Source organism: Arcicella sp. GW458-12-2-14-TSB2 (assembly GCF_059423785.1).
Genome location: NZ_JBWKYN010000025.1, coordinates 1 through 42,304, shown reverse-complemented (window position 1 = coordinate 42,304; position 42,304 = coordinate 1). Strand labels below are relative to the sequence as shown.

The following is a 42,304-nucleotide window of genomic DNA, read 5'->3' as shown; positions in this document are numbered from 1 at the left end:
GTTGAATAACTCCCTTAATCGAACTCTGAAAGTTTACTTCTGAAATTTTAAAATATTAACTTAATGGAAAACCTAAATTTTAATTTCAACTTTAGCTATCTTGATTTAGTAAAACTCTTTCATGAGGACAAGATAACCTCAGATGAAATCGTACATGTTTTCGATAAATCATTTAGGCTCTATGAAGAAGGTGGGCCAGAACTATCAAAGACTGTTTTTATTCAGATTGGTTATACTCCCAAACAAAGAATTATTCTTATTGCTTATACATTTGAAAATGAAACTATTGATTTTATCGGAGCAAAAATTGCCGATGAGAATGAAATAGACACATTTTATTGTGGTTACAAAAACCTAAAATAGGTATGTGTTTTGTATATTTGTTTGTTTATATAATTTAATGCATTCAAGTGGAATTGAAACAACTATGCAAACAAACATTCATAACAAAGTAAAGCATAATCCTTTCACTGAAGGGAAAGATGAAAAAAAGGTATGGGAAGAGCTTTTGAAAAATGCCAAACCATTAACGAAAGATATCTTTTTAAAAAAAGTAAATAAAAAGAAAAATGCTTAATGCATTTAACAATAGTCTTTATTTATCTCAAAACTGATAATTCCATTTATCCACCTGCCAATACTGGTAGCACGCAAAAAGTTATGCGTCATGAGATAAAAGCGATAGCAGTTCCTTTTATAAACTTAATTATATTGTATTCCCAATTTTTGGGAATCGTTGGTTGTATCAAGAAATCAAAGAACATTTAAAGTTTAACAAATTACTCACAAAACCCAAACCCAGTAGCTCCATACTTCCCCAGCCCGCCATAAAGACCTACTTTTATAATCTCTGGCGGAGCGGTTAGTTCAAAAGAAAAATTACGATAACCCTTTATTTCTGTAGCGGCTCCTCCTCCTTCTTTGATGGTTACTTTTCTGGATTTCATTTTTGATGTATCCAACAATCTGAATATAATGTCATGATTATTCAAGGTTGGGTCTATTGCTTCTCCTCTTTCTAGCTTCATACTGATGTATTTATCAATTAATCCATCAATCAAATATTTTCCAAATAGCTCATCTGTTGGTTCTAAGTATTGGTCTTTACCATTTACTTTATCGGCAACTACCATTGCAGACGATGCCCAAAGTTGGGTGGTACTGTTAATTGTTGGTTCAGGGAAGGTATCTACACGTTCTACCATAAACGTTGTGTCAAATTCTCGGTTAAAAAGATGAATTTCTTGGTTTTGGAAAAGTCCTATAATAAAATGTTCTGCTGTTTTGTCTATTAAGAACGACACCATCCATTGTACTTGGGGTGAAGCAATTTCAAAACCATTAGGTAACATCTTTCCCATTTTGAAGCGAAAGTCGGAGAAAGTAAAATGCTTAAAACATTTTCCGTTAGGAGCTACATAACCTTCTTGATGCAGAAAAGTTGCATACTCGGCATCGGCCTTGGCAATAACACCATAAAGCCACGATGCTAAAGCATAGTGATAATTCCACATCAACTTGGGATACTTCGTTTGGGGAGTAAGATGTAGGGTAAAACGCATGAATATATGTTAATTTTAAAACGATGATTAAACTTACATATTTTCTCAATATTGTTTCAAAAAATAATTTTATTTTTATTATACGGTAGTTTAGGAGGATTGTAAGACTTGAGGACTAAAGGACTAAAGGATTTTAAATCGCATCATACCTAAAGTCATCAACTCTTAAAGTCCTCCAGTCTTAAAGTCATCAAGTCATCAAGTCTTAAAATCCTAAAGTCATCAAGTCCTAAAGTCAAAAAAAAATCCCCACAGTGTTTAAAACACGATAGGGATTTTTTTTAAAAAACATTCTATAAGCCGGATTCTGTCGATTGAATTTTTCTTTGCAGAAATATCCAAAAGTCTTATCATTTATCTCGAATAGTAGTCGCCTACTACCTCTATCAACCTACCCACTGACACGAACGAGCCGTCCTTTACTTTGTTGTTACCAACGCCGCTTGCCAGCCTATTTGGTCTTTCAACTCATGAGGTTTACCGATGCCTCGTTTGTCACCAACCGAGCGGTAGTCTCTTACGCTACCTTTTCACCCTTACCCTTGCGGGCGGTTATTTTCTGTGGCACTTGCTGTTACGGTTTCGTCTCCAAAAACGTACCTTCCCGTTAGGAAGCATGATGCTCTGCGTTGTCCAGACTTTCCTCCCCTGCTTTCACAAAGGCGATAAGACGAATGCTTTCTGCTACAAAGTTAGCTGTTAGTTTTTACAAACCATCTACTTTTATATCTAACTTTCCACTGGCGTTTATTACAGCGATAATTGAATTAGGCGTTAGATATACTTTATCAGGCGTTAGTTCGCTAATGCTTCCATTCAAAGTAACTCCTTTTGCGACTTTATTATTGGTTAAGTTAGCTTGCATTTGCTTTTTCATTTCATCAATTTGCCCACCAATTTTAAAAGTTAAAGCATCTTTCATGTTTTTAGCAAACTTCCCTTGAAAAAACCAGTTTGCAGTACTAATCAACAAATTTTTGGTTTTTAAGTCGTAATCAAAGTTTTCTAAATAAACAGACTTGGTAGCTGGATTATACGCTGGCACACCTTTGTAATAAATGTTACCATTGATACTCCCTTTTAAGCCCGCTTTGATCACCATTTTTTCTTGGTCACCATAAATATCAACTTCAGTTACCCCTACATTATACTTTCCGTCTTTAAATGAAAAATTTTGCCCAATCAAAGTATCAGCTGTCAATTTAGCGGCTTCGCTCAATGGTATTTCAGCAATGATACCTACTTTAAAATTATCAGCAATATCATTAACCAGTTTCAAGTCAGGTACAGTATTGACAGGTTGAAAACTTGGTTTTGCCCCTGTAATAGTTTCTGTATAAGCCTGAATACCAATCATCGCTTTTACCTTGTTATTAACTGTCGTAAGCGGACTCATCTGTAACGCTATCGGCGTTACTTTTAACCATGTACGATATTTTTCAGAAAGCAAATATGGTTGCATAGCTGTATTCCAAGCCTGAACGATATATTTTTTAATATCCACATTTTTCTTTACAGCATCATCAACCGATTTCAACAAAGTAGCTTGTTGTGAATTCAACGCTCTTTCTACTAGCGATGTCACAGGGATTTCGTAGCCCCCTAAACGTAAAGTGGGTTTTTTAATCCATTCATAACCCAATGGGAAACTCTGTACAGAGGCCGTCCAGTTGGGAGCAATTGAAAACTTCGTGCCAAATTTCAGGTTAAAATCAAAGGATAATTCCTGTGGAGGAATCGAAATACCCATTACTTTATAACCAGCTTTTACCCAAACTTTCAGAGGAACACTAAACAAAAAGGCTTCGTCTTTGGTCGTTACGGTAATGTTGTCTCTTTTGTTAACTTTACACATGAAGTTATCAAAATTGTTGTCCTCCATGCTAGCATCTTCATAAATCAAGTCTTTGATATTAGCATTTATTTGTCTTTCAACATCCCCCATGGTAATTTCAAAAGGAATGCCAATCGTGGAAAGACTTTTCTCTACTTGTTTTCCATTATACATGTACGATTCTTTTGGAGCTTCTGGATTAGCAGTAGTATTAGTATTCTTTGAACTTGAACAGCCTTGAAATAAGCTTGCAGCTATTAAGGCAATAAGTATTTTTTTCATTTTTGGTTAAAACAATTGTTTAAATGATGACTTTTATAAGCGGTTTTTTATTAAAAAATAATTAGGTTAAACACTAAGAATATAATTCCCTCAATCTTTATCCCTAGCGAGGGACTTAAGTACCTCGCTAGGGATGTTGTAAGAATTTCGACTTACCTCCCACTCAAAGCTGATAGTCATAGCTGAAAGCCCACAGCTATTTAATCTTCACATTAGTCGCCCCGTAACCGAATTTCTCTTTCTGAGCATCTTCAAAGTATTTTACATTTTTATGGCCCGAAAGTTTTTTATGAATGGCATCTCTTAATACGCCATTGCCAACACCATGAATAAACGTAATTTCATCCATTCCATTGGCAATGGCCGCTTCAAACTGTTTGTCGAAAGTTGCTAATTGCAATGCCAGCATTTCTCGGTTTGACATCGCCCAAGCATCAGCAGATAACTTTTCGATATGTAAATCAACTTCAAGAGCTGGTTTGGAAGGCAAAACTACCACAGGTTCTGGTGCTTGCTTTTCAAACATTTGTTCAATCAATTTTTCTGTGTTGATTTTTGTAGGAACAGGATTCACAGAATCCTCAGCATCCAACTGAAACAAATGTGCATCCTGATTTAAAATTGGTGCTTTTTGCTTGCTTTTGAAAAAAGTATTTACCCTGAATTTTAGTCGTCTTATCAATGGTTCTGGCAATTTCATAAATGCCAAACGATAGAAAAAAGCTTGGAAAACAAAAGTTCCCCATTCTTCAAAATCTTTCACCAAAACATTTTGAACTTTGATAGATGATTTTGGTTTCAACGTTCCAGATGCCAAACCTTTATGGTGTGGGTCTGAACCAACCGAAAGCATAAATGGCAATTCCCAATCAGTATTGTTGATAAGGTGTTGCGAAAGTTCACGGTCATTCACAGGCACAAAGGCCATGTAAACACCTTTATTTGCCAAAATCTCAGGCGTTGTTGGTTGGCGACGCTCGATACTAGCCTGTGGTTCAAAAGAACGAGAAGGGGCTACAGGCTTAAATGTTTTTTGTTCTAATTCATCTATAATTACGGCATCCGAACGCTTTACGGGTATCGTAAAACCATCTTCAATTTCTATTTCAATAATATTATTCGACAATATCTTGGTAACGATTCCTTCTTCTTTTCCACGTAATAGTCTTACTCTATCTCCTATATTCATTTTCTTAATTGTTAATTTGTCTGCAATTTAGGACTTTGCAAGCGGTTATCGGTTATTTGTAATCTGTTATGTATAAAATTTAACCATAAAAAGCTCACAGTTCAAAGCTTACTGCTACTTAAACGCCACAACATTTTTTATATTTCTTTCCACTTCCACAAATACAAGGGTCATTTCTGTTAATTAGAACTTCTGAGGTAATATTTTTAGGATTGATAATTCCTTTTACATAAACCCATTTACCATTTTCTTTCACAAAAGTTGAATGCTCATGATGAATTGACGTTTGTCCATCAGCGTTTTTGAAATAGGCTTTAAAAGTCACTTCCCCATTTATATCATTTACTTGCCCGTTTTTAGTATGAAGTATTGTTAATTTTTGCCATTGATTTTCGCTTGCCCATGCCACCAAATCTTGCTTGGTAAACTTAGTACGTTCGGTAGAATGTGTACTGGCTAATAAATAATCAGGCGCAACTGAGGCATAAGCAGAATACCTTGAACGCATCAATGCCTCCGCCGTAGGTGCTTCTTTTTTTCCTAAAATAATTGGTTCACAACATTCACTAAACGCTAGGTTTGAACCACAATAACATTGAACAGACATCATAAAGTTTGAAATTGTGAATCACGAGTTAAGTAGTAATTAGTAAATAGTTGATAATTAGAACTATAAACTTCTAATTATCAACTATTTACTAAAAACCATCATTTTAATTATATTCATTACTTATTTATATGTTGGCACCACGCAAAATTTTCTCCATCTTTTTGCCTTTCGCCAACTCGTCTACTAGTTTGTCTAAATATCTCACTTCTTTAGTTAAAGTATTTTCTATTTCTTCTATCCGATAGCCACAAATTACTCCAGTTATGAGTGAAGCATTCGGATTTAGGGTAGCTCTCTGAAAAAAAGTTTCAAAAGTCACTTTCTCATCAATTAGTTGTTGTATTTTCTCATCATCAAAGCCAGTTAACCACGTTATTACTTGGTGTAATTCCGCTTTTGTCCTGCCTTTACTCTCAACTTTTGCAACATAATGTGGATATACTGATGCAAAAGTCAATTTTGCCATTCGCTCATTGTGTTCGGCCGTTATTTTCATAAGGTATGTTTTAATGGAAAGTCTGTTGCTAGTAAATAATTCAAAGCTATGTAAAAGAATTAAATCGACTTTATTTCATCCATCAAAAATAACTATTAAAACTTAGTGAGTTTGGTTTTAAGCTTGAAAAGGTAAATCTGTTAACTAATTAAATTTAAAATAAGCTTGTTATTAGGTATTAAGAATAAATCATTACTTTAGGTAAAAATCTGAACTTACAAAAAGTAGTACAGCACATATAACACTAAGACAACCTTCAACTTACCCCATGGAAGATGGTTATGAGCTTAATAATGACTTAAAAATGCAAATAGAACAGCTTTCAATAAACAACCTCAAACAACTAATAGAACTTGTTTTAGCACTTTGGGAAGATTGTGAATTTGAGGAAGAATTTGACAATTACAAAAATATCATAGGCTCAGAAAATGAAATTTGTTATCTATACAAGGAACAAGAAAATTATATTGCATTTATACATGTAAGCACTCGAAATGACTATGTAGAAGGAGCAGTAGATTTGCCAGTTGCTTATGTAGAGGGGATTTATGTAAAGCCAACTTATCAAAAACAAGGTGTTGCGAAAAAATTAATGAATGTTGCTGAGGGTTGGGCTAAGCAAAAAGGGTATAAACAACTTGCCTCTGATTCAGAGATTGCGAATACTGAAAGCATAGATTTTCATAAGAAGATGGGGTTTACCGAAGTTGAACGTATAGTTTGTTTGATTAAAGATTTATAAAAGAAAATACAGGAATGTTGACAAAGAAATTTTATGACATACTACTTGAAAACAAAAAAATAGGGACAACAGAGCTTGAAAATGCAGACGCATCAATGGGAGTTGTTTTTGGAAAGATATACTTTATCAATATTATTTCGGGATATGACTTCTTTAGAAATTATTGTTTAATCAACAACGTTGAATTAGTAGCTGACTATCCAGATGAAAAATTAATATCAACTCGAACCATAGAAAATTTGGTCGTTAGAAATCAAAATGGAATAGAAATTAAAGCATTAGGAAATCAAATAAGTGGTATGGATAGTGATGAATTTGAAATTAACTTGGAAGGTGTTCCTTATCCTTTATTTGAAAAAGAGTTTCCCCATCACTTAAACTTCACCCTCTAAATACAAAACTCACTAAAATGAATAAAATACTTTTGACCTTTTGTTTATGCATCACAATATTTACTTTTGGATATGGGCAGACAAAAAACTTTATCGACCAGCCTTATATTGAAGTTAGTGGTTACCAAGACACCTTAGTAACGCCTAATCTTATCTATCTTAAAATCATCATTACAGAAAAAGACAGTAGAGATAAAGTTTCTGTTGAAGAACAAGAAATGAAGATGATTACAGCATTTAAAGCAATGGGGATTAATACTGAAATAGACCTGACCAGTAGCGATATGGTGAGTAATTACAAGTCTTATTTCTTAAAGCAAAAAGACATCCTAAAGACCAAAGAGTATATTTTAAAAGTTACCAATGCCGAAACTGCAAGTAAAGTATTTATACAACTTGAAGACTTAGGCATATCAAATACTTCCATTCAAAAAGTTGACCATTCTGATATTGAAAATTTGAAAAATATTTGCCGAACCAGAGCAATTGAGAACGCACAAAAAAAAGCCATTCTACTGACAAAACCTATTGGACAAACCATTGGAAACGCAATTCATATCACAGACAATGAAACAAATTTTGATAATCTACTTCAAGGACGAGTTGCAGGTGTCCAAATTCGTGGATATAATACAGTTGACAAAGCAAAATATGAAGCTCCAAAAATAGAATTTGAAAAGATTAAAATAAGCGCAACAGTAAGCGTAAAATTTATACTCAAATAAAATTTCAACAAACCAATACACCAAAAGAATCACATGAAAGAGAATAAAAACCTCGCAGAATTAACATTAGAAGAACTACAGGCAAAACAAAAAAAGGCAAAAGGTGCTGTTATAGGACTCGGCATTGTAATGGCAATCGCTTTAATTACCCTTATTTATCTTGCTACAAAAAGTAAAAATTATGCATTACTTGCTGTTGCCGGTGGTAGTGCTCTCACCCTTTTACCAAGTATTATCGTCCTAAAGCAAATAGAAACTGAAATAAAATCACGAAAAGCTAATTAACCTGTATAAATCCAATCACAAACAGAAGTCTCTTTAACTAACCTTAGGCAATGTTAAATTCATTTTTACAGCTAACAGGCGGATTCCGAAGATGATAAGAATGGTTAATAAATCTACCAACTCATTTGGCAAAGCAAGTTGCTTCATTAAGAAATAACACAAGCCACCTATAATACAGGGTGTTGCATAAATAACTTCTTTCCTAAGAAGATACGGAATTTCGTTTAACAAAATATCACGAATTAGTCCTCCAAAACAAGCGGTGATTGTTCCTAAAATAACACAAGCCGAAATGTCTAAATTGATGGCTAATCCTTCTTGAATACCTCTTAGCGTAAAGAAACCCAAACCAAGCGAATCAAAAAAGTGAGTGTTTTATCTAGTTTGTCGATATGATTTTTTAAGAGGATTGTCAGGATAAAAGTACAGGTTATTAATAAAATCACGGAAGAATCTAAAAGCCATCTTACAGGCAAATGACCAATTAAAATATCACGAATAGTTCCTCCGCCAATGGATGTAACAAAAGCGATAACCAATAAACCAAAAATATCTAATTGTTTACGTATGCCTGCTAAAGTACCAGAAATGGCAAAAGCAATTGTTCCGCCAATATTAATAATCGTGAAAAACTCCATTTGAATAACTATTTGTAAAAATGACTTGATGATTACGTTTAACAATCATCAAGTCATTTTCAATATTTCCACAAAAATAATCTATTTTACTGGCACTTCATGCAATAACTCTAGACCTACCGAAGAACGTGGAGGAAAACCTGTCCAATTCTTTTCATTTGAATTAGGCTGAACAGAAAGGTATTTCCCAAAATCTTGATGCTTTAGTTGGATTCCTAAAAAGGCTGTCACAAAATGTTGATTGATATTATTAATATGTCGTTCGTTCCAAGCGGGTTCTGAATAATGCGCATAATCTCTGGCTCTTTCGGGTTTATAAGATTCGGCTGGTGGCGGATTAGGTGCTACGTTATGACGAGCATTCATATAAGTAAGCAAGTACCGTTCGCTATTAATTGTTCCTTTATAAATGGCTTTGATGCCGTCTTCATAACCTGATATATCATCCTGACTACCTGCTACAAAAAAAGTAGGCACTTTTAGTCCTTTTAATCCTTCGGCATCCCACACACCTCGTTGCATTCCCCAAGGTGCAAAAGCTACTACCGCTTTGATACGGCTATCTTGCGAAGCTATAAATTCAGCATTTCCTGACGTTCTCACTTCTATAGCTTTACTGCCGCCTGTCATGGTGGTAAATAATGTACCTGCTTGCTGACTATAACCAGCACCTGCTGCATTCAGAACACCATAACCGCCCATTGAATAACCAATTAATGCGGTATTATTAGCATCTGCTAATCCCTCCAGAAAGCTTTTACTTTTGGGTTTAGCCAAGTCAGCTATTTGATTCAATGTAAATAAAATATCTTTAGCACGATTCAACAAGGTGCTTTGAAATGGAGAAGCATCACGATAAGTGGACTCGGTATGGTCAATGGCTACTACTACATAACCTTTTGACGCCAAATTTTCGGTTAAATAGGTCATTAACAGTCGTGAACCTAAATAACCATGAGAAACTACAATCAGCGGAAAAGCACCAACACCCGTTTTAGGTTTGGCATCTCGGGCAGCTCTACCTAAAAACTGAAAGGGAATTAAAGGGCGTTTAGGGTCGTTTGAAACACCAAATACTTGGTCATAAGCTACGATTTCTTTTTCATTATCAGACAAATTAGCAGGATACCAAACTTCCACTTTCAAAGGACGGTCATAAACAGCATCTACCCCATCTTTAGATTTGAGTACATCTATCTGTCCTTTATGAACAAATTCCAATGTACGGACACCCACTTTATATTCTCCCCTTACTGACAATTCGGGAGCATCAGGCAAGGCATCCCCAAAAATATACTGTTCATTATTTTGGGCTTGTAAATTGGTTTTAAAAGTAAATAAAACCAATAACATTAATATTGCTATTTTTAGCAATGGATGAGGATTGTTTTTCATAGTTGCTTTGAGATGATTTGTTTTTTAAATATGGCATAAAAAAAATAAATTCAGCCTGCTATAGACTGAATTTATGATAAATTTAATATCCTCCCAAATATTTCCTCATCACCCATTCTGCTGTGAGGAGCGTAAGAATTAAAAAGAAAATCCAGCGGAGATTTATCATTTCTTTTAAATCTTCGGTAGCTTCTATTTTGTCTGGCACTTGGTGACTTAGTATCGTCTGTTTTAGTTTTTCAAATTCATTTTTGTTGAAAAATTTCCCTCCTGTTTTATTAGCTAATTGCCTTAGTACATCAAAATCAGCGGTAAGGTTAATATTTTCAATTTGTAAATCTTGAATGACAAATTCACCTGTGGCTTGTTCTACTTTACCAAGTATGGTGGAAGTTGCATTGAAACGATACACACCAGCGGGTAATCCACTAATTTCAAATTTTGTATTGTCGGCTGTAGTCGAATATGTATAGTTTCTAGTAAAGCCTTTTTCGTCTTTTATGGCAAGCTTTATTGGCTGATTGTATAGTTTCTCGTAAATACCGTTATAAATTTCAGTCTCAAACACTACTTTTTCTCCTAAAGACAAAGGTGTTTTTAATGGATAAACTCTTAGTTTTCTTTTATCATCTTTGGCCGACAGGTATTGTAAAACCTTTGTAATAACATCATCCACTACTACATGCTTTTCGGTCAATTGAAATTCTTCTAATCGCCATGTCCAAAGTCCTTCCCCTGTAAAAATAGCAGACTTTTTAGTCCCCATATTCATAGCCAAAAGTGGTTTCTGGGTTTGAACAGTACCTACTTTTTGATACAATAACACTTCTGTATTAGGGAGCAATGTAAAATCGCCAAAAGGCACCGAAAGCTGTGGAAACTTTGCTATTATATCCATTTGTTCGGCATCAAAATTCAATACCTTGAAATTTTTATTATAAATACCCGTCACTTTATCACTTTCTCCTAAATCAGCATTTATTTGCATTACCTGATTCAGTTGGTTTAAATAATTCACTCCTGATTGGTTTCCTAATACAAAAAAAGCTGGAATACCTTTGTCTAATAATGGTTTGAAGACATTAGAGTATGTATTGTAACCATCAGGCAATTGATGTAAAATCAGTAAGTCATAGGTTTTGTTAATCTCTGGATTAGCATTTTCTGTCAGAATCTTTACATCTAATTCATAATTTTCATTTTTCTCAATGATGCTTTTCAGTGCTTTTACATCAGGATGCGGAGCGAGTGCCAAGAGTAATATTTTCTCTTTCCCATTGATTACTTCTATGTAAACTTCTTGACGATTATTCCTATTTGAAAACTCTCCTGATAATAAATCTATTTCAACCGTTAAGTGCTGTACGCCTACTTGAGTAGCAGTAGTATTAAAAGTCAGTGTTTTCAAATCGTCTTTTTGATTAAAAACTACGCTCTGCTTTTCTAATATCTTCCCTCCTTGTTTTAAATAGACGTTGGCAGCTTTTCCTTCAAACCCAAAAGCGGTAATATCTGTTTGTACAGGAAACTTGTTGCCCAAATATGCTATCTTGTTGGCATAAACCGTTTTAACGGCAATATCTTTTTTAGGAATGGTATCGCCCAAACCAATCGTGTGTACAGGGAATTTAAAGGATTCTGAAGCGGGAGAAATCCCTTCGTTAACGATTCCATCTGAAACTAGGACAACATCCGTTAAGTTTTGGTCCTCAAAAGTATTTTTAATGCCCGAAAGTAAATTTGAAAGGTTTGAAGTTTTATAATTGAATTGAAGTTTTTCAAGATTCTGGGTATTCTCTTCATTAAAGCTTACGAAGGCTACTTGATAGTCTTTTTCCAGAAGGCTTTCTTTTATTTCATTCAGGTTCTTTTTCAGTTCTTCTAATACTTTTTGCCCTGATACATTCATCGACTGTGAATTATCTAAAGCAAAAACTACTGTTTTCTTTTGAATATTCTGGCTTACTTGTCTGATTAAAAAACTCAATAAAAGCATGCTTAAAATACTGACAGCCACAAACCTAAAAGCGGCCATTATGTAATTTTGGGCTTTTGTCCAATTTGTATTTTTTTGATACAACACAAAGGCGTATACACCAGCAAGTAAAAAACAGAGTGGAATAAACCAAGGAGAAGATTGAAAGAGAAAATCGAATTTCATCATGGGCTTTGTTTGTTGTCTCTTATCAAAAAAGGGTAGAAAGGTTACTTGTGAGTGATGAGTTAGTGAATTGTGAGTTAGTGTTATAAAGGAAAATAAACTCAAACATTAACTCACAATTCACTAACTCACAACTATTTAAAATCACTAATTCACTCAATCACTAAATAACTAAGTAAGCATTCCGCCGTCTACTTGCAATACTTGTCCAGTGATGTAACGAGACATATCTGATGCAAGGAATACACAAGCATCTGCTACTTCTTCTGGCTGTCCGCCACGTTTCAATGGAATTGATTTTTTCCATTCTTCAGTAGCCGCAGCATTCAATTCTCCAGTCATTTCAGTTTCGATAAAACCCGGAGCAACTGCGTTTGAACGGATATTTCTAGAGCCTAATTCTAAAGCAACCGACTTAGTAAAGCCAATAATACCTGCTTTAGATGCCGCATAATTTGCTTGACCAGCATTTCCACGAATACCTACTACAGACGTAAGGTTGATGATAGAGCCAGCTTTGGCTTTCATCATTGGCTTGGTAGCTGCTTTTGTCAAATTAAAAACAGACTTCAAGTTTACTTGGATAACAGAATCCCATTGTTCTTCTGTCATTCTCATTAATAAGCCATCTTTAGTAATCCCTGCATTGTTGATCAATACATCTATTTTACCAAAATCAGCAACAACTGAATTCATCAATTCTTCTGCTTGCTTATAGTCAGAAGCATCTGAACGATAGCCAATTGCTTTTATTCCTAAAGCAGACAATTCTGCTTCTAAAGCCTGTCCTTTTTCTACAGATGAAAGATAAGTAAAAGCAACACTTGCTCCTTCTTGAGCCATTTTAAAGGCAATTGCACGGCCGATGCCTCTTGAAGCACCCGTTACCAATACTACCTTATTTTGTAATAAAGCCATTTATTTTGAATTAATTGTTATTTCCAAAGTTCAAAAATAACATAACGCCCCAAGACCACAAAATTATATCCAGTATCTTTAGTAGTAGCGCTTTCTATTTTATGTTATTCAGGTGTTTATTTTTTATGTATTTCTAATTAAAATAGCCTCATAGAGGCGAAATATCGGTAGCCTTATTGTAAATAACATTCCCTCCAAGCCCCATCGGGGCGAAATATTTCGCCCCGATGGGGCTTGGAGGAGTTAATACGATGCTTCTTCTACCGATATAGTGTTCCTAACGGAACTATAATCTGTATCCCTAAATCAAAAAAGCGGTCGAAATAAGGTTTTCGATCGCTTTTTGTGATTTTAAAATTCGGGATGACTCATATTCTAAATCACTTTACTGGGTTTTCACATAACTACCCAACCATTTTATTTCGGAAGCATGCTTAGACATAATCGTTTGAACGCTTTCGTCTAAGAAATAACCATCAAACTCCATCAAGAACCAGAAATTGAATTGTTCTCCTTCTTTTACAGGACGGCTCTCTATTTTCAACAGGTTAATTCCTTGACTTTCAAATTCCTGTAGGAATCTAACCAACGTACCGGGTTTACCATCTTCTGGTAATTTTGCGATAATCGTTGTTTTGTCATTTCCGCTTTTTTGATTGATAAAATCTTTACCAATAATAAAGAAACGCGTACGGTTCTGGGCAGAATCTTGAATGTTATCAAATAGAATAGGTACATCGAACAACTTAGCAGCGATGTGCGAACATATTGCCGCAGAGTCAGTTTCTGAGGCAGCTAATTTTGCTGCTTTTGATGTTGAATCTACTTGTACAAAAAAATCATCTTCCTTTCCGCCAAAATAATCATTCAAGAATTTTTCGCACTGACCAAAAGCGATGTCTTTTGAATAAATTCTTTTTATATCTGATAGTTTTTCAGCTTTTGTCGCAAAGGTAAAATGTACAGAAATGATTACTTCTGAAACAATTTTCAAGTCTGTTTCATTGAGTAAATCGATGGTCTCTTTAACTATTCCTTCTAAATTATTTTCGATAGGTACTACGCCAAAGCGTGCACGACCAGTATCAATACTTTCAAATACTGAACGTATATTGGGCAAAGCCAAATAATCGCTCATGGCTCCGAATCTACTTTCGGCTGCTTGATGGGTAAAACTTCCTTCTGGGCCTAAATAAGCAATTCTTTCGGGCAATTCTAAATTACGAGAAACAGCAAAAATCTCTAAATAAATGGCTTCAATAGCCGCTCTATTCAATAATCCATTATTAGCAGCCACCAGACGATCAACGATTTGTTTTTCTCGTTCTGGACGATAAATAACTGTTTGAGTTTGTTTTTTTAACTCGCCGACTTGTTTTACAACATCCATTCGCTTGTTTAGAATTTCAAGCATTTGGTTGTCAAGCGAGTCAATTTGATTTCTTAATTCTTCGAGAGACATTTTAACTTTTATTAGAGCGAACTTCGCTGAATTTATGCCGCTAATTCGGCAGGGTCTTTTTCTATGATTAGATTTTCAATGATAAACTTCTGACGGTCAGGCGTGTTTTTACCCATGAAATAAGTCAGAATCTTAGGTATCGTTGTATCTTTTGTCAAAATCACTGGTTCTAATCGAATATCATCGTTGATAAATTTCCCAAATTCCTCTGGTGAAATCTCCCCTAACCCTTTAAAACGAGTAATTTCTGGTTTTGGACTTAGCTTTTCGATAGCATTCAAACGTTCTTCATCTGAATAACAGTAAATCGTTTCTTTTTTATTTCTTACTCTAAACAAAGGCGTTTCCAAAATATACAAATGCCCATTTCTTACTAAATCTGGGAAGAATTGTAAGAAGAAAGTCATCATTAACAGACGAATATGCATACCATCCACATCGGCATCGGTTGCGATAATAATTTTATGATAACGCAGTCCTTCTAATCCTTCTTCAATATTTAATGCATGTTGAAGCAAATTAAACTCTTCATTTTCATATACTATTTTCTTGGTTAAGCCAAAGCAATTCAACGGTTTACCTCTTAAACTAAACACCGCTTGACTTTGCACATTCCTAGATTTAGTGATTGAACCACTGGCAGAATCCCCTTCGGTAATAAAAAGCATTGATTCATATCTGTTATCTGCTTTTTCATCTGTCAGGTGTACTCTACAATCTCTTAACTTTTTATTGTGTAAATTAGCCTTTTTAGCACGCTCGTTGGCTAGCTTTTTAATGCCCGCCATGTCTTTACGCTCACGCTCCGACTGCTCAATTCTTTTCTTGATAGCATCAGCAGTTGTAGGATTTTTATGCAGGTAATTATCAAGATTAGTTTTGATAAAATCTCCAATAAAGCTTCTGACAGACTGTGAACTAGCATCAGGCGACATATTGTTTGAACCTAACTTCGTTTTAGTTTGAGATTCAAAAACAGGTTCTTGTACACGAATGGCAATAGCCCCAACGATACTAGCACGAATATCCTCAGGTGCATAATCCTTTTTATAAAACTCACGAACCGCCCGAACGATGGCTTCACGAAAAGCTTGTAAGTGCGTACCTCCTTGAGTAGTATTTTGTCCGTTTACAAAAGAATAATATTCTTCGCCATATTGATTGCCATGCGTAAGCGCTACTTCAATATCAGCGCCTTTCATGTGGATAATTGGATAACGACGCTCTTCTTCAGATGAATATTTACTCAACAAATCAAATAATCCATTTTGTGAATAATACTTCTGACCGTTGAAATTAATTGTCAATCCAGCGTTCAAATAGGCATAATTCCAAATAAGGTTTTCTAAATATTGAGGGATGTAATGATAATTTTTGAAAATAGTATTATCAGGCTCAAACATCACTAACGTACCATTTCTGGCATTAGATTCTGTTCCATCTGGCGATTCAGCAATCAATTCACCTTGTTTAAACTCAGCCCATTTGGTTTTACCATCACGGAAAGATTGTACTTTGAAATACGACGAAAGTGCATTGGTAGCTTTGGTACCAACACCATTTAGTCCTACCGATTTTTGAAAAGCACCAGAATCGTATTTACCCCCTGTGTTAATCTTAGAGACACAATCTATCACTTTCCCCAAAGGAATACCACGACCGTAATCTCGAACTTCTACCCGATGGTCGCTGATTTTAATCTCAATGGTTTTCCCATTTCCCATCATGTGCTCATCGATAGAGTTATCCATGATTTCTTTCACTAAGACATAAATACCATCATCAATAGAAGAACCGTCTCCTAATTTCCCGATATACATACCTGGACGAAGGCGAATATGCTCTTTCCAGTCAAGAGAGCGTATATTATCTTCTGTATATTGTACTGAAGTAGGGTTTGTTGACATATTCAAGCAAGGATTTAGTACTACAGTAGCATTTATTTCAACATAAACACTATCCAACAACAATTAAAAACTAAAAATTATGACAAAAATGATTCTATACAAAATTGTACGTTTTCACTATTCCGTATATCAGCGAAACAAAGCTACAAAAACATTAAGAATTTATAAAATTAGCGTAATTTAATCTTACGACACATAATTAATATTGACAATGGGCGTTAGAAATTACTAAAAGTTGTTTTACTTTGCATTTTGTTTAGAATTATCAAACATTGTCAATAAGATTAAATTGATAGCATTAAGAATCCTTTTAAACCCACAGGCAACAATTTATATGTTTAAAATCATGCAAGCAAACGATTGCCCAAATCAGGTAGGCGTACGATTCATTTCTTCACACATCTGTAAATTTATCGTTTCTATTCTTTTTCTATGTCTCTCCTTTCTATCAAATCGTAGTAATGGTCAAACCTTTAACCTCGGAGATCTTCAAAATTTAGCTTTACCTATGCAAGGGGCTAAAATTCAAACATCAGCAACTAAATTGCCAAATGCGGATCCTAGAAAGGTAAACACATCAGGTAGTAATAAAGTATCAAGTGATAGTTTGAAGGCAAAATCAGCAGACAAAGCTATATCAAGTGCGGATTCTGCTAGTGCGGCCTATCGTAAAAAAATATTTGGTATCGATATTTTCAATAATCCAAACATTACTTTTGAAAGTTCACTCAATATCCCAACGCCTAAAAATTACATATTAGGGGCTGGTGACGAATTAGTAATTGATATTAATGGATATTCTGAAGAGCATTACACGCTTCCAGTTACTCCAGATGGATATATTAAAATTGCTAAAGTTGGGAATGTTTTTGTAAGTGGTATTACCATTGAAGAAGCTAAAAGAAGAATTGTTGATAGATTATCAAAAATCTATATTGGTCTTAAGCCATATGGTGGTGCTCCTGCCAACACAACTGCCACAGTATCACTTGGTAGCATCAAAACTATCAGAGTTTCGATATTAGGAAATGTAGTAGCCCCAGGAACCTATTCTATTTCGTCTTTATCAAGAGTAATGAATGCGCTTTATCTAGCTGGCGGACCTAACGAAAATGGTACATTCCGTGAGATTAAAGTAATAAGAGATAAAAAGTTGATTGCTCAAGTAGATTTATATGATTTATTGACGACAGGAAACTTACGTCAAAACATTGGGCTACAAGACCAAGACCTTATTCAGGTAGGTGCTTATAAATCAAGAGTTGAGATTGTAGGAGAAGTAAAAAAACCAGCTGTCTTTGAGGTTCTACCAAACGAAAACTTAGAAAGAATCATCAATGAATATGGAAGTGGCTTTACAGCGATGGCTTATAAAAGTCTCTTGAAAGTTCAACGCATCACTGAAAAGGAAAGTAAATTAATCGATTTGAGCAATGATTTAATTTCTTCGTTTTATCCAAAACCGGGCGATATTATTACAGTCGAAAAAGTTTTAACAAACAGAATAGAAAATGCTGTAACGTTAGAAGGTGCGGTATTCAGACCAGGAAAGTTTTCGGTTAACGATAGCCCAACGCTAACAAAATTAATCAAGCGAGGAGAAGGGTTCAGAGAAGATGCTTTTCTTGGAAGAATAACCATTACCAGACTTCGTGATGATCTAACTAAAGAAAATATTTCAATCAATTATAACGACCTTACTTCAGGCAAAATACCCGATATAGCCCTTCGTCGTGAAGATATTGTGACTATTTATTCAGTAGTTGAATTAATGGAAAAATATACTGTCAGAATTCAAGGAGAAATCAATTTGAAAGAAACAGCACCTCTAACGAGTGCTACTGATAAAGGCTCAACTGGTGTTTCAGAAACACCAAGCGAAAGTCCTAACAACGACTCTCCTATTGGCACTTTTCCGTTTATCCATAATATGACTGTAGAGGATTTGATTGAAAAGGCTGGTGGATTGAAAGAATCGGCAGCTACAGGTAGAATTGAAGTCATCAGAAGAAAGAAAAACATTGGTAAAGATGATCCAGCCCAAATCAATTCAACGATTGGAGAACGTTTTAATTTTTCTATCAATAACAATTTGTCACTTGACCCAAATGCATCTAAATTTATCTTAGAGCCATTTGATGAAGTGTTTGTGCGTTCGTCTCCAAACTACGAAAAACAACAATTTGTTTCTGTTGAAGGGCAAATTACGTTCCCAGGGGTATATGGACTAGAAAGAAAGAATGAACGTATTTCAGACGTAATCGCAAGAGCAGGTGGCTTAAATGCACAAGCTTATCCAAAAGGAGCTACATTGGTACGTAAATTTAAAATAAGCAAACAAGAAGTTGACAGAAAAAGTGAACAGTTTAGCGAGCTTTCAGATAATACGCAAGAAGCATCTGTAAAAGTAAAAGCCGTTAAAGAAGAAACTTCTGAATCGGTTGGCATTGATTTAGTAGAAGCCTTAGATAACCCCGATGCTCCAGCCAATATGTTGTTGCAAGATGGCGACATCATTAAAATCCCAAAAGAGCCACAAACTGTAAGAATGCAAGGCGAAGTATTGTACCCTACTTCAACTAGATATATTGATGGCTTGCCATTTAAACACTATATCTCTGAAGCAGGTGGTTTCACAGAATTATCGTCACGTAAACGTTCTTATATCATTTATGCCAATGGTTCTGTTGACAGAACAAGAAAATTCTTAGGGTTGATTAATATATATCCTAAAGTTTACCCAGGTTCTGAAATCATCGTTCCAAGTTTGAATATTAGACAAGGCGCTACGCAACAGGTATTACAAACAATTCAAACAATATCAATAGGCTTAACAAGTCTAGGGACTGTTTTTGCACTTATCAGAGCTTTCAAGTAATATTATAATTTAGGATTTAAAATGTCAGCAAAACAACATACAACATTACCTGAAGATCAGTTTTCTCTGGAAGACATTGCTTTAAAAGTAGTAAAGCTAAAAAAACTGATAGTACAAAACTGGAAGGTAATACTTATCTCTACTATCGTTGGTACTTCTTGTGGACTAGCATGGGAGTTAATCACAAGGAAACCACCCGTTTATACTGCGACTATATTATTTAATATGGAAAACAGTAATAGTTCTAGTGGAGGTGGTTTATCTGATTTAGCAAGTGCTTTTGGGGTAAATACTGGCGCAGCTCCTTCTTCTAATTTATTTACGGGAGAGAACTTTAACGAGCTGATTAGAACTAAAAATCTTTATAATAGGGCACTTCTCACTAAAGTAAAAATAAAAGGTAAAGAAGAAATTTTTGCTAATTATTTCTTGAAAAAGAGTGGGATTCGTGAAATTGAGATGGATGATGATGATGTGATTCAAACCTTTACATTTAAACATGATGCTTATGATAAGTGTACGGTTAAAGAGAAAGCTCATCTTAGAATTATTCAGAATTTTTTGATGCCATTGACTAGCATGGTAAACGAAAGTAAAAAAGCTTCTTTTGTAACATTGCATGTTATTACAAGAAATGATACACTTTCAGATCTTTGGGCCCATCTTTACTTGAAAACGATTACTAATTTTTATATTGAGACTAAGACAAAAAAATCTAAAGAACTACTTAATTTAGTAGAAAGACGTGTAGACTCATTAAGAAAAGAATTATATTATACACAAGGTGCAGCGGCTAGATTTGCTGACCAAAACCAACAAGTAATAGTTCAGCAGGGTTTAATACAACAACAACGTTTATCTACCAATAGCTCTCAATTACAAAGTATGTATTTTGAGGCTGTAAGAAGCTTAGACAATATGAAGTTTTCAATGGTAAAGGAATCTCCGCTATTTACAATTATTGATGATGCGGAATTGCCTTATCCAAAAGAAATAGATAGAATTACGAAAGGAACAATTATTGGAACTGTTCTGGGGCTATTTCTCTCAATCTTATATATTGTATTTTCAAAAACATTTGGAAAAATAGCACAAAAGACAGAAGAATAATTTCAAAAAATATTATGCACGAAACAGTAATAGAGTCAGGACGGTCAGAAAAGTACTATTGGCAAGACTTATGGAGATTCAGAGAATTACTTTATATTTTAGCAATTAGAGATATTACCGTAAAGTATAAACAAACATTTGTGGGGGTAGCTTGGGCTATTTTCAGACCCGTACTTACAGTGTTAGTTTTCGTTTTTGCCTTTGATAAAGTAGCTAAAATTGAAAGTCATTCTGCAATACCTTTGCAAATTATTATTTTTACAGGAGTTATTTTTTGGAACTTCTTTGCGATGTCATTCCAACAAGTAAGCAACAGTATCACTGGTAATGCCAACTTAGTTTCAAAAGTATATTTCCCTAGATTATTAATGCCGTTAAGTGCTGTAGCTGTTCCTTTACTTGACTTCATCGTTGGCTTTGTTGTAATGATTCCTTTTCTGATTTATAAAGGATATCCACCTACAGTGAATATTATATTTGTACCAGTTTTTTTATTTTTAGCCTTTTTTGCTTCGTTTAGTTTGGGTGTAATTTTCGCATCTTTAAATGTGCAATTCAGAGATTTTCAACAAATAGTTCCTTTAGTAGTACAATATGGCTTTTTTGTTTGTCCTGTAGCATATCCGCTGGCTTCTCTCAAAAGCTTTCCTTGGTACCCAATTTATCAATGGATTAATCCATTAGCAGGCATTATAGAAGGGTTTAGGTGGTGTTTAATTCCAAATTATCAAGATTTTGAATGGAATTCATTTATCCCAACAATTATTTTTGTAACAATAACAACTACACTAGCAATTATTTTTTTCCGGAAAAAAGAAAACTCTTTTGTGGATTACATTTAACATTATTCGTAATTGAAAAATAATGTAAAAAAAACCCTTGAAAATGACGGTAATTGAAGCTGAAAATATAAGTAAAAAATACATTATCGACCACATCAAAAGCAATGCGAAAGCTGATACGCTGAGAGAGGTAGTCACAGATAAATTAAAAAACATATTCTCAAAGAAAACTGAAGAACAAATAAGTCACGAAGAATTCTGGGCTTTGAAGGACGTTAGTTTTCAAATTAATCAAGGTGATAGGGTTGGTATCATTGGCTCTAATGGTGCTGGTAAATCAACAATGCTTAAAATCTTGAGTAGGATTACAGAACCTTCACAAGGTAAAATAAAGATAAAAGGAAGAGTAGCCAGTTTATTAGAAGTTGGAACGGGGTTTCATCCAGAATTATCAGGACGAGAAAATATTTTCTTAAATGGTTCTATCTTAGGAATGAAGCGACAGGAAATCAAAAAGCATTTTGATGCGATTGTTGATTTTGCTGGCGTTGAAAAATTTTTAGATACTCCCGTAAAACGATATTCATCTGGGATGTACGTACGTCTCGGTTTTGCAATCTCTGCCCATCTAGAACCTGAAATCTTAATCGTTGATGAAGTATTAGCTGTAGGTGATGCTGAATTTCAAAGAAAATGTTTAGGCAAAATGAAGGATGCTTCTACTTCGGGCAGAACTATTCTTTTTGTAAGCCATAACCTTACGGCTGTGCAAGGGCTTTGTAATAAGTCAATGTATATGCAGAAAGGTAAATTACTTGAAATGGGCGAAACCAATCAGGTATTGGCGACTTATCTGAGCCATGTACAAAAAACAGCCTTAGAATCAAGCTGGTCGATTCCTAGCGAAGCCCCTGGTAATGATAGTATTAGATTAAAGAAAGTAAAACTTACGCCTGATTATCACGATAATCTAAAACATATTGATGTAAGGACTTCTTTCAAAATTCAAATTGAATTTTGGAGTATGGTTGAAGGCATTGATACTAATATTAGTCTTCATCTTAATTCTTTGACGGGAGAATGTATTTTTAACATTGGTACGCCATCTTTGAACCTAAGAAAAGGAGTAATTTATGCAGAATGTGAGATTCCAGCTGATTTTATGAATGATGGGTCTTACTCAATTTCATTGATGGTTGTCAAAGATAAGTCTAGTGTAATTTATAATTTCGGAGAAGTATTAATTTTTGAGATTGAAGATTATCGTGAGGGTAGTGAATGGTATGGAAAATGGCCGGGCTATATCCGACCAAAAATCAACTTCCCTATTACTCAACTTGAACTAGAAAATGTTATTTAGGAACAAGTATATTCTATTTTTTTACTTATTCTATCATAACATCAACAAATGATAAACGTTACAAAAACATACCTACCTCCGATTGAAGAATTCCAGCGATATGTAGAAGGTATCTGGCAGAGAAACCAATTAACTAATAATGGGCCTTTAGTTCAGGAATTAGAAAGAAAGCTCAAAGAATACCTAGGCGTAAAACATTGTTTTTATGTGAGTAACGGAACTATTGCTTTACAAATAGCCCTAAAAGTACTGAATGTTACTAAAGAAGTAATTACTACTCCATTTTCATATTGTGCTACTTCCCATTCAATCGTTTGGGAAAACTGTACGCCTATTTTTGCTGACATTTCTCCTGATGATTTTTGTATAGACCCTTCAAAAGTTGAAGCCCTAATTACTGAAAATACAGAAGCTATTTTGGCTACTCACGTATATGGTAATCCTTGTGAAGTAGAAAAATTGGCTGACATTGCCAAAAAGCATAACATCAAATTAATTTATGATGCAGCACATGCTTTTGGGGTAAAAGTAGATGGAACGTCTTTATTTAATTTTGGCGATATAAGCACTTGTAGTTTTCACTCGACCAAAGTGTTTCATACCACAGAAGGCGGTGCTATTTTCACAAACGATGATAATTTAGCTTATCTGATTGATAGTTATAGAAGTTTCGGACATAAGAGTGATACTTATTATACGATTGGCATTAATGGTAAAAACTCTGAATTCCATGCTGCAATGGGGCTATGTGTTTTGCCAAAGGTTACTGAAATTGTAGAAGCTCGTAAAAAGATTTTTGAATTATACGACCGACTATTGAATTGGGATAAATTAGTCAAGCCTGTCGTGAAAGTTCCTATTGAAAGTAATCATGCTTATTATCCTATTTTTCTGGAATCAGAAGAAATATTGTTACAAGTAAAAGCGGCACTTGAAGCTGAGAACATTGTTCCTAGAAGATACTTCTACCCTTCTTTAAGTACCTTAAAGTTTGTTACTGAACAAAGTAATTGTCCAATTTCAGATGACTTTGCTCCTAGAGCTTTGGCATTACCTCTTTACTATGATTTAGCACATACCGATGTTGAAAGAATTAGTACGATAATCAATAACACTATTTCATAAACAATATGACTTTCTTGTATCCTATCATATTTGCCATTTTTATTGGCTTTGTATTTAGAGTATCGGCACGAGTTTGTCAAAAATCATTAATTGACATTATTATTATCGCTTATGTTGTTTTTTGTGGAAGTGTTATCTTAACAGGTTTTACGCTCTCTGAAATCAACAAAATGAATGATAGAAGGTTTTGGGCTATCGGTGTATTTATTCCTGCTTATATTTTCTATATTCAATTCAACAATTTCTTCGGGAAAGATAGGAACGAAAACTTTACTATTTTTCAAATAATTGGTAGCAGAATCCAAGCCGTCTGGAATTGGTTTGGTAATTTATCACTATTCTTAAAATTTATCTTCGGTGGTCTTTTCATTACCTTAGCGATTATTGAAATTACCAACTTTATCCTAATCTGCTATACTCCTCCTAATGAATGGGACAGCATGACTGGTCATTTAAACCGCTTGTTGTACTATCTTCAACATGGAACGATGGCTCATTTTGGCGGAACAAACTGGAACATAGACACTTATCCAAGAAGTGCTTGTACTATCCAAATCTATAATTACCTAATGTCTGGCAAGGTTGAAAACTGGTTCAAAGCCATTCATCATACTGCTTATTGGATGATAGGATTCAGCGTTTTTGGTATTGCAAGAAGTATTAGTAAAAATCTTACTGCAAGTTTTTTTTGTGGTTTAGTTGTTTTGATGTTGCCTGATGTATTAAAACAAGCCATTACAACTGAGTCTGATGTTGTACTTGCTTCCTATTTGGGGTGTCTGGTATATTTTCTATTTAGCTTTAATGAAAAGAAGAAAAGAAGATACATTTACTTAGCAGGATTAACTTTTGGCATAGCTTTAGGTCATAAAATAACCTTTGTATTTTCGCTTCCACCTGTGTTTTTGATATTGCTTTATACCGTTTTCAAAGAAAATGAAAAAAGCAGTTTATTCTCTATCACATTTGTTCATTTTAAACACCTGTTCGTAGCCTTTGTACTTGGCTTTATATTATTTACGCTTCCTGCAGGTTATATTCCTAATATTCAAGAATATCACCACCCGATTGGTCCTCCTACTGCTTTAAAACACCAGTCGATTGACAGAGCAGGTACGAAGGCAAACCTCATCAAACAGGGGTCTCGTAATGTTCTTAGGTATAGCATCGACTTAATCAATTTAGATGGCTTCCGAAATTGGGATGAAGGAGAAAAGCTGAACAGAGCCATGAAAAAACCAATCATGTGGTTTGAAAGAAATGTCCTTAAAACTCGTTTAGAAGCTGAAACTGATTTTACGATTGTTCCATTTACGTATAATAAACGATTCGAGTTTTATAATATGAGTCCTTATTGGGGCATTTTTGGCTTCGCTTTAATTATTCCATTAATTTTATTAGTCTTAATTGGGGTTATCAGAAACAAGGCCGTTTATTATTATTTGGGTCTCGCATTTGTTTTACATTTCATAGCACTGTCATATACGGCTGCCTATGACCCTTGGAAAGGGAGGTACATGATCAGTACGGCGATTTTTGCTGTTCCTTTTCTGACATTACTTTTCACAGGAAAATATTCTATCGAAAAGCCTAATCATGTGGTCTTAAAAACCTATGTGGGTTTTGTAGTAGCTATTGGTATCGTTTCGGGGCTGTTAGCAACATTTTTAAACTATAGATGTTTACCAATAAGTGCCTACGGAAGAAAGTCTGCTTTTGATATGACGAGAATGGAAATATTAACAGAAGCCAGACCCGACATTACTAAGGCTTATGAGAATTTCAATAAGCTTGTTCCACAAAATGCAACAGTGGCATTAGCAACGATAAATGATGATTATGAATATCCGCTTTGGGGAGATAAATTGACTAGAAAGTTAATTGTTATTAACCCATTTGAACAAGGGTTGAGACCTATTCCAAAAGAAGCTGATTATTTATTCTTTGCTAAAAGTGTAATTAAACCACAAATAGGCGATATTCGCTTAGGAACTGATACAACGATGGTTAATGTAATTGTAAAAGGTGAAGATTATTACCTCCGAAAATTACGCTAGTCATCCTTAAAGACTGATTATGAAAATTGCCATTATGCAACCCTATATATTCCCATACATTGGGTATTTTCAATTAATTAATGCTGTTGATAAATTTATAATTTATGATGATGTTAATTATATCAATAAGGGCTGGATTAATCGTAATAGGATATTAGTCAATGGAAACGATAGTTTATTTACCATTCCATTGAAAGAAGCAAGTCAGAATAAATTAATTAATACAATTGAGGTTAACTGGGACGCTGCTTGGAAAAGTAAATTTCTAAAAACAATAGCATTAAGCTATAAAAAAGCACCGTTCTATGAGGATGTTCTTCCGTTAATTGAAAAAACGATTAATACAGAACAGACCAATATATCAGCAGTAATTACGAATAACCTAACAATTATTGCAGCATACCTAGACATTACTACTGAAATAGTATCAAGTTCAAGTATATACGTCAACACTCATTTAAAAGCACAAGAAAGAATCATTGACATTTGTTTGCAAGAAAAAGCTGATACATATATCAATCCGATTGGTGGTCTTGAATTATATGATAAATCTGCTTTTAGCGATAGAGAGATGGAACTGTTTTTTATCAAAAGTAAACCTTGTGTTTACCCTCAATTTAAAAATGAGTTTGTACCTTGGCTTTCAATCATTGATGTGTTGATGTTCAACTCAAAGGCAACGATTAAAGAATACTTGGATAACTTTGAGTTAGTGTAGATGACATTAAAAGAAATGGTTTTCATACTTAATAAATACCTTACAAGATGGCAAAAGTAGTAGTTTTCGGAACGGAATTAGTGGCAGAATTAGCACACTATTATTTAACACACGACTCTGAGCACGAAATTGTTGCTTTTACAGTCAATCAGGCATATATCAAAGAACCTACTTTTTGTGGACTTCCAGTGGTTCCATTTGAGGAGGTAACTACGCTTTATCCTACGACTGAATATAAGTTTTTTGCTCCGCTTTCTGAACGCAAAATGAATCAGGTGAGGGCAAAAGTATATCAAGAAGCAAAGGATAAAGGATATGAATTTATTTCATACATCAGTTCTAAGGCGACTGTTTTGACTGATAAAATCGGTGAAAACTGTTTTATTTTAGAAGATAACACCATTCAACCTTTTGTAACGATTGGGAACGACGTAGTACTTTGGTCAGGTAACCATATTGGTCACCATAGTGTGATTAAAGACCATGTTTATTTTACCTCACATATCGTACTCTCTGGTCGCTGTATTGTTGAACCTTATTGTTTTTTGGGTGTAAATGCCACAATCAGAGATGGCGTGCATTTAGCCGAAGGTACACTGATAGCTATGGGAACGAATTTCACTGGTAAAAAGACGGATGAATGGAGTATTTATAAAGGTAATCCAGCGGAAAAAGCAAAAGTTTCAAGTAAAGACATTAATCTATGATTTGGGAGAAAAAAGGGTTGATATATAAGCCTGATGGCAAATTTGGCTGGAATCAAACACATGCTCATGTGGTTTGTGCTGACACTAATTTTGAAGATAAAGTAAGAATTTATTATTCTGCACGCGACCAAAAGGGAAGATGTGTCGCATCTTTTCTGGATTTGAATCCTAGCAATTTAGCAGAAGTAATTTATGTGCATGATAAACCCATTCTTGAATTAGGAACAGCAGGTACTTTTGATGACTGTGGCATCATGCCAACTTGGTTATTGCATCATCCTAATGGCGAAAAGTGGTTGTATTACATCGGTTGGACAGTTAGAAATACGATTCCATACCATAATTCAATCGGGATTGCCAAAAGTACGGATGGATTAAATTTCACCAAGTTATTTGAAGGGCCTGTTATTCATACCATTGCTACTGAACCTCTTTTTAATGGAAGTTGCTGTGTTTTATTCGACAAAGGGATTTTTAAAGTATGGTATCTCAATTGTACGCATTGGTATGATGCTCCTGATGGAAAATTAGAACCCTGTTATAATATTAAATATGCGGAGTCTGAAGACGGTATCAACTGGGTTCGCCAAGGGAAAATTGCCATAGATTATAAAGATGCCGTAGAAGGAGGAATTTCTAGACCATCCGTTTTAATAGAAGACGGTATCTATAAAATGTGGTATTCTTACAGAGCCATCGATGATTATAGAAACAATGTAGCACGAAGCTATAGGATTGGCTATGCAGAATCAGATAATGGTATCGATTGGACAAGATTAGACGACCAAGTAGGGATTGATGTATCCGAAAGCGGTTGGGATGCTCAAATGATAGAATATCCTTTGGTGATAAACCACCTTGATAAGAAAATAATGTTTTATAACGGGAACGGTTTTGGTGCTAGTGGTTTTGGTTATGCTGAAGCTAAGCTTTAATGTTATTATTTTCTACACTACTTTATTTTAATTTAATTAATAATTATAACGCGTCTGATAATGTCTGAAATAATCAAACCTGAAGTAAGCATTCTTGTTACTGTTTATAATCACGAACATTTTCTTAGAGAGTGCTTAGATAGCCTAGTAAATCAAGTTACTAATTTCAAATTTGAAATTGTCATTGGCGAAGATTGTTCTCCAGATAGCTCTAGATTTATTGTCATTGAATATGCCAACAAATACCCAGATATTATTGTACCCCTTTTGTATGAAGTAAATCAGGGTTCTAAAAAATGCCCTGGTAAAGGTAATTTTGTCAATACTTTTTATCAATGCAAAGGTAGATACATCGTCCATATTGAAGGTGATGATTATTTAATCAACAATCATAAACTTCAAATGGAATATGATTTTCTTGAGCAAAACCCAGAGGCATCTGCTTGCTTTCATAATGCCATTATGGCGTATGAGGATGGCTCAGGGAGACCCAATGAAAATATTAATCCACCCGACCAAAAAGACAAAATATATCCAGAAGATTTACTTACTAAAAAGGAAGTGTGGTTTATGGCTACAGCCAGTGTAATGTTTAGAAGACATTTGATTGGTGAGAAATTCCCAGATTGGTTTTTGTTATCTAAAAGCGGTGATATTCCCCTTTACCTCCTCTTATCAAGCAAAGGCTATATTGGTTATTTACCAGAAGTAATGTGCGTTTACAGAAGACATTTAGGTGGTATGAGCTATACTGATAGTAACCTTGATGAGGTTTTTATTAAGAATAGGATGTTTATGTATTCAAATGTTGATAAAGAGTTAGGTTATAAATATACCCATTTGATTAAACCCATTCTTGGTGAATATTATTTATTGCTGACGAATGTTTTTAAAATAAGGAATCAATATTTTCAAAGTATCTATTTTGCTTTTATTTCATTGTATTTATCAACACCCAATTCAAGCAAGCACTTAAAAGATGTTTTACAGACGTTTATTATTCCTTATGGACTGATGAAAGTTTATGCTAATGTAAAATGGAAAATAGAAACGCTATTTGGCAAAAAAGGCTCTCAATAATTTGAGAGCCTTTTTTATGGACCAGACAACAATATTTTTTGCCGATTAAGTCTTTTGCTTTTTCTTCTTCGCAGCAGGGAAAAGTACATTATTGAGAATCAATCGATAACCCGGTGAGTTGGGATGTAAATTCAAATCGGTTGGTTCTTCATTCACATAATGTCTATAATCCTCAGGGTCGTGTCCGCCATAAAACGTCCAGAAGCCTTTCAGAAAAGTGCCGTGAATGTATCTAGCTTCATTTAAAGAACGATTCTCGCCTAATACTACTACTTCAGGTTTTATCAATTCTTTTTTATAAGAAGTAGTTTGCCCCATGAATCCATGAATCGTTGTTTCATGATTTTGTGTCAACATCGTTGGGATAGGATCCCATTTAGCAGAAAACTGAAATAGGTTAAAAAAATCATTCTCCTCTCCTACTGGTCTCGATTCGTTGGAATAGGCTTCAATATTTGAAAACTCTATTACCTGTGGCAGAAAAATTAAATTAAAGTTCTGAAAAGCAAAAGTTTTAGTAAAGTCAAGCTTTCCATTGGCATTTTTATCATAACCATCGCCATCATAAAATGCATCGACGATATCAATTCCTTCGGCCGATAATGCAATATCGTAGGTATCTGTAGCCGTACACATGGCAAACATATATCCTCCGCCTGCTACAAATTCTTGAATCTTTTTAGCTACGCCTAGTTTCAATTGAGATACTTTGTCAAAGCCAAATTTTTGAGCGTTCTTTTTATCTTCCCTCAATTGTGCCTGATACCATGGTTGCCCGCTTTGGTTTAAAAACTTACCCATTTGTCCTGTAAAATCTTCGTGATGCAGGTGTAGCCAGTCGTATTCAGGCAACTTACCATTCATTACCTCATCATCAAAAATCAAATCATAGGGTATTTCGGCATAAGTCATCGCTAAGGTAACGGCATCATCCCAAGGTTGGGCCGTTTTAGGAGAATAAACAGCTACTCTGGGTGGTTTTTGCAATTTGACGACATCCATATTTACATCAGGACTAGTTACCTCTGCCCTAATTTGCGAAGCTTGTCCTTCCGAAATCACTTCGTAACTTACCCCTCGGATAATTAACTCATTCTCGAATTGCTGTGCTTGTGGGAACATAAAAGCTCCGCCTCTATAATTCAAAAGCCACTCTACTTCTGTATCATGCGTTTTAAGAATCCAATAGGCAATTCCGTAAGATTTTAAATGGTTTTTTTGAGTGTCATCCATCGGAATCAAGATCTGAGAAGCCCATAAACGGCTTGTAAGCGTCAAGAATATGATAAACGGAAATAATAGCCTTTTCATTGGTGAAGTTATTTAAGTTCTCTGAACTAAATTTGTTATTCATAAACGATAAACGAATTTAGTATATTATTAGTGCTAATCACAATCCAGATTAGGATTAAACATACATTCGTCATAATTTATGTTGGTTTCAAATCGAATCCATTTCAATATCCACAACTATGAATTTATTAGAAAATATTCGTGAGGGCTTGCGCTCTATCAAAGCAAATATGCTTAGAACCACCCTCACTGCCCTAATCATTGCCATTGGTGTGACTGCCTTGGTTGGTAGCCTTACTGTAATTGATGGTATTCAAAGCTCTGTAAACAACAGTTTTGCAGGGCTAGGTGCTAATGCCTTCGACCTTAGAAACAGAGATATTTTCAAAATCAGAAAAGATGGCGAGAAAGAAAAAAACTATCCCCAAATTGATTATCGTGAAGCAAAATTATACAAAGAGAAATTTGGTCATTCAGCCATTATTGGTCTAAAAATTAATGTTAGTTTTTCAGTAGAAGTAAAATATGAATCGAAAAAAACCAATCCCAATTCAAGGATAATGGGTACTGACGATAATTTTATGGATATAAAAGGCTATAAAATTTCGAAAGGAAGAACATTCTCAGCCAACGATTTACAGTATGCTGTAAATGTTTGTATCATTGGTGTAGACATTGTGGATCAACTCTTTGGAAAAAATATTAATCCTCTTGATAAAGAAATCAATATTCTTGGACAAAAATTTAAAGTAATAGGCTTACTAGAGAAAAAAGGTAGTTTGATGGGCGGTGGTGACGACAGAGTAATCTTTATGCCTTTAGAAACAGGAAGAAAGATGGCTCAAGGCAAGACCCTCACTTATGATATTGTTACTTCTGTTCCTAACATTACAGATATTGATAATGTAATAGAAGAAGCTAGAGGGGTGATGAGGATTATCAGACAAGACCAAATCGGTCAACCAGATTCATTTTCAATAGAACGTTCGGATTCTTTGGCTAAACAGTCTGAAAGTATTACAGGTATTCTAAGAATAGCAGGCTTTGGCGTAGGTTTTATTACCTTATTGGGTGCTGCCATTGCTTTAATGAATATTATGTTGGTTTCAGTTACTGAACGGACGCAAGAGATAGGTATTCGAAAGTCATTAGGAGCTACCCCCTATCTAATTCGTTTACAATTCCTGATTGAAGCCATTGTAATTTGTATTTTAGGAGGTTTAGGCGGTATCTTTTTAGCCATTATTATTGGTAACATCTTTGCTCAATTATTAATGAGCGGAACTTCAAGCTTTATTATTCCTTGGCTATGGATGTCAGTCGGAATTGGAGTTTGCGTAGTGGTAGGTTTATTTTCTGGAATATATCCAGCTTATAAGGCCTCAAAACTTGATCCGATAGAATCGTTGAGATATGAATAATTTTTTTTCAAATTTATTCAATCAACAATCAAGCTAGTAATCAGAAACTTACAAGAACACTTACAAAAAAGTTTCAGATTAATTAAATGTTAAGGTTGTGTAGTAAAAAAGTATCACTTATCTTTGCATCAAGTTTGAGAAATCAAATGCCCAGATGGCGGAATTGGTAGACGCGCTGGTCTCAAACACCAGTGTCTTCACTGGCATGCCGGTTCGACTCCGGCTCTGGGTACAAATACCTTTTACGTTATCGTAAAAGGTATTTTTGTTTTATCTATAATCTAATATTTCTTTTTGGATTTTAAAAGTCTTAAGAAAAAATCAACAAGTATATTTTACTAAACCACATGAAATCATTTTATTTTTCTATTATCCTTCTATTATCTTCTTTTTATGTTCAGGCTCAGGAAGATACTCGCTTCACCACTGGGTTTGCTGAAATAATATCTTCAAAAATCTTAGGTGAAAATCGTGAAATATTGATACATATCCCTCAAAGTAATGGAGGTATTAGAGTAAAAGACAGGGGTAATTATCCTGTGCTCTATTTGTTAGATGGGGCTGAAAATTTCAACAGTGTAGTAAGTATTACCGAACACATGGAAGAATCAAGCCTTTGTCCTCCAATAATAGTAGTTGGAATCGTACATTCAAATAGGATGAGAGAATTAACAACTGGTACTGATAAAGAAATGCCTAAACAATTTGTTGGTAATGGCGAAATGTTCATGTCTTTTGTTGAAAAAGAACTTATTCCACATATCAATTCAACATATCCAACCACAACTTATAAAATATTGATTGGACATTCTGTTGGAGGCTTGACGGTAATTAATACTTTACTCCATAATTCAAGTTTATTTAATTCATACGTTTCACTCGATGGTTCCTTATGGTGGAATAACGCTAAAGTCGTCAAAGAAGCTGAAACAATTCTAAGCACTCAAAATTACAAAGGAAAAACATTATTTATCGCTATGGCCAACCGTTTGGAAAAAGGAGTTGATACCCTAAGCGTCCAAAAAGATACAAGCGAGAATACAGATCTTATTCGTGCGAATTTAAAATTCATTAAAGAACTTCAAAAAACTAAAAAAAACCAGCTACGATACAAATATAAATTCTATGAAGATGACAATCATCCCTCGGTGAGGTTAATAGGAGAATATGATGCACTAAGATTTATTTTTGATTTTTATAAGCTTAAGATTTACGACAGTGAATTAGAAAACCCAAATTTTAACTTAGATTCATTATTGGTTGCACACTATAGCAACATTTCTAAACAAATGGGGTATATTATTAAGCCCAGTGAAAACCAAATTAATAATCTTGGTTACCAGATGTTGGGTGCAAAGCAATTCAAAAAAGCTGAATCTCTATTCATACGCAATATTACCAACAATCCCAATAGTGCAAATTGTTATGATTCTATCGGTGATTTATACCTTGCAACTGGGGATAAAACCAAGGCAATTATGTCTTTCAAAAAAGCTTTGACCTTAAAAGATATACCTGAAAGTAAAGAAAAATTGGAAAAATTATTGAACGAGAAGAAATAAGTAATATTCTCAATAGTATTATTTTGAATTATTCGTGAAGTGCATTAGCGGAATAAATAGATTTAAGCTCTATTATTCCGCTATTTTCTTTACTAATTAAACGACTGTCTAAATGCCAATGGCGATAGATTTGTTTTGGTCTTAAACAATTTGCTGAATGATTGCGGATGTTCAAAACCTAAACCATACGCAATTTCGTTTACTGACAAATCAGTCGTTGATAACTTTTCTTTTGCTAAAGAAATTAACTTGTCATGTATAAATTGTTTGGTGCTTTGTCCTGTTAATAATTGAAGCAAACGACTCAAGTAACTGGCTGAAATGTTTAAGTGTTCTGCAACGGTCTGAACAGTTGGAATACCTTTAATAGCAAGATTTTCCTCATTAAAATATTCTGTCAAAAAAATATCCAACTGATTTATTGTTTTATGATTGGCTATTTTTCTGGTAATAAATTGTCGCTGATAAAAGCGATCTGAATAGGTAAGCAACAACTCTATTTGAGCTATCATAACATCTTGGCTGAAATCGTCAATATTGGTATGATATTTTATCGCAATTTTTTCAATAATGTCTGTAACCAACGTTTCTTCTTTTTCGGAAAGATGTAGAGCTTCGTTTACCTTGTAGCTAAAAAATCCGTACTGTTTTAGCTTTTTTGACAGTGGAGTATTCCAAAGGAAATCGGGATGAATTAGTAGTAGCCATCCTGAATGTTTGAACTCCTCTTGTGAGGATGCTTGAATAGTTAAAATTTGTTTAGGCGACATAAAGTGCATTACGCCTTCATCAAAATCAAAGTCTTGTTGCCCATATTTCATTTTTTGCATAAAGTTTTTCTTTAATGCAATTGAATAAAAATTGTGGATAATACTACTTAGACAATTGTTTGGATTTCGCTTAATATCTTCAAATTTTATCACACTTATCAAAGGATGTTCGGGCTTTGGCAACTCCATGAACCGATGATATTCAGCAATGCTGTTAATATGATATGGTGTTAATACATTCATCGTATAAAGACAGATTTTATAAGCCAAACAATATTTTTAAACCATCTTTCAAACCTGTTGGCTTCCTGCCTAATTGGTTTAAAAGGTCATTATAAATAACTGCTTCTTGATTGTGTTTAATATCAGTAATGAAACCTACAATTTTCTGAATCACTGGCTCTGGCAAATTTCTTTGTTTCATCATCGCTTTAAAAACATCTGCCTCAACATCGGTATATTTTACTTCTTTGCCTGTCAGTTCTGTAAGAACTCTTGCAATATCGTAAAACGAATAGGTTTTATCGCCTGTAAAATTGTAAATTTTATTTTCAAAGGCTTCATTCAACAAAACATTGGCCATTGCTTCACCCATTTCACTTCTCAATGCAAATGATACTTTACCATCACCTGCTGGCAAGTAAATACCATTTTCCAACGCTATATTACCACCAATAAACTGTGGAATAGCATCCATGTATAAAATGTTTCTAAAAAAGGTGTATTCAAGTCCACTTGCAATAATATAATCTTCAGTGTCAAAATGTTCGACCATTAATCTATTTACCAAAGTGTTTCTGTCATTCAAACATCTGCTTGTATAAGCAATATTTTTCACACCCTTTTTCTTGGCTGTGTCTATCACATTTTTATGCTCTTGCATTCTATCTCCTTGGTCACCTGATGAAATGAGCAAAACGGTATCAATGCCGTCCATCGCATTTTCAAGGGTAATTAAATCATCATAACTTCCAATAAATGAATTAAATCCCTTTGCTTGAAAGGCAACTCTTTTTTCTGGGTTACGTGTGATGATGGAAATTTGACTTGAGGGAATTTTTTTTATCAATGTTTCGATTACAGAACTACCCAGATGCCCTGTTGCTCCTGTTACTAATATTTTGTTCATCTTTTTTAAAATTTGAAACAAAGATCTGCAATAACTTAAAATTGTTTGTGTGCAAATCTGACATTGTGTTATTCAAATCTGACATTGCCTACATATTTTACAATTGCTTTTGGTGTTCCTATTATTTTGCATATATTAAATTATCCATTTAAAAAATTAAACTTTCAAAAAGTTTTGAAAGTTTAATTTGTATGCATATCTTTGATTATGGAATTAGCAGAAGGAAAACAAAAGTTTATTGAATCATGGGGAAAGCTTGGTTCTGAGTGGGGCATTAACCGTACAATGGCTCAAGTGCATGCCTTGCTCCTTATCTCACCTGAACCTATTACAACTGAGGAAATCATGGAAAGTTTAAGTATTTCTAGGGGCAATGCTAATATGACGCTCAGGGATTTGATTAGTTGGGGATTGATTGAAAAACAACATAAAGCTGGCGAGAGAAAAGAATATTTCTATGCTGATAAAGATGTTTGGAACATTGCAAGACAAGTAGCCAAAGAACGAAGAAAAAGGGAATTAGACCCTGTTGTCAAAATTTTGGATGAACTTTCTAAAGTTAATGGAGATTTAAAAAATCCTGAATTTGCAACTTTTCATAAATCAGTAACCGATATAAACAAATTTGCCAAAAATGTAGACAAAACCATTGAAACCATGCTCCATGCAGAAGAAAATTGGTTTTGGGGATCTATTCTTAAAATGTTCAAATGAGCATTTTTTTTTGATATAAACTTTCAATATTTACTGAAAATTCAATATACACAAAATGAAAACTTTACAAGACAATCTCATCTTATTTGACGCTGAATGTCCGATGTGTCAGTTATATACAAAGGCATTTGTTAGCGCTGGTTTATTAGACAAAAATGGTAGAACTGCTTATCAAGAATATTCAACTGAGGCATGTCCTTCACTTGATTGGCAAAGAGCAGTTAATGAAATAGCACTGATAAATCAGAAAACTGGAGAAGTATCTTATGGTATCGAGAGTCTCCTCAGGATTTGTAGCGTCGCAATGCCAGCTTTTGAACCTCTTTTTAAGTTTAGACCTTTTATTTGGCTAATGGCAAAACTATACGCTTTTGTTTCATACAATCGAAGAGTAATTATTCCTGCTCCTCTTGAAAGTGGGAGTTTTCAGTTCCAGCCGAGCTTTAAAAAACATTATCGGATTGCCTATCTTATTTTTAGCTGGTTGATAACTTCTCTTATTCTTAGTACTTATGGCAAACAGATGATTCAAATTTTGCCGAAAGGGCATATCTATCGAGAATTTATGATATGTGGGGGGCAAATTGTATGTCAAGCCTTTGTTATATTTTTCTACAAAAAAGAAAGAATATGGGATTATTTAGGAAATTTAATGACTATTTCCCTAGCAGGTGCATTACTCCTTTTGCCCGTTTTGATAGTAGGAAACTGGATAGCGTTTGATACTATCTTATATTTTACATGGTTTATAGCAGTGGTAAGCCTCATGTTTTTTGAACATCTCCGTAGAGCCAAGCTCTTACATTTAGGGTATTTAGTTACATTTTCTTGGGTATTATACCGCATCATTGTTCTGCTCATTATTTTTTTACTCTAATTATGAAATATAAGAAAATAGTACTTGCAGGAGGTAATGGTTATCTCGGAGGCGTGCTAACTGAATATTATAGACCTTTTACGGAGGAGATAATCATTCTGAGTAGAAGTAAGGCGAGTCGAGTGGGGAACATAACAACAATTCATTGGGATGCAAAAACATCTGGTGAATGGGAAGGGTATTTAGAGGAGGCCGACATGCTGATTAATCTTTGTGGCAAAAATGTAAACTGTAGATATACTCTCAAAAATAGAAAAGAAATTATTGATTCCAGAGTTATTCCAACACAGCTTCTTGGTAAAGCAATTGAAAAATTGAAGACTCCACCAAAGCTGTGGATTAATGTAACCTCAGCGACCATCTATCGACACGCTGAAGACCACCCACAAGATGAAACAACGGGCGAAATTGGTTATGGATTTTCAGTTGATGTTTGCAGGAAATGGGAGGATGCTTTTTTTCAAACAAATACACCTCTGACTCGCAAAGTAGCATTACGCATGGGAGTTGTTTTGGGAAGTAAGGATGGCGTTTTTCCTCGTTTACTAAACCTTGTAAAATTTGGTCTCGGTGGCAAGCAAGGAGACGGACAACAATACATTTCTTGGATTCATGAACAGGATGCAGCAAAGTGCACGGAATGGCTAATGAACAATGAAGAAGTTAAAGGCATTATTAACTGTACTGCTCCTGAACCTGTTAAAAATACTGATTTGATGGCTTCATTACGAAAATATTATGGAATTTCTTTTGGGGTAGCCTCACCTACTTGGCTACTGGAAATAGGGGCTCTCATGATAGGTACTGAAACGGAATTAATATTGAAAAGCCGTTGGGTAGTTCCAACACGCCTTCTAGCACATCAATATAAATTTATTTTTCCAACATTAACATACGCGATGAAAGACATTTTAAGTGTTAAGGTCTAATTATTATAATTGTTTTACACCAATGTTTTATACCTATAATTTGGTTTATGAAATGGTTCTACCATTTAAGTCACACTTAACTTTATAAAAAAATCCTCTCTCAACAAAATGTTAGGAGAGGATTCATTCTTTTATTATTGAGTATCGAGATTTCATCTCGATTTACTTTTAGTCATAATTCAACACTGGTGCTAACCATCTTTCCGTATCTTCCAAACTCATGTTTTTACGGTTAGCATAATCTACCACTTGGTCTTTAGCTATTTTACCTAACCCAAAATATTTACTATCAGGATGCGAGAAATACCAACCACTTACTGAACTAGCTGGATACATCGCAAAACTTTCTGTCAGGATAATGCCTAATTTTTCCTCCGCTTGTAATAAGGCAAACAAGGCTGCTTTTTCTGTATGGTCAGGACAAGCTGGATACCCTGGTGCTGGACGGATACCATCGTATTTCTCGGCAATTAAGTCTTCTGTACTTAAGTTTCCTTCATTTGAATAACCCCAGAATTCTTTTCGTGTACGTTCGTGCATCAATTCAGCAAATGCTTCTGCCAAACGGTCGGCAAGTGCTTTTACCATAATTGAGTTGTAATCATCATGATCGCGGTCATACTTTTCAATCAAAGACTCAATACCTATACCTGCAGTTACCGCAAAAGCACCTATATAATCTTGTTCACCTGTTTCAACGGGCGCAATAAAATCACTTAAACAAAGATTTGGTAAATGTGAGGCCTTTTGTCCTTGTTGACGTAAGTTGTGTAAAATCGTAGGATTAGCTTCCTTCTTTACTACACGGTATTCTTTGTGGGTATGCACTCCGTGCTTTTCACAAGGAATTTCACGGATTACTTCTTCAAAATCAGATAAAATAATATCATCTTCATTTGAATTAGCTGGATAAAAACCAACTACGGCACGGGCTGTTAATAATTTATTATCGATAATATCTTTCAATAAAGCCTGCGCATCGTTGAATAATTTACGAGCCTCCGCTCCTACTATTTCGTTATCAAAAATCTTTGGGTATTTTCCAGATAATTGCCATGTTGAGAAGAATGGAGTCCAGTCTATATATTTAGCTATTTCAGCTAAATCATAATTATCAAAATAACGATTACCCAGAAATGTTGGTTTTTTAGCTTTGAAGTTTGTCCAATCGATTTTGTCTTTATTTAACCTAGCTTTTTCAATAGGCACATAGTTTTTATCTTTTTGGCGACTAGCATGGTCGATTCTCATCTGCGCATACTGTCCTTTGATTTCATCAAAAATCTCTTGATTGGTCTGCTCACTCTGCATTAATCTACCTGCCACGGGTACACTTTTAGAAGCATCTAACACATGAATCACAGGTCCAGCATAATGCGGGTCTATTTTCACTGCGGTATGGATTCTTGAAGTAGTAGCACCACCAATCAACAAAGGTATTTTAAAGCCTTGACGCTCCATCTCCTTGGCAACCCCTACCATTTCATCTAATGAAGGCGTAATCAAACCCGAAAGTCCGATGATATCAACATTATGTTTTTTGGCTTCCTCTAATATTTTGGCAGTAGGAACCATTACGCCCAAATCAATGATTTCGTAATTATTACAGCCCAATACTACTCCTACAATATTTTTACCGATGTCGTGTACATCGCCTTTTACTGTAGCTAATAGTATTTTTCCTGCTGAAGAACTTTCGCCATCTTGCTTTTCTGCTTCAATAAACGGCAATAAGTAGGCTACGGCTTTTTTCATTACACGAGCCGACTTTACAACTTGTGGTAAGAACATTTTTCCTTCTCCAAACAAATCACCGACTACATTCATACCATCCATCAATGGCCCTTCAATCACGTGCAATGGCTTTTCTACAGACTGTCGAGCTTCCTCAACATCTTGGTCTATAAATTCAGTAAGACCTTTGATCAAGGCGTGTTCTAAGCGTTTTGATACAGGTAAATCTCTCCAAGCATTGTCTATTACTTGTTCTTTCCCCTTTGACTTTACGGTTTCTGCAAAGGTTACCAAGCGTTCGGTAGCATCATCTCTACGATTCAACAATACATCTTCACAAAGCTCCAGCATATCTTTTGGAATGTCATCATAAACACCCAACTGACCAGCATTTACAATACCCATATCCATACCAGCTTTGATAGCATAGTACAAAAAGACGGTATGCATGGCCTCACGAACAGGCTCATTCCCACGGAATGAGAATGAGATATTAGATACCCCACCCGATACTTTAGCGAAGGGAAGGTTTTCTTTTATCCATCGTGTAGCATTAATAAAGTCAACAGCATAATTATTGTGTTCTTCTAAACCAGTTGCTACTGTCAGGATATTTGGGTCAAAAATAATGTCTTCTGGAGGGAAGCCTACTTCATCTACCAAAATATCATAAGCACGTTTACAAATTTCTATACGTCTTTCATAAGAATCTGCCTGACCTTGTTCATCAAAAGCCATTACTACTGCCGAAGCACCATAACGTTTAACTTTCTCGGCCGATTCTCTGAACTTCGTTTCTCCTTCTTTTAATGAAATAGAGTTTACAATAGATTTCCCTTGTACACATTTCAATCCTGCTTCGATTACCTCCCATTTAGAAGAGTCAATCATTATGGGCAATTTAGCAATGTCTGGTTCAGCCATTAATAAATTCAAGAATGTTTTCATGGCTTCTACCCCATCAATCATTCCTTCATCCAAGTTTACGTCGATTACCTGTGCACCACCATCTACTTGTTCACGTGCTACGGCAATGGCATCATCATATTTCCCTTCGCGAATTAAACGAGCAAATTTCTTTGAACCTGTTACGTTACAACGCTCGCCAATATTGACGAACATGGTATCTTCCTTGATAATCAAAGGCTCTAAACCAGAGATTATCTGATGATTATGTACTTCAGGTAATTGGCGTGGAGGATATTTAGCAGCTACTGTTGCAATGGCTTTAATATGCGCAGGCGTCGTTCCGCAACATCCACCAATGATATTCATAAAGCCATGTTGAAGGAAATCTTCAACAATGACAGCCATTTCCTCTGGCGACTGGTCGTATTCACCCATTTCATTAGGTAAACCAGCATTAGGATGGGCAGAAACCATAAACGGTGCTTTATCAGCCAAAATCTGTACGTAAGGACGCATTAAATCGGCTCCTAAAGCACAGTTTAATCCTACTGAAAGTAAATCAATATGTGAAACCGAAGCCAAGAAAGCCTCAGTAGTTTGTCCAGATAACGTTCTTCCCGAAGCATCCGTAATTGTTCCAGAAACCATGACAGGTATTTTGGTATCTGGATGAGCTAGTGCTGCTTTAGGATTATTTTGTTTAGGAATAGAGGTGCTTTTTAAAGGACGAATCGTTCCGTTCTTTTTATCATTCTGATATAAATCTATCGCATATAAAGCCGCCTTAGCATTTAAAGTATCGAAGATTGTTTCTACTAATAATACATCCGCACCACCATCTACTAAGCCTTGTATTTGTTCGTAATATGCCTCTACTAATTCATCAAAAGTAACTGCTCTATAACCAGGGTCGTTTACATCAGGCGAAAGCGAGAGTGTACGGTTTGTTGGTCCAATAGACCCTGCTACAAAACGAGGTTTGTTAGGGTTTTTAGCTGTGTATAAATCTGCTACTTCACGCGCAATTTTAGCTGATTCGTAGTTTAATTCATAGACGTATTCTTCCATATGGTAATCAGCCATAGCGATAGAAGTACCTGAAAAGGTATTCGTTTCCGCAATGTCAGCACCTGCTTCAAAATACTTGGCGTGAATTTCTTTGATTACTTCTGGCTTTGTAATAGAAAGCATATCGTTGTTTCCCTTTACTTCATGCGGGAAATTGCGAAACTTTTCACCACGGTAATCGGCATCACTTAGTTTATATTCTTGAATCAATGAACCCATCGCACCGTCAAGCACTAGGATTCTGTTTTTCAAGATTTCTCTTATATTGGGATTGTTCATATCTTTTTATGAGCTATAAGCCATAGACTTATAACTTTATTTACTTATTTATCTTTCCGTGGCACAATATTATACACTTACATATAGATGAATATTCGGCAAAAACACTGAATAAATCGATGATTTCGTTTATAATAAAATACAAAAATACTTGTGTTCTTCCAAATAACATAAATTAGGCACAAAGTTATCCCAAAAAGATAATTCATTTGCTTTGTTGAATCAAATTGGATATTATTTCTACTTTTAAATAGTGAATAGGATAAAAT

37 protein-coding genes, 1 tRNA gene and 1 other RNA gene are annotated in these 42,304 nt (G+C 34.8%); 22 read left to right on the top strand and 17 right to left on the bottom strand.

Going from position 1 to position 42,304, the window contains the following annotated elements; genetic code table 11:
- The first annotated feature begins 63 nt into the window (after nucleotides 1-63).
- Entirely contained in the window at nucleotides 64-363 is a 300-nt protein-coding gene (locus AC07XN_RS05785) for a hypothetical protein (RefSeq protein WP_494742339.1), read from the top strand.
- Nucleotides 364-427: 64 nt separating this feature from the next.
- Nucleotides 428-577 (top strand): hypothetical protein, encoded by a 150-nt coding sequence (locus AC07XN_RS05780; protein ID WP_494742338.1) that lies wholly within the window; start codon nucleotides 428-430, stop codon nucleotides 575-577.
- Nucleotides 578-779: 202 nt separating this feature from the next.
- Here AC07XN_RS05780 and cas6 read toward each other — a convergent pair whose 3' ends face one another.
- From cas6 to AC07XN_RS05750, 6 genes are all read right to left on the bottom strand, one after another.
- Nucleotides 780-1,562: a CRISPR-associated endoribonuclease Cas6 gene (cas6, locus tag AC07XN_RS05775; protein WP_494742337.1), complete on the bottom strand. Its 783-nt coding sequence runs from the start codon at nucleotides 1,560-1,562 to the stop codon at nucleotides 780-782.
- A 280-nt stretch (nucleotides 1,563-1,842) separates the two neighbouring features.
- Nucleotides 1,843-2,244, bottom strand: an RNA gene (rnpB, locus tag AC07XN_RS05770) — RNase P RNA component class A.
- A 24-nt stretch (nucleotides 2,245-2,268) separates the two neighbouring features.
- Nucleotides 2,269-3,678 carry a DUF4403 family protein gene (locus AC07XN_RS05765; protein ID WP_309915964.1) on the bottom strand — a complete coding sequence of 470 codons (1,410 nt, stop codon included), beginning with the start codon at nucleotides 3,676-3,678 and terminating at the stop codon, nucleotides 2,269-2,271.
- Between the two features lie 196 nt (nucleotides 3,679-3,874).
- Nucleotides 3,875-4,867, bottom strand: a complete 993-nt coding sequence (locus tag AC07XN_RS05760; RefSeq protein ID WP_494742336.1) for a DUF2027 domain-containing protein — start codon at nucleotides 4,865-4,867, stop codon at nucleotides 3,875-3,877.
- 118 nt (nucleotides 4,868-4,985) lie between these two features.
- Nucleotides 4,986-5,477: a YchJ family protein gene (locus AC07XN_RS05755; RefSeq protein ID WP_494742335.1), complete on the bottom strand. Its 492-nt coding sequence runs from the start codon at nucleotides 5,475-5,477 to the stop codon at nucleotides 4,986-4,988.
- A 124-nt stretch (nucleotides 5,478-5,601) separates the two neighbouring features.
- Entirely contained in the window at nucleotides 5,602-5,973 is a 372-nt protein-coding gene (locus AC07XN_RS05750) for a DUF2200 domain-containing protein (RefSeq protein WP_494742334.1), read from the bottom strand.
- 268 nt (nucleotides 5,974-6,241) lie between these two features.
- Here AC07XN_RS05750 and aac(6') point away from each other — a divergent pair, with 268 nt between their 5' ends.
- Genes aac(6') through AC07XN_RS05730 form a run of 4 tightly spaced genes read left to right on the top strand, consistent with a single transcriptional unit; the run spans nucleotide 6,242 to nucleotide 8,117 of the window.
- Nucleotides 6,242-6,715, top strand: a complete 474-nt coding sequence (gene aac(6'), locus AC07XN_RS05745; protein ID WP_494742333.1) for an aminoglycoside 6'-N-acetyltransferase — start codon at nucleotides 6,242-6,244, stop codon at nucleotides 6,713-6,715.
- 14 nt (nucleotides 6,716-6,729) lie between these two features.
- Nucleotides 6,730-7,107: a hypothetical protein gene (locus AC07XN_RS05740; protein WP_494742332.1), complete on the top strand. Its 378-nt coding sequence runs from the start codon at nucleotides 6,730-6,732 to the stop codon at nucleotides 7,105-7,107.
- 17 nt (nucleotides 7,108-7,124) lie between these two features.
- Nucleotides 7,125-7,832, top strand: coding sequence for an SIMPL domain-containing protein (locus AC07XN_RS05735; protein WP_494742331.1), 708 nt, complete (start codon nucleotides 7,125-7,127; stop codon nucleotides 7,830-7,832).
- Between the two features lie 33 nt (nucleotides 7,833-7,865).
- The gene (locus tag AC07XN_RS05730) at nucleotides 7,866-8,117 is read left to right on the top strand and encodes a hypothetical protein (RefSeq protein ID WP_494742330.1); all 252 of its coding nucleotides are present in this window, start codon (nucleotides 7,866-7,868) and stop codon (nucleotides 8,115-8,117) included.
- A 33-nt stretch (nucleotides 8,118-8,150) separates the two neighbouring features.
- Here AC07XN_RS05730 and AC07XN_RS05725 read toward each other — a convergent pair whose 3' ends face one another.
- The 7 genes from AC07XN_RS05725 to AC07XN_RS05695 all read right to left on the bottom strand — a co-directional run bounded on the left by AC07XN_RS05725 (nucleotide 8,151) and on the right by AC07XN_RS05695 (nucleotide 16,598).
- Nucleotides 8,151-8,465, bottom strand: a complete 315-nt coding sequence (locus tag AC07XN_RS05725) for a trimeric intracellular cation channel family protein (protein ID WP_494742329.1) — start codon at nucleotides 8,463-8,465, stop codon at nucleotides 8,151-8,153.
- Complete coding sequence (locus AC07XN_RS05720) at nucleotides 8,447-8,755, bottom strand: trimeric intracellular cation channel family protein (protein ID WP_494742328.1); 309 nt, start codon at nucleotides 8,753-8,755, stop codon at nucleotides 8,447-8,449. The genes AC07XN_RS05725 and AC07XN_RS05720 overlap by 19 nt, the downstream gene beginning before the upstream one ends.
- Before the next feature lie 81 nt (nucleotides 8,756-8,836).
- Nucleotides 8,837-10,150, bottom strand: coding sequence for an alpha/beta hydrolase family protein (locus AC07XN_RS05715; protein ID WP_494742327.1), 1,314 nt, complete (start codon nucleotides 10,148-10,150; stop codon nucleotides 8,837-8,839).
- An 82-nt stretch (nucleotides 10,151-10,232) separates the two neighbouring features.
- Nucleotides 10,233-12,314: a vWA domain-containing protein gene (locus AC07XN_RS05710; RefSeq protein WP_494742326.1), complete on the bottom strand. Its 2,082-nt coding sequence runs from the start codon at nucleotides 12,312-12,314 to the stop codon at nucleotides 10,233-10,235.
- A 168-nt stretch (nucleotides 12,315-12,482) separates the two neighbouring features.
- A complete protein-coding gene (gene fabG, locus AC07XN_RS05705) occupies nucleotides 12,483-13,229 on the bottom strand; it encodes a 3-oxoacyl-[acyl-carrier-protein] reductase (protein ID WP_494742325.1) in 747 nt (248 codons plus the stop codon).
- A 385-nt stretch (nucleotides 13,230-13,614) separates the two neighbouring features.
- Nucleotides 13,615-14,691 carry a prephenate dehydratase gene (pheA, locus tag AC07XN_RS05700; protein ID WP_309919743.1) on the bottom strand — a complete coding sequence of 359 codons (1,077 nt, stop codon included), beginning with the start codon at nucleotides 14,689-14,691 and terminating at the stop codon, nucleotides 13,615-13,617.
- A gap of 32 nt (nucleotides 14,692-14,723) precedes the next feature.
- Complete coding sequence (locus AC07XN_RS05695) at nucleotides 14,724-16,598, bottom strand: DNA topoisomerase IV subunit B (RefSeq protein WP_309919747.1); 1,875 nt, start codon at nucleotides 16,596-16,598, stop codon at nucleotides 14,724-14,726.
- 346 nt (nucleotides 16,599-16,944) lie between these two features.
- Between AC07XN_RS05695 and AC07XN_RS05690 the strand changes: the two genes are divergently transcribed.
- From AC07XN_RS05690 to AC07XN_RS05645, 10 genes are read left to right on the top strand one after another with little or no spacing between them, the layout of a single operon-like run.
- On the top strand, nucleotides 16,945-19,476 hold the full coding sequence (locus tag AC07XN_RS05690; protein WP_309919750.1) for a polysaccharide biosynthesis/export family protein: 2,532 nt from the start codon (nucleotides 16,945-16,947) through the stop codon (nucleotides 19,474-19,476).
- 21 nt (nucleotides 19,477-19,497) lie between these two features.
- Entirely contained in the window at nucleotides 19,498-20,586 is a 1,089-nt protein-coding gene (locus AC07XN_RS05685; RefSeq protein WP_494742324.1) for a hypothetical protein, read from the top strand.
- Nucleotides 20,587-20,600: 14 nt separating this feature from the next.
- Nucleotides 20,601-21,428 carry an ABC transporter permease gene (locus tag AC07XN_RS05680; protein WP_309919756.1) on the top strand — a complete coding sequence of 276 codons (828 nt, stop codon included), beginning with the start codon at nucleotides 20,601-20,603 and terminating at the stop codon, nucleotides 21,426-21,428.
- 43 nt (nucleotides 21,429-21,471) lie between these two features.
- Nucleotides 21,472-22,728 carry an ABC transporter ATP-binding protein gene (locus AC07XN_RS05675; RefSeq protein ID WP_309919759.1) on the top strand — a complete coding sequence of 419 codons (1,257 nt, stop codon included), beginning with the start codon at nucleotides 21,472-21,474 and terminating at the stop codon, nucleotides 22,726-22,728.
- Nucleotides 22,729-22,776: 48 nt separating this feature from the next.
- A complete protein-coding gene (locus AC07XN_RS05670) occupies nucleotides 22,777-23,853 on the top strand; it encodes a DegT/DnrJ/EryC1/StrS family aminotransferase (RefSeq protein WP_494742323.1) in 1,077 nt (358 codons plus the stop codon).
- 5 nt (nucleotides 23,854-23,858) lie between these two features.
- Complete coding sequence (locus AC07XN_RS05665) at nucleotides 23,859-25,910, top strand: glycosyltransferase family 39 protein (protein ID WP_494742322.1); 2,052 nt, start codon at nucleotides 23,859-23,861, stop codon at nucleotides 25,908-25,910.
- 19 nt (nucleotides 25,911-25,929) lie between these two features.
- Nucleotides 25,930-26,628, top strand: coding sequence for a WbqC family protein (locus AC07XN_RS05660; RefSeq protein WP_494742321.1), 699 nt, complete (start codon nucleotides 25,930-25,932; stop codon nucleotides 26,626-26,628).
- 47 nt (nucleotides 26,629-26,675) lie between these two features.
- Nucleotides 26,676-27,335, top strand: coding sequence for an acetyltransferase (locus tag AC07XN_RS05655; protein WP_309919773.1), 660 nt, complete (start codon nucleotides 26,676-26,678; stop codon nucleotides 27,333-27,335).
- Entirely contained in the window at nucleotides 27,332-28,270 is a 939-nt protein-coding gene (locus AC07XN_RS05650; protein WP_494742320.1) for a glycoside hydrolase family protein, read from the top strand. Before AC07XN_RS05655 ends, AC07XN_RS05650 begins: the two co-directional genes overlap by 4 nt.
- Before the next feature lie 60 nt (nucleotides 28,271-28,330).
- Complete coding sequence (locus AC07XN_RS05645; RefSeq protein WP_494742319.1) at nucleotides 28,331-29,350, top strand: glycosyltransferase family 2 protein; 1,020 nt, start codon at nucleotides 28,331-28,333, stop codon at nucleotides 29,348-29,350.
- 45 nt (nucleotides 29,351-29,395) lie between these two features.
- On the opposite strand, the gene AC07XN_RS05640 is transcribed toward AC07XN_RS05645, so the two are convergent.
- Nucleotides 29,396-30,661 carry an asparagine synthetase B gene (locus AC07XN_RS05640; RefSeq protein ID WP_494742318.1) on the bottom strand — a complete coding sequence of 422 codons (1,266 nt, stop codon included), beginning with the start codon at nucleotides 30,659-30,661 and terminating at the stop codon, nucleotides 29,396-29,398.
- Nucleotides 30,662-30,822: 161 nt separating this feature from the next.
- Between AC07XN_RS05640 and AC07XN_RS05635 the strand changes: the two genes are divergently transcribed.
- The 3 genes from AC07XN_RS05635 (at nucleotide 30,823) to AC07XN_RS05625 (ending at nucleotide 33,626) form a co-directional block, all read left to right on the top strand.
- Complete coding sequence (locus tag AC07XN_RS05635; protein WP_309919785.1) at nucleotides 30,823-32,064, top strand: ABC transporter permease; 1,242 nt, start codon at nucleotides 30,823-30,825, stop codon at nucleotides 32,062-32,064.
- Between the two features lie 148 nt (nucleotides 32,065-32,212).
- Nucleotides 32,213-32,296 (top strand) — tRNA-Leu (locus AC07XN_RS05630).
- Between the two features lie 115 nt (nucleotides 32,297-32,411).
- Nucleotides 32,412-33,626, top strand: coding sequence for an alpha/beta hydrolase-fold protein (locus AC07XN_RS05625; RefSeq protein ID WP_494742317.1), 1,215 nt, complete (start codon nucleotides 32,412-32,414; stop codon nucleotides 33,624-33,626).
- Nucleotides 33,627-33,718: 92 nt separating this feature from the next.
- On the opposite strand, the gene AC07XN_RS05620 is transcribed toward AC07XN_RS05625, so the two are convergent.
- Both AC07XN_RS05620 and AC07XN_RS05615 read right to left on the bottom strand, forming a co-directional pair.
- Nucleotides 33,719-34,639 carry a helix-turn-helix domain-containing protein gene (locus AC07XN_RS05620; RefSeq protein WP_494742316.1) on the bottom strand — a complete coding sequence of 307 codons (921 nt, stop codon included), beginning with the start codon at nucleotides 34,637-34,639 and terminating at the stop codon, nucleotides 33,719-33,721.
- Nucleotides 34,640-34,655: 16 nt separating this feature from the next.
- Nucleotides 34,656-35,525: an SDR family oxidoreductase gene (locus tag AC07XN_RS05615; RefSeq protein WP_494742315.1), complete on the bottom strand. Its 870-nt coding sequence runs from the start codon at nucleotides 35,523-35,525 to the stop codon at nucleotides 34,656-34,658.
- A gap of 207 nt (nucleotides 35,526-35,732) precedes the next feature.
- Here AC07XN_RS05615 and AC07XN_RS05610 point away from each other — a divergent pair, with 207 nt between their 5' ends.
- Genes AC07XN_RS05610 through AC07XN_RS05600 form a run of 3 tightly spaced genes read left to right on the top strand, consistent with a single transcriptional unit; the run spans nucleotide 35,733 to nucleotide 38,045 of the window.
- Nucleotides 35,733-36,239, top strand: coding sequence for a GbsR/MarR family transcriptional regulator (locus tag AC07XN_RS05610; RefSeq protein ID WP_309919791.1), 507 nt, complete (start codon nucleotides 35,733-35,735; stop codon nucleotides 36,237-36,239).
- A 55-nt stretch (nucleotides 36,240-36,294) separates the two neighbouring features.
- Nucleotides 36,295-37,116 carry a thiol-disulfide oxidoreductase DCC family protein gene (locus AC07XN_RS05605; protein ID WP_494742314.1) on the top strand — a complete coding sequence of 274 codons (822 nt, stop codon included), beginning with the start codon at nucleotides 36,295-36,297 and terminating at the stop codon, nucleotides 37,114-37,116.
- Between the two features lie 2 nt (nucleotides 37,117-37,118).
- Entirely contained in the window at nucleotides 37,119-38,045 is a 927-nt protein-coding gene (locus tag AC07XN_RS05600) for a TIGR01777 family oxidoreductase (protein WP_494742313.1), read from the top strand.
- Between the two features lie 168 nt (nucleotides 38,046-38,213).
- Here the strand turns inward: AC07XN_RS05600 and metH are convergent, their stop codons facing one another.
- Nucleotides 38,214-42,035 (bottom strand): methionine synthase, encoded by a 3,822-nt coding sequence (metH, locus tag AC07XN_RS05595; RefSeq protein WP_494742312.1) that lies wholly within the window; start codon nucleotides 42,033-42,035, stop codon nucleotides 38,214-38,216.
- Nucleotides 42,036-42,304 lie beyond the last annotated feature (269 nt).

Bases quoted from the DNA above. Each gene is read 5' to 3' on its own strand.
- AC07XN_RS05785 (WP_494742339.1), top strand. From the start codon at position 64: ATGGAAAACCTAAATTTTAATTTCAACTTTAGCTATCTTGATTTAGTA.
- AC07XN_RS05780 (WP_494742338.1), top strand. From the start codon at position 428: ATGCAAACAAACATTCATAACAAAGTAAAGCATAATCCTTTCACTGAA.
- cas6 (WP_494742337.1), bottom strand. From the start codon at position 1,562: ATGCGTTTTACCCTACATCTTACTCCCCAAACGAAGTATCCCAAGTTG.
- AC07XN_RS05765 (WP_309915964.1), bottom strand. From the start codon at position 3,678: ATGAAAAAAATACTTATTGCCTTAATAGCTGCAAGCTTATTTCAAGGC.
- AC07XN_RS05760 (WP_494742336.1), bottom strand. From the start codon at position 4,867: ATGAATATAGGAGATAGAGTAAGACTATTACGTGGAAAAGAAGAAGGA.
- AC07XN_RS05755 (WP_494742335.1), bottom strand. From the start codon at position 5,477: ATGATGTCTGTTCAATGTTATTGTGGTTCAAACCTAGCGTTTAGTGAA.
- AC07XN_RS05750 (WP_494742334.1), bottom strand. From the start codon at position 5,973: ATGAAAATAACGGCCGAACACAATGAGCGAATGGCAAAATTGACTTTT.
- AC07XN_RS05740 (WP_494742332.1), top strand. From the start codon at position 6,730: ATGTTGACAAAGAAATTTTATGACATACTACTTGAAAACAAAAAAATA.
- AC07XN_RS05735 (WP_494742331.1), top strand. From the start codon at position 7,125: ATGAATAAAATACTTTTGACCTTTTGTTTATGCATCACAATATTTACT.
- AC07XN_RS05730 (WP_494742330.1), top strand. From the start codon at position 7,866: ATGAAAGAGAATAAAAACCTCGCAGAATTAACATTAGAAGAACTACAG.
- AC07XN_RS05720 (WP_494742328.1), bottom strand. From the start codon at position 8,755: ATGGAGTTTTTCACGATTATTAATATTGGCGGAACAATTGCTTTTGCC.
- AC07XN_RS05715 (WP_494742327.1), bottom strand. From the start codon at position 10,150: ATGAAAAACAATCCTCATCCATTGCTAAAAATAGCAATATTAATGTTA.
- AC07XN_RS05710 (WP_494742326.1), bottom strand. From the start codon at position 12,314: ATGATGAAATTCGATTTTCTCTTTCAATCTTCTCCTTGGTTTATTCCA.
- fabG (WP_494742325.1), bottom strand. From the start codon at position 13,229: ATGGCTTTATTACAAAATAAGGTAGTATTGGTAACGGGTGCTTCAAGA.
- pheA (WP_309919743.1), bottom strand. From the start codon at position 14,691: ATGTCTCTCGAAGAATTAAGAAATCAAATTGACTCGCTTGACAACCAA.
- AC07XN_RS05695 (WP_309919747.1), bottom strand. From the start codon at position 16,598: ATGTCAACAAACCCTACTTCAGTACAATATACAGAAGATAATATACGC.
- AC07XN_RS05690 (WP_309919750.1), top strand. From the start codon at position 16,945: ATGCAAGCAAACGATTGCCCAAATCAGGTAGGCGTACGATTCATTTCT.
- AC07XN_RS05685 (WP_494742324.1), top strand. From the start codon at position 19,498: ATGTCAGCAAAACAACATACAACATTACCTGAAGATCAGTTTTCTCTG.
- AC07XN_RS05680 (WP_309919756.1), top strand. From the start codon at position 20,601: ATGCACGAAACAGTAATAGAGTCAGGACGGTCAGAAAAGTACTATTGG.
- AC07XN_RS05675 (WP_309919759.1), top strand. From the start codon at position 21,472: ATGACGGTAATTGAAGCTGAAAATATAAGTAAAAAATACATTATCGAC.
- AC07XN_RS05670 (WP_494742323.1), top strand. From the start codon at position 22,777: ATGATAAACGTTACAAAAACATACCTACCTCCGATTGAAGAATTCCAG.
- AC07XN_RS05665 (WP_494742322.1), top strand. From the start codon at position 23,859: ATGACTTTCTTGTATCCTATCATATTTGCCATTTTTATTGGCTTTGTA.
- AC07XN_RS05660 (WP_494742321.1), top strand. From the start codon at position 25,930: ATGAAAATTGCCATTATGCAACCCTATATATTCCCATACATTGGGTAT.
- AC07XN_RS05655 (WP_309919773.1), top strand. From the start codon at position 26,676: ATGGCAAAAGTAGTAGTTTTCGGAACGGAATTAGTGGCAGAATTAGCA.
- AC07XN_RS05650 (WP_494742320.1), top strand. From the start codon at position 27,332: ATGATTTGGGAGAAAAAAGGGTTGATATATAAGCCTGATGGCAAATTT.
- AC07XN_RS05645 (WP_494742319.1), top strand. From the start codon at position 28,331: ATGTCTGAAATAATCAAACCTGAAGTAAGCATTCTTGTTACTGTTTAT.
- AC07XN_RS05640 (WP_494742318.1), bottom strand. From the start codon at position 30,661: ATGAAAAGGCTATTATTTCCGTTTATCATATTCTTGACGCTTACAAGC.
- AC07XN_RS05635 (WP_309919785.1), top strand. From the start codon at position 30,823: ATGAATTTATTAGAAAATATTCGTGAGGGCTTGCGCTCTATCAAAGCA.
- AC07XN_RS05625 (WP_494742317.1), top strand. From the start codon at position 32,412: ATGAAATCATTTTATTTTTCTATTATCCTTCTATTATCTTCTTTTTAT.
- AC07XN_RS05620 (WP_494742316.1), bottom strand. From the start codon at position 34,639: ATGAATGTATTAACACCATATCATATTAACAGCATTGCTGAATATCAT.
- AC07XN_RS05615 (WP_494742315.1), bottom strand. From the start codon at position 35,525: ATGAACAAAATATTAGTAACAGGAGCAACAGGGCATCTGGGTAGTTCT.
- AC07XN_RS05610 (WP_309919791.1), top strand. From the start codon at position 35,733: ATGGAATTAGCAGAAGGAAAACAAAAGTTTATTGAATCATGGGGAAAG.
- AC07XN_RS05605 (WP_494742314.1), top strand. From the start codon at position 36,295: ATGAAAACTTTACAAGACAATCTCATCTTATTTGACGCTGAATGTCCG.
- AC07XN_RS05600 (WP_494742313.1), top strand. From the start codon at position 37,119: ATGAAATATAAGAAAATAGTACTTGCAGGAGGTAATGGTTATCTCGGA.
- metH (WP_494742312.1), bottom strand. From the start codon at position 42,035: ATGAACAATCCCAATATAAGAGAAATCTTGAAAAACAGAATCCTAGTG.